Here is a 57671-nt window from a genome sequence, read left to right on the forward strand (position 1 = left end):
GCCGGAGCTTCTGGCTCCGACAAAATGTTATCGCTCACAATACTGGTCAGGCATCATGCAGGCTGTCAATGGCAGGCCAAGGTGCAGTCAGGCCTCGGAGTTTCCCGGGTCTTCCGCCGCGTCCGATTCCTGCGGTGCCGCTGACTTCTTCTGCGTCTCCAGCCAGGTCATGATATCCGTGAGCCGGATCCGCCGGTGGGTGCCCCTGTACTGCACCGGGATCTCTCCACGGTCTGTCATGTTGCGCAGATACGTGTGCGAGATTCCTGCCAGCTCGGCGGCCCGGGAGGTGGTGAGCATTTCCTCCACGCTGCTGACGGTCACGGCGTCGCCTGCGCCGAAACGCGTCAGGAGGTCGACGACGGCGTCCCTCGCCTGCGGGGGCAGCCGGTGGACTGTGCCGTCAACAAAGACTGTGATGTCGTGGCTGCCCTCGAGGGCTCGCTTGAGCTTGCGGGCATCGTCAGCGGGCAGTGCGCCGGTGACCCGTGGGGCTATCAGTGCCATGGCTGAATACTAACCCGGCTAAATCCCAACCCCAGCCGAATCCACCCATGCGGGGACAGCGGCGCGTGCCCGGCGCAGCGCGCCCCGCCCCACCCGGGATGGGCCTACAGCCCCAGTTCCTCCAGTACAGGCAGCTTGGCGCGGACCCATGCCCGGGCTTCGGTAGCGCTGGGAGCGGAAAGGGCCAGCTTGGCCAGTTCCTGGGCCTCTGCCAGGGTGACGGTCTTCAGCACAGCGGCGACTGCGGCCAGGGAACGGGCAGTCATGGAGAGTGTGGAGACGCCCAGGCCTGTGAGGACAACGGCCAGGGCGGGGTCCGCTGCCGCTTCGCCGCAGACGCCAACGGGTTTGTTGTGGCCTTCTGCCACCGACCCTTCAACGGTAAGTCCTACCAGCCGCAGGACTGCCGGCTGCCAGGGTGTGTTGAGGCCTGCGAGCGGGCCAAGCTGCCGGTCGGCCGCCATTGCGTACTGCGTAAGGTCGTTGGTGCCAAGGCTGGCAAACCCAACTTCCCGCAGGATCGCTTCTGCCGTCAGCGCGGCCGAAGGAACCTCCACCATCACGCCTGGTGTGCTGATTCCCGCGTCGGCGCACATGGAGGCGAAACGCGCAGCCTCTTCCGCCGTCGAGATCATGGGTGCCATCACCCACACATCGGCTTCGGAATCCTTGGCCGCCAAACCGATGGCCTCAAGCTGGCGGTCCAGGACGCCGGGAGTGGTGAAGTCAGTCCGGTAGCCGCGGACACCGAGGGCCGGGTTCGGCTCTGTTGCGTCGGTGAGGAACGGGAGGGGCTTGTCGGCGCCGGCGTCGAGGGTCCTCAGCACAACCTTCTTGCCCGGGAACGCATCAAAAACGCCCTTGTAGGCCGCCGCCTGCTCTTCAACGCTGGGCTCGGTATCGCGTTCGAGGAAGCAGAATTCTGTGCGGAAGAGCCCCACTCCCTCGGCGCCCAAGGCAGCAGCAGCCACAGCATCCTTGGCGCCTCCCACATTGGCGAGAAGCGGGACCAGGTGGCCGTCCGCCGTCGAGCCCGTACCGCTGAACTCTGCCAGAAGTGAAGCGGTTGCCGCCCAGGCCTCGGCGGAAGAACGCAGCGACTCATCGGGGTCTGCGGTGATGGCTCCAGCTGCACCGTCGACAAATACTTCGGTGCCATCCGGCAGCTCATCGACGCCAACGGCGGCAACGACGGCCGGCAATCCGAGGGAACGGGCAATGATGGCTGTGTGGGACTGGGGTCCGCCGCCTGCAGTGACCAGCGCCAGGATCTTGTTGGGGTCCAGCGTTGCGGTATCGGCAGGTGCCAGGTCCTCGGCGACCAGGATGAACGCAGTGTCCGATTCCGGGATGCCGGGCGCGGGTACTCCGCGCAGTTCAGCCACGATCCTGGCCCGGACATCCAGGACGTCGGTGGCGCGCTCGGCCATGTAGCCGCCCAGATTGAGCAGCATTTCCGAGACAGACGCCCCTGATTCCCAGATGGCGCGTTCAGCTGACGTTCCTCGGGCTATGAGTTTGCCGGCGCCCTTGATGAGCATGGTATCCGTAGCCATAAGCGCAGTGGCTTCCAGGACGGCCTTGCCATCCCCGGTGGCTTTGACGGCGCGCTCCTTGAGCTCATCATGGACCGCCTTGGCCGCCGCTTTGAGTTGCGCCGTCGCGTCCTCTGCGGAGATCGCCTCCGGCAGCCGCTCGCCGGCAGGGGGTTCGCTGATCGGTTTGGGCATTTGGCGGATGGTGCCAATAATGCGGCCGGGGCTTACGCCTACTCCTGGGAAGTTCTGCACTGAAGGTCCTCATTCTCTGCCGGTAACCAGGCTGCGTCGTCGGATGCTGGAGGTCGGTACTGCTACGTCCGACGGTAGCTGCTTTGCCTGAAAAAAGTTCTGAAAAAATTGTATGTGATGCACTTCATATAGCAACGCTATAGGTGCTAGGGTAGCGGCTATGAGTTTCGATGGCCAGTTACCGCCTAAGGCGAGACTGCTGCGTGCGGCGGCTGAGTTGCTCGCCAAATCAGCGGGCGCGCCCGTATCCACCCGGCAGATCACCCAACTGGCAGGGGTTACGGCACCCACGCTGTATCACCACTTTGGTGATAAGGAAGGGTTGTTCGACGCGGTTGTTACAGCTGGCTTTGAAGAATACGTAAAGGGTGAACGCGACTTTGCCCCATCCGGCAAACCGCTGGAGGATATCCGGCGGATGTGGGACAACCACGTCGAGTTCGGGCTCAACCAACCTGAGCTGTACCTCGTTATGTTCGGCAACATCCGGCCGGAAAGACGGCCCTCCATTGTGGCCGATGCCGAAGCTTTGATGGAGGAGATGCTGAACAAGGCGGCCGTAGCGGGCCAGCTCAACGTGCCTCCGCGGGAAGCGGCCAGAAGCATTCTGGCCGCCAACGTCGGTGTCACTCTCATGCTCATTGCGGAGCCGGTTGCAGACCGCAACCTGGAACTTTCCACCATGACCCGGGACGCCATGATCTTCGCGGTGTCCACGGATGAGGCCAAAGAGGCGGCACAGGATGATTCCGGCAAATCATCAGTGGTAGTAGCCGCCATTGCCCTTAATGCCGCGCTCCAGGCCTCGCACTCGGATCAGCTCTCAAGCTCAGAACTCAAGCTCTTCCTCGAATGGCTTCACCGCATCTCTAACAGCTAGCTCGTCGCACTATCGGACCATCCTGCAATGCTGCAGGAATCACGGTTAGGAAATCACATGGCAACACAGTCAGTTGCAAAACCTCGCACAAGCATGCGCGTAGGCGTCCAGAAGTTTGGAACATTCCTTTCCGGGATGATCATGCCGAACATCGGCGCCTTTATTGCCTGGGGCCTCATCACAGCGCTCTTCATCGAGAAGGGCTGGTTTCCCGTCGCTGAGCTCGGCGGCTTCGGCACCAACGCCGAGGGTAAGCCGAACGTGGGTCTTGTTGGCCCGATGATCACCTACCTGCTGCCGCTCCTTATCGGTTATACCGGTGGCAAGATGGTCCACGACGTCCGAGGCGGCGTCGTCGGTGCGATTGGCACCATGGGCGTGATCGTAGGTGCCGGCATTCCCATGTTTATCGGGGCAATGATCATGGGTCCCCTCGGTGGCTGGACCATGAAGAAGCTCGATTCGATCTGGGAGGGGAAGATCCGGCCCGGCTTCGAGATGCTGGTGAACAACTTCTCCGCCGGCATCTGGGGTGCACTGCTGGCCATGCTTGGCTTCTACGGCATCTCCCCGCTGGTTCAGGCCTTCAGTGCCGGGGCGGGCAATGTTGTCCAGTTCCTGGTCAACAACGGGTTGCTGCCGCTCACCAGCATTTTTATTGAACCCGCGAAGGTCCTGTTCCTGAACAACGCCATCAACCACGGCGTGCTGACCCCGCTTGGCGTCCAGCAGTCGCTTGAACAGGGCAAGTCCATCCTGTTCCTGCTGGAGGCCAATCCTGGGCCGGGCCTAGGAATCCTCCTGGCTTACATGTTCTTCGGCAAAGGCCTGGCCAAAGCATCCGCTCCGGGTGCAGCCATCATCCACTTCTTCGGTGGCATCCACGAGATCTACTTCCCATATGTTTTGATGAAGCCGATTCTCATCCTCGCCGCGATCGGTGGCGGCATGACCGGGATCGCGACGCTGGCCCTCACTAACTCAGGCCTGGTAGCTCCTGCGGCTCCAGGTTCCATCATCGCAGTGATCGCCCAGACGTCCCGTGACAGCTACTTTGGCGTGATCCTCTCGGTTGTCCTGGCAGCAACGGTGTCCTTCCTCATCGCCTCGGTGATCCTCAAGGCGAGCAAGACACCCGTGGGCGAAACCGAGGAGGACAGCCTGAGCGCAGCCACGTCCCGCATGGAAACCATGAAGGGCAAAAAGAGCTCCGTGTCCTCCGTCCTGACAGGCGGCGCAGCGGCTGCGGGCGGTGGCACTGCCGTCATGGCCGGGCCCATCAAGAACATCGTTTTCGCGTGCGACGCCGGTATGGGCTCAAGCGCCATGGGAGCCTCTGTGTTGCGCAACAAAATCAAGGCGGCAGGGTTCCCCGATGTAAAGGTAACCAACGCTTCGATCGCCAATCTCACCGACAACTACGATGTAGTCATCACACACCAGGACCTCACCGAACGCGCCAAACCCGTCACCTCGAGCGCTGCTCACTTCTCAGTGGACAACTTCATGAGCAGCCCTCGGTATGAAGAGATTGTGGAGCTGGTCAAGAGCAGCGACGCGCAAGCAACGGACGACGGCGAAACACCAGTGGCCGGGACGGCGCAGGGGGCCGGAACGGGACAGGCCGCCGAAGCGAAAGCCGCCACGGCGCCGCCGTCGGACATTCTGGTACCTGACAGCGTGATCCTTAACGGAACGGCGACCACCCGTGACGCTGCGATTGACGAGGCCGGCAGGTTGTTGTTGGAGCGCGGCGCGGTGGACGAAGGCTACATCACGGCCATGCATGAGCGTGAGGAGTCCGTTTCCACCTACATGGGCAGTTACCTGGCAATTCCGCACGGCACCAACGCGGCCAAGGACCACATCCGGAAGTCTGCAGTGTCGGTGATCCGCTACCCCAACGGCATTGACTGGAACGGCAAGCAGGTGAAGTTCGTCGTCGGCGTTGCAGGCCTCAACAATGAGCACCTGCACATTCTGTCCTCCATTGCGAAGGTGTTCACCAGCAAGGCCCAGGTGGCGCAGCTGGAAGCGGCCACCACCGTGGATGAGGTGCTGGAACTCTTCGGGAAGGTTAACTCCTAGTGAAAGCTGTCCATTTCGGCGCGGGGAATATCGGCAGGGGCTTCGTGGGGCTGCTGCTTCACGAAGCAGGCTATGAAGTGGTATTTGCGGACGTTGCCGGGGACCTCATATCCCAACTGGCCGCGGCCGGGAGTTACGACGTCCACGAAGTAGGGGAGAACCCAACCGTACGGACAGTGGATAACTTCCGTGCACTCGACTCGGGGACCCAGGAACAGGATGTCATTGCCGAGATCGCGACGGCAGACATCGTCACCACGGCAGTAGGGCCGCACATCCTGAAGTTTGTTGCTCCGGTGATTGCCAAGGGAATAGCCGCCCGCGCTGACGGGCTGGCTCCGCTGCAGGTGATGGCGTGCGAGAACGCGATCAATGCCACGGATCTTCTTCGGGATGAGGTGGCACGTGTTTGGGATTCCGCTCCAGGAGGCCTGGACGCCTCCGCCGTGTTTGCCAACACCGCCGTGGACAGGATTGTGCCCAACCAGGAGCCAGGCCAAGGCCTGGATGTGACGGTCGAAACCTTCTACGAGTGGGTTATTGACCGCACACCTTTCGCTGGATCCGAGCCTGCCATTCCGAGGGCCACATTTGTGGATAATCTGGCGCCGTACATCGAACGGAAACTCTTTACCGTGAACACAGGGCATGCCTCCGCCGCATATTTCGGCTACGAGGCAGGTCTGGAAAAGATCTCCGATGCGATGGCTGACCAGGATGTGGCCGAGGACGTACGGGCAGTCCTTGAGGAGACAAAGCAGTTGCTGGTGGTGAAGCACGGCTTCAACCACGACGAACAGGAAGCCTATGTCCAGAAGATCCTCAAGCGCTTCTCCAACCCGCATCTGCCCGATACCGTGACGAGGGTTGGCAGGGCACCGCTCCGCAAGCTCAGCCGCAACGAGCGCTTCATCGGTCCGGCTGCGGAGTTGGCTGAACGTGGAATCGTGCCCGAAGCCCTTCTAGGAGCAATCGGGGCTGCCCTGCAGTTCCGCGATCCGGCTGATGCAGAATCGCTCGAACTCGCAGAGATCATCGCCACTTCTACACCGGAAGCGGCCACTGAACGGATCACCGGGCTGGGACCCGACCACCCCCTCTTCCCGGGCGTCGCTGCGTTGGTGGAGGAGGCCAAAGCCGGGGAGGTCCCTGCCCCCGCCTGACGCTCCCTCACCTTTCGCGGGTTTTTGGCGAACCCTCTCTCACCTTTCGCAGGTTTTTGGCAAACCCTCCTTCAGTTCCTGAGGGAGGGTTTGCGCAGGTAGCGCGAAAGGTGAGGGAGGGTTTTTCAGCCCCCCGCTATTTCGGTGGGGAGACGAACAGGGTTTCGGCCTGCTCAAGGGACATGCCGTTGGTTTCCGGCACCTTGAACATGACAAAGAAGAACGACGCCGCCGCGAACAGCGCGTACATGGCGTACGTCAGCGGCAATGAAGCCGCAGCCATGACCGGAAAACTCAAGGTGATGGCGAAGTTGGCAATCCACTGGGCCGCCGCTGCCAAACCCAAAGCACGGGCACGGATCCTTGAAGGGAAAATCTCGCCCAGCAGCACCCACACCAGTGGCCCCCAAGAGGCGCCGAAGCTCACCACGAAGACGTTCGCCGCCACCAGGGCAACCGGTCCCCAGCCGCCCGGCAGGGAGATTTCCGAACCGGAGCCAGCGGCGGAAGAGAAGGCTACCGCCATGGCGCCCAGGGATACAGCCATGCCGATCGAGCCAGCCAGCAGGATGGGTCGCCGGCCAATGCGGTCCACCAGTGCGATCGCCACCAGCGTGACCAGGATGTTGGTGATGGAAGTGGCTACTGAGATGGTGAGCGAATCCTTCTCCTGAAAGCCCACGGCCTTCCAAAGAGTGGTGGAGTAGTAGAAGATCACGTTGATGCCGACGAACTGCTGCAGCACCGAGAGCGTGATGCCGATCCACACCACTGCCTGCAGTCCGAAGACTTTTCCGCGGAGGGAGCCCTTCTGCCCTGCCAGCTTGTCTTCCTCGATGGCCGACTGGATCTCGCGGATGCTGCGGTCAGTATCCTCGCCCGGGGCGATGGTCTCGAACACCCTGCGGGCCTCGTCCTCCTTGCCTCTAAAGACCAGGAAGCGGGGCGATTCGGGCAGTCTGTAGGCGATCCAACCATAAACGACGGCAGGTAGGGCGGCGGCGAGGAACATCCATCGCCAGGCTTCTATCCCGAGCCATAGCTGCTGGTCCGCACCGCCGGCGCTCGTTGCAAAGATTGCGTCGGACAGGAGAGCCGCGAAAATGCCGGTAGTGATGGCCAGTTGCTGGAGCGACGCGAGGCGTCCCCGGACATGGCGGGGAGAAATCTCAGAGATGTACGCCGGGGCGATGACAGACGCCAGGCCAATGCCGAGTCCACCCACCAGTCGCCAGAAGATCAGGTCCCAGACGCCAATAGCGAAGCCCGTCCCGGCCGCGCTGACGAGGAACAGGAGTGCGCCCAGCTTCATGGCGGGAATACGCCCGTACTTGTCGGCCACTTTTCCGGCCAGGTAGGCGCCTGCCGCACACCCAAGGAGAGCCACGGCCACGGCGAATCCGGTGACGGCTTCGGACAAAGCGAACTCGTCCTTGATGGCGTCAACTGCCCCGTTGACCACAGACGAATCGAAGCCGAAGAGGAATCCCCCCACTGCGCCTGCGACCGCAAGGCCGATCACCTTGCGCGGGACGCCAGGGCGCACTTCAGTACTGGATGTGGACATGGATCTCCCCTTGGATCTGGCATCGGATTTAAGCGCTGCAGACATCGTTGGCTCCGGATCCAGCCCTACAGGCCGGCGCATGCGCGCTCAACAGTGTGCCATGCCCCGCTGGGAGGTTCCAGTTTGCCCTACCCGGAAGGCCCATCCTTTTGGGGGAAGCGGGCGGAAGGTGAAGGAGGGTTCCTAAAAAACCTGCGGAAGGTGAAGGAGGGTTCCCCAAAACCTGCGGAAGGTGAAGGAGGGTTGCCAAAATACCTGCGGAAGGTGAAGGAGGGTCTGTTGGCGGGAAGACGACGGCGGGAGGCTCCCGCCGTCGTCGAACGTACCCTGCGCAAGGAGCACCCGCAGGCACTCCGGGCCCACTAGTGGGCCGGTACTGCCTCTGCGCCGATTGGCTCCTTGGCAGCAGCAGGCTTGGCGTCCGTGAGCTTCTTGTTCGGGAGGGCGAAGCTGATCAGGAAGGCGATGCCGGTCAGGGCTGCAGCAGTGAGCATCACGATGTCGATTGATTGGGCGAAGCCCTCGGTGATGGGCCTGGTGAGCGTGGCATTGGCGGTGTGCAGCCAACTGGTGTCGTTAAGGGAATCGTTGGTGGCGCCCTGTTTGAAGAACTCGTAGAGCTTGGTGTTGGCGGGATCCGCGGCTACTGCGGGATCGTTAAGGACGGCCAGGTAGTCGGCGTTCTGCATGGCAGCTTTCATGCCACTGGCGATCCTGTCCGCAGCCATGCTGAACAGCATCGAGATGAAGACGGCAGTGCCCACAGCACCGCCCATGGAACGGAAGAAGGCCGCGGAGGAGGTTCCCACCCCCATGTCCCTGGGCGGGACGGAAACCTGCATGGCCAAGGTCAGTGGTTGCATGCAGAAGCCCAGCCCCATGCCGAAGAACACCGCAATCAGGCCCGGGACCCAAAGTTCCGTGTCGACACCCAGCGAAAGGCCCATCACGACGGCGGCCCCCGTCAGGATCGCTGTGCCGAGGATCGGAAAAATCCGGTAGGTTCCCGACGCCGAGATGGTGCGGCCGGCAGTAATGGAACCCGTGAGGATGCCCAGCGTGAACGTGATCATCATGAGCCCGGCCTGGGTGGGAGTGAGCCCCTTGACCAGCTGCAGGTACATGGGCAGCATCGCGATGGCGCCGAACATTCCGATGCCGATGATGAAGTTCAGCATCGAGGACAGGCCGAACGTGATGTTCTGGAAAAGGCGCAGGGGGATCAGGGCGTAGTCGCCGGCGCGCTTTTCGGCGAGCAGGAAAGCGACGATTCCCACAACACCCAGTCCGTAGCAGAGGAACGAGCTGACCGACGTCCAGCCCCAGACGCGGCCTTGTTCAGCCACAAGGAGCAGGGGAACGATCGCCAGGGTGATGGCCGCCGCTCCCCAGTAGTCGATTTTTTGCCGGACGTGCTTCACGGGCAGGTGAAGGTAGAGGAAGACGACGGCGAGGGCAGCCAGGCCGATGGGAAGGTTGATGAAGAACACCCAGCGCCAGCCGTCGAAGCCCAGGATGTTGGCAGACCCGGCGAAGGCACCGCCGATCACAGGTCCAAGGACCGAGGAGATGCCGAAAACCGACATGAAGTAGCCCTGGTACTTGGCCCGGTCCTTGAGCGCAACGATGTCACCGATGATGGTCAGGGCCAACGCCAGCAGGCCACCGGCACCGAGGCCCTGGATGCCGCGGGCAATGGCCAGCTCCATCATCGAATGCACAGACCCGGCGTACAGGGATCCCAACAGGAAGATCACAATGGCGGCGAGATACAACGGACGGCGGCCGAAGATGTCGCTGAGCTTGCCGTAAAGCGGAGTGCTCACAGTGGAGGTGATCAGGTAAGCGGTGGTGGCCCAGGCCTGCAATGACAAGCCGTCGAGGTCATTGGCGATGGTGTAGATAGAGGTCGAGACGATGGTCTGGTCCAGCGACGACAGGAACATGCCAAGCATGAGTCCCACCATGACTGTCAGGGTTTGGCGGTGAGTAAGGGTTTCACCCGGTGCCCGCACGGCAGTGCTTTTGGACATGGTTTCTCCAAGGGGACGACTGGAATTAAGCAGGATAGTTGCTTTCAGTAACTATCTTACTGCCCTGGTTGTTCCCCAATGAAGGAATTTTCCTGATATGAAGATTTGGCAGTGTCATGACAGGGTGGGATTTCCATCTTCACCTCATCCCGTCAGCGTTCTACGAGGATGCCATCAGGGTCGCACCAGATCATCGCCCCAGACCTGATGGTGACGCCGTCGATGAGGAGATCGACGTCGGTCTCTCCGGCGCCGGTCTTCGAGCTTTTGCGCGGATTGCTGCCCAGCGCCTTCACACCCAGTGGCAGTTCCGCGATAGCCTCCCGATCCCGGATCGCGCCGTTAATCACGACGCCGGCCCATCCGTTCTGAACGGCGCTCGCCGCGATCATGTCCCCCATCAAAGCGGTGCGCAGCGAGCTGTCGCCATCCACCACAAGCACGGCCCCGTCTCCCGCTCTGCCAAGGACTTCTTTGACGAGGGCGTTGTCCTCGAAGCATTTGATGGTGCGGACAGGGCCGCTGAAATGGGTGTGGCCACCCAGGGACTGGAACTGCAGTGAGACGGAGGCCAGGTCTTCACCCCGTTCGTCATAAAGATCGGCAGTGGCAACTGATGTGTCGGTCATGACTTCTCCTTGGTTCAGATGATGTTCGTTTACCGGCCGGTTTGGGGCTGAAGGGATCGCCTGAATGGCTGCTGCCCACGATAGTCTGAACTCACACTGTCCGTGTCTTCCAGGGGGAACCGAGATGAGCCTTTCCGAAACGCCTGGCATGACGCCTGAGGCCGAGGGGGCGCCGCCGGCCGGAGCCGCGCTCGCGGAGCCAACCCGGAAGGTAACGCCCGGTTGGGTGACAGGACTGGTCCTGGTCAACGTCGGGATCAATGCGGCGTTTTTCGGCCCTATTAACGTCTTTATCGGCCAGCACGCCATCGGGATCGATGCCGCCAACAAGGAAGCCATCCTGTCGCTCGTCACTGGCTGTGGAGCCGCTGTTTCCCTGGTTGCCAACCCGCTGTTCGGGGCACTGTCCGACCGCACCGTCTCCCGTTTTGGCCGGCGCTCGCCGTGGGTTCTGGCAGGTGCCATCCTTGCGACAGCCGCGCTGCTGGCTATGTCCGGCGCCACCGCCGTCGCTCTTCTGGTGCTGTTCTGGTGCCTGGTTCAACTGGGTGCCAACGCGGCCTATGCTGCGATCACGGCGGCAGTTCCGGACAGGGTTCCAGTCTTCCAGCGCGGCGGGGTGGGCGGACTCGCGGCCATGGGACAGACTGCCGGGATCCTCCTGGGGGCAGTCTTTGGTGCCGTGGTCTCGGGAAATTACATGGTGGGCTACTGGCTGTGTGCGGGCGCGCTGATTCTGAGCGTCATTCCGTACCTCTTTAACAGGAACGACCCGGCATTGCCGCTGAGCGCCCGGCCGGTATTCACCTGGCTTGGGTTCTTGCGGGGCTTTTGGATCAGTCCGGTAAGGCATCCTGATTTCGCCTGGGCCTGGCTGACACGCTTTCTGGTCAACGTCGGGAATCAGTCCACCATTATCTACCTGCTTTTCTTCCTGCGGGACATCATCAAGCACGAGGACCCGGCCCTCGGTGTGCTGATCCTGACGGGCATTTACGCCATGATGGTGATGATTACCGCTGTGCTTGCCGGGCCATGGAGTGACCGCGTGGGCAAGCGGAAGCCGTTTGTGATCGGCTCATCTGCCACCATCGCCACGGCCGGCCTCATCATGGCGTTCTTCCCGGTGTGGACGGGTGCTCTGGTGGGCGCCGCCGTCCTGGGGATCGGCTTTGGGGCCTACCTCGCCGTCGACTTCGCCCTGCTGACCCAGGTTCTCCCAACGGCCGTAGACCGCGGAAAGGATATGGGGGTGATCAACGTGGCCAACTCACTCCCTCAGGTGGTTGCCCCGGTGATTGCATTCGTCTCTCTCCAGTACCTGGGCGGCTACGTGACACTCTTCAGTACGGCTGCCTTCATTGGGCTCCTCGGTGCAGTATTCGTGGTCAAGATCAAGGGCGTTCAATAGCGGAGGCGCGCACACCGCGACGGGTTGCCAGGTCGTCGCCTTTACTGAATAAGACAAAGTTACGTGCCGTATAGTTGTCAGCGAATTGCTGCTGCAGTGCGGTGACCGGGGGCCTGCTTTGCGGTTGCAAAAAGCCCTCTCCCGGAACGTGCTGATGCTTGAACTAAATTCAGATCTGCCACCCATGGCCGCTCCGCCATTGCTCCCGCGCCAGCAGCTGCGCTACGCCCGGATGCTGGATGAAGCTGCCGGATTCGCCCGCAAAGGGCTTGAGTCCATCACTCTTTCCGAAGTTGCTGCAAAGGCTGACGTCCCGCTGGGCACGCTGTACCGCTATTTTCCTTCCGCCACCCATTTGATGTTGGCACTGTACCGGAAACAGCTCGGCGAGCTGCAGGTGGGCAGCTGGCCGGGAAAAGGCAACGTCCGGGTCCATGCCCTGGTCGGCGTCAGCATGGAGATCTTCCACATGCGTGTCATGCAGCCGGCGGTGGAGCAGTGCCTGAGCCGGACCAGCTACCAGAAGGACAGGGACACCACCGACCTGTTGCGGGAAATCGATGCAATTGCGGAGCACGCGGTGACGGTGGCCAGCGGTGATGTTGCGAAGTCCCGGATCCTCCTGCTGACAATCACTGGGCTGGTGCAGGCTGTCCGGTGCCGCAGACTCTCCCTTTTTGAGGCCGAAGAGGATCTGAAGAGGGCCTGTTCCCTCTTGGCAGGGACGCGTTCGTTACAGGCCGTGGTCTAGACCGGCTAGTCACAATCGAGACATAAGACAGTAATTTCCATCACTCGGGCAGACTAGCCATGCCTAAATCCGGGCACTGGGCCCAAGAGTGGTCTGGTTGACCCCGCCCGGCGATTTACCATGGCAGTACCGGAGGGGCAAGCAGTTCCTCCCGCAGGAGACACGGCGGTCCAGCCACCCCTTGGATCGGTCATGGACTTCGCTGATCTGCCCAACTCGAGCGGCTCGCGCTTGAGCCTTCCCTATCCCGTGCGACCACGGCCTAGACCAGGAGACAACGACGTGTCCATTGAAACGACCACTCCCACCGACCTTGAATCCGCCGCGACCTTGAGCGAAGAGGAAATTTTCGCTTCCCACCGGGGCGGCAAGCTGTCCATAGCCAGCACCGTCCCGCTGGCCACCAAGCGTGACCTTTCAATCGCTTATACCCCCGGGGTGGCTCAGGTCAGCCGGGCCATCCACGCCGATCCGAAGCTCGCAAAAACCCTGACGTGGGCTGAGCGCCTCGTCGTAGTTGTAAGTGACGGAACAGCCGTCCTGGGTCTCGGCGACATCGGCCCCAGCGCTTCACTGCCTGTCATGGAAGGCAAGTCAGCTCTCTTCAAGGCCTTTGGTGACCTTGACTCCATCCCGCTCGTCCTGAACACCACGGACGTCGACGAGATCGTGGAAACGCTGGTGCGCCTGCGCCCCAGCTTCGGTGCCGTCAACCTCGAGGATGTTTCAGCACCGCGCTGCTTCGAGTTGGAGGAGAAGCTCATTGAGGCATTGGATTGCCCCGTGATGCATGACGACCAGCACGGCACCGCCGTCGTGGTCCTGGCCGCCCTCACGGGTGCCGCAAAAGTCACCGGACGCGAACTGGCGGGCCTGCGGATTGTCGTATCCGGCGCCGGCGCTGCCGGAATCGCAGTTGCAGAAATCCTCCTTGCCGCAGGCATCGATGACGTCGTGGTCCTGGACTCGCGGGGTGTCATCGTCAAGGACCGGGCGGACATCGCGGCAAACCCTTCGAGCAAGAAGGCGGAGCTGGCCGGAAAGAGCAATCCGCGCGCCTTGTCAGGCGGGCCGGCAGAGGCCCTCCTCGGCGCGGACGTTTTCGTCGGCGTATCGTCATCGCAGTTGGCCGAGGAACACCTGAAGCTGATGAACCACAGCTCCATTGTGTTTGCTCTCTCCAACCCGGACCCCGAAGTACTGCCGGAGATCGCCTCCAAGTACGCCGCGGTGGTGGCCACCGGCCGGAGTGACTTCCCCAATCAGATCAACAACGTGCTCGCGTTCCCCGGAATTTTCCGTGGGGCGCTCGACGCCGGTGCCCGCCGGATTACGCCTGCAATGAAGCTTGCCGCTGCACGTGCCATTGCCGAGCTCGCCGAGCCGGAGCTGTCCGCAGATTACATCGTGCCCAGCCCCTTGGATCCCCGGGTTGCCCCGGCAGTATCAGCAGCAGTAGCGGCGGCCGTCACCGAGTAAGGCGCAACAAGGCAACACCCAGCATTACGACGGCGGTATCTCCCCGGCACGCGAAAGGGAGGTACCGCCGTCGCGCTTTGGGACCGGGCTGGTTCCTGCAGGCTCCCCGCGGTGCCTCCAGGAACCAGCCTTTCGCCGTTCGCGTCCTAGACTGGGGCCATGAACCCCGAGACCGTCGTGACGATACTCTGCGGCCTGGCCATTCTGGTTGGAGTGGCTGGAACGGTGATTCCCGTACTGCCGGGCAGCATCCTGATTGCCCTGAGCCTGCTGTCCTGGGCCATCTGGGGCGGGGCGGGCGCAGGCGGCTGGGTGGTGTTCGGGATCGGAATGGTGTTCGTCCTTGCCGGCATGGCGGCCAGCGCCGTTCTGACCGGGCGGAAGCTCAGGGAGCACCGGATTCCCAACCGGAGTGTCGTCGTCGGGCTGGTCCTGGCCGTTGTGGGGATGTTCGTGATCCCCGTAGTGGGGCTCTTTGTGGGCTTCGCCGCAGGCCTGCTACTGAGCGAATTCCACCGGACTCGGAAGTTCCGAACTGCAGTAACCACCAGTTGGGCAGCGCTCAAGGCCACAGGATTAGGCATATTGGTGGAGTTCGGTCTTGCGTGCCTGGCCGCAAGCACGTGGTTAATAGGTGTGTGGGTGGCGGCGGCCAGCTGAGGCAGTTGCCGACTCCGCAAGGACGACGAGATGCGGAAACTGTGGGAGCAGGACTGGAAACAGCTCGGCGGGGAGTGACCGCGCTGCAGCTATCCGTAGCGGTTCAACCTTCGAGCAGCCCTGTGGTCCGATACGGGATGACTTCCCGCAGGAACATGCTGGTGGAGGTCCGCACGATTCCCGGGCACAGCCTGATTTCCTCGGACACCCGGTAGAGGTCGTCAGGGCTCGAGGCCACCACCCGGATCAGCAGGTCAGTGTCCCCGGCGGGCGCATGGCACTCGAGTACTTCAGGAATCTCCCGCAGGGCGGCAATCGCCTCGTTCAGGTGGCTCTGGTCCAATTCGGCGCTCACGGACGCTGCAACACCCCGCCCGAGGGCGGCAGGAAGAACACGGCTGCTGTTCGGGCGAAGAGCGCCCGACGTCGACAACCGCTCAAGGCGCGACTGCACAGTTCCGCGCGCGAGGCCGAGGCGTTGGGCGAGCACCATGATGGGCAAGCGAGGATCTTCGTCTAAAGCGGCGAGAATACGGCGGTCCGTGGAATCGAGTTCCTGCAATCTGACCACTCCTGCCGACGATTGATGTATAAAATTGATCGAATTGACCAGACTAAAGGGCACCTGTTGCTCCAACTGTATGGCTTCTGCTCAAATGGTGGCAATAAAGGAGGAGGCCACCGCCGAATCCGACAGGCTAAGGGCACGCCGGTACACCACCCGGCCCCCGGACAACGCCTCCCGCAAGGAGGAAGCCGCTGATTGACACTTGTTCACGCATCGTCGCCAGCACACATCGTTTCCACAAGCTTTACGTGGGTCAGGAAAGACGCGTCCGGACCCTTCACGACAAGAGCCCCTGAGCCACCGGCGCCGGTTCCATGGAATCCTGCGGTAGCTGAGGGGCTCTTGTGTGCATGCAGGCTTCTCCATCCTGCGCCTAGGCTGGAGGCATGACGTCAGCAGGTCGCTTTGCCCCGAGCCCCTCGGGCCAACTCCACGTGGGGAACCTGCGCACCGCCATCCTCGCCTGGATGTTTGCCTGGTCCACCGGCAGGCAGTTCCTGGTCCGGGTCGAAGACCTCGACCGCGCGCGGGCAGGAGCTGAAGAAGAGCAGCTCCGCGATCTGGCCGCAATCGGCGTGAAGTGGGACGGCGCCGTCGTACGCCAGACCGAGCGCGAGCCGGTCTACGCGGAGGCGATTGCCCGGCTCACCGCGGCGGGCTTGACTTACGAATGCTTCTGCACGCGGCGTGAGATCCAGGAAGCACCCTCCGCTCCGCACGCTCCGCAGGGTGCCTATCCGGGAACATGCCGGTATTTGTCCCGTGCTGAGGTGGAATTCCGGCGCTCCAGCCGTCCGGCCGCGATCCGCCTGCGTGCCTGGACCGACGAGTGGACCGTGAAGGACATGTTGCATGGTAGCTACACGGGGATCGTGGATGATTTCGTACTCCGCCGGAATGACGGCGTCACCGCGTACAACCTGGCAGTGGTAGTGGACGATGCCGCCCAGGGCATCGACCAGGTGGTCCGCGGTGATGACCTGCTGCCGTCCACGCCCCGCCAGGCGTACCTCGCATCCCTCCTTGAGGTGCCCGTCCCGGACTACGCGCACGTACCGCTGGTGGTTAATTCCGACGGCGCCCGGCTGGCAAAGCGCGATGGTGCAGTGACGCTCAGCGACCTGGCACAGAAGGGTATCTCAGCCGAGATGGTCCGGGACATGCTTCTGGAGTCGCTGGGGCTTCCGGCCGGGTCCTTGGATCAGGCCCTGGGTGTCTTTGACCCTCTGAGGCTGCCACGGGAGCCGTGGATCTGGCCGATCGGCTAAAGCAGGATCGGCTAAAGCAGGATCCGCTAAAGCAGGGATTTCAGTGCAGGTCATTGGGGAGGGGTGTTGTTCTGCCAATTCTGAGTTCTGCTTACTCATCCTCAAATATCGATACTCACACAAAGCTGAGGAGAGACTGAGCATCCGGGCCCGATGTTTCGCGGCACCGTATCGTTCTGTGTAACATGCAAACAGGTGGTCAGCCCGCTGTTCCTCAACCCGAGACTGGCCACCGCTGACCCCCCTCGATCGTGCATTGGCAGGCCATCCTCGCGCTGGGCCAGGAGCCAGGGGCTACGCTGGAGTGCGGCCTTCCGGACCGGAACCGGCCGCCTGCCGAGTAGAGGATGACACACATGCCAGAACCACGATTCACAGTTGAGACGGCCATGGTCCTTGCCGAGGTGGCCCACAACCGCCAGAAAGACAAACTCAAGCGCCCTTACCGCGAGCACGTGCTGGCTGTAGGCGATGCGCTCGCGGACTTCGACGACGACATCAGGATCGCCGGCTACCTCCACGACATTGCTGAGGACACTCCCATCACCCGGCAGGCCCTGCTGGAAATGGGAGTCTCGGAACGGGCCGTTGGCATCATCGAGCGCGTGACCAAACGCCTTCACGACGACCCGGACGACTACCAGGCCGGGATCCGCTTCATCGCCGAGGACCACGACGCCACGCTCGTGAAGATCGCGGACAACGCCCACAATTCCCTTCCTGAGAGGGTCAAAGCCCTTGCTGAGAAGTGGCCCGATAAGCCGCCGGTCACGCGGTACAAGGATGCGCGGCCGGTCCTTTATGCGGCGGTCCCCGAGGCCGAAGTCCGCAAGATCCTCGAGCGCATCAACCCCTGGCTCCTGGATGAACTCGACGAGTTGCTGGATGCCGACGACGACACCGACTACGCGTCGCTGGCGTACGGACCCGGTGATGGCGCCTCACTGGACGCGGGTCTTGAAGCCGACGAGCTGGATTCCAGGGACGCAACGGCCGAGGAAGCCCGGCAGGGCGACCGACAATAGCGCCGCACGGGACAGAAGCGCTGGACAGTGCGCGCTTATGTGATCACCCGCTATGGCGGGCCGGAAGCCATGGCGCTGCGCGATGTTGCCACGCCGGTCCCCGGGCCAGGCCATGTGCTCATCAAGGTACGGGCAGCGGGCCTCAACCCGGTGGATTACAAGATGCGGCAGGGGAAGCTGCGGCCTCTTTTCCGGCCAAGGCTGCCGTTCATTGCGGGCTGCGAGCTGGCGGGAACCGTCGTCGGGCTCGGGTCGGCCACCAATCGTTTCCGCGCGGGGGACCGAGTATATTCGCGCGTCGACGCTCCGGGGCTGGGCGCTTTCGCCGAGTTTGTCTGTGTTCCCCAAGAGCTAGTGGCACTGATGCCTCAATCGCTGGAATTTGTTGAAGCTGCCGGCCTTCCGCTTGCAGGACTTACGGCGCTGCAGTCGCTTCGTGACGAATTGCGGATCCAGCCGGGCAGCAGGCTGTTCATTTCCGGCGGGGCAGGCGGAGTGGGAACCCTTGCGATACAGCTCGCCAAGTACTACGGCGCCGAGGTGACCACCACTGCGTCTCCCCGCGGGCATGCACTGGTCCGGGAGCTGGGCGCGGACCACGTGGTGGATTACACGCGGGAGAATTTCGCACACGCCCTCAAGGACTTCGACGCAGCCCTGGACGCTGTGGGCGGGCGGACGTTGAAGGGTGCCTTCCGCATCCTCAGGCGTGGCGCCGCCGTCGTCTCCGTGGCCGGAATCCCCGAACCCAAAACAGCGCTCCAGGACCTCCATGCGTCCCGCGCCGTCGCCGCCCTGTTCTGGGTGATCAGCCTGGGCGTGCGGCTTCGCGCCTGGAGGTCCGGGGTCTCGTACCGATACCTGTTTATGCACGCAAGCGGTGATGATCTCCGCTTCCTGGCCGGACTGGTGGACACGGGAAAGATCCGGCCGGTGGTGGACAGCGTCTATCCGCTCACACGGATTTCGGATGCCTTTTCCGCTCTGGAAACTGGCCACGCTAAAGGCAAGATCATTGTCACTATGGACGACGACTCCCCAGCCTGAGGGCGGCCCGCACGGTGATGAGCCGCTGGTGGGTGGCCACCGGCGCCCCTCGACGGTCATTCAGCCCGCATCGACAAACAGCTCGTCCGGGGCGTCTACTGCTGAAACCTGGCTTTCGGTGGACCGATGGACGGCATCCGCGGCGAGAGCCAGGTATGTGCTTGCGGTCCAGGTGTAAGCCCTGTCGCGGAGCCCCTCGCCGGTCAGGGCGTCAAAATTCTCAGCGAACCCACTGGTTTCGCAAAGGGTCCGGAACCGGGTGCTGATTCCGTTTGCCAGATCCACATAGCCGCCTCGTCGCAGCCCGTCTTCAATCAGGTAGGTCGACGGGGCCCAGATGGGTCCCCGCCAGTATCCGTCGGCTTCGTAGAGCGGGGAAGCGGGCGGCTCGGTTGCCGGACCCCAGTTGGTGAGGTGTTCGGTGAGGCGGACAGCCAGGGTCTGGCCAATTTCCGCGGGCAGCCGGTCAGAGATCAGGAGCGGAAGAAGGTTCAGGAGGCTGGTGGAGGTACTCCAGCGTCCCGTCAACGGGGCGTAGGCCCGGAAGGCGTCCCCGTCCCAGAGTCCCATCAGTCCTTGGAAAATCCTGTCCCGGTGACCCCGCCAGACGCCTTCCTCGCCTGTACCAAGTTCCTGTGAAATGTCGATGAGGACGTCCAGCTGGTAGACGAGGAAAGCAGCCAGATCCGGAGACTCAATGAGCCGGTCCTTATCAAACGTCGTCGAGTTGTCCCACCCGCTGTCATTGCCGTGCTGATAGTAGGGGAGCCCGCGCCCCGGACTTGTGCGGTGGCTGATCCAGAACCCTGTCCACCGCGAAAGGGCACCATAGATCTCCCTCAGCAGGGCGTCGTCGATCACGGGCAGGCTCTCCCGGAGCTTGGAGTAGGCCCACCCATGGATGGGAGGCTTGACGTAGTTGTACAGAAGTTCGGAGTGGGAGATGGAGTCAGGGAGTGCGCCCTCTGGAGTCTGGTGATCAAACGGAGCAAGGAACTGGTCCCAGGCTTCCTCCGCAAAACCGGCGGACAGGGCGACGGCGTTGAAACAGTGATCCCAACTCCAGACCTTGTCCATCCAGTGTTTGGACATCAGCACGGACTCACGGTGGAGGAATCCCAGAGGGCTGACGGTTGCTGAATAGAGAACGTAGGCGGCAAGGGCAGCAGCGGGGGTTTCCTGGTTCCGCCATGACGCTATCCGGTCCAAGTAGCCTGCGAAGGTGGCGTCGGCTTTTGCCACCGACTCCTCGAAGGACGTTTGAAGCACCAAAGGCTCCCTCGCAGTACGGAATTCATCGATGGCGATTTCCCACGTCCCGTTCGAGGCGCTCACTTCAACCCATCGCTTCGCCTGGCCCAAGGCTTCCGAGCCGACCGCGGACAGCGCGCCTTTCACGACAGTGATCCTGTACCTCAGGCCCGTTTCGTAGGACGTGAAGCACCACCCTTTGCTGACGGGGTCGTAGTAGAAGAATGTCCCGGTAAAGGGCGTGAGGCTCGCGGCTGCGTCTTCCAGGCGCAAAGCCAGTCCCTGCCCGGAGATGCGGAGGATCTCCGGGCCGTCGAAGACGGCGTCCACTCTCGCGTCGCCGTCGACCCATGAAAGCACTGAGCTGTTCGCTTCAACGGTGGCATCCACTTTGCCTCCGTTCCTACGCGGTGTCAGCCCAAGAACACCTGTCAGGCCATTCCGGTGCCCGTTTTGGTGGGTCACAAGATGGATGTCCGGAGCACTCTTGTGGAGTCCGATGACCCGCGACAGGTTCAGCCATGATCCGCGGGTGCTGAAGGGGATGTGGTCAATGTCGAAGGCGACACGGGAGTTTTTGGGCATGGTTGTTCCTGTCAACGTAAAGGGGGGCAGCGGTGATGGACGTCCGCGAACCAGGCGAATGAGCGGTGGGGACTGATTCAGTCTTTGACGGCGCCGGCCGTGACACCTGCTGAGACATACTTCTGCGCCACCACGAGCAGGACGGCTGCCGGGATGGAGGCCACCACGGCTGTTGCCATGATGGCGTTCCATTGCTGGTTGTTGTTCCCGATGTAGGCGTAGATGCCAAGGGTGATGGGCCGCAGGGCACCGCCGTTATTCAGGGTCGATGCAAAGATGAAGTCGGACCAGGCCCAGAGGAAGGCGAACAGCGAAACGGTAACCACTGAGTTTCGGCTGACCGGCATAACGATGGAGCGGAAAGTGCGCCAGTTTGATGCGCCGTCGATCTTTGCAGCGTTCAGCAGTTCATCGGGGATTCCGGACATAAAGGCTGAAAAGATCAGCACGGCAAACGGAACTGCGATGGTCGAGTCGGCCACGATCAGCCCTGGAAGCGTGTTCAAAACTCCCATGCCCAGGTAGATGGCGTAGAAGCCCATGGCAATGATGATGGCCGGAATCATCTGGGCGATAAGCATGAGGAAATTCAGGAGCCCTGTTCCGCGGGGCCGCAGTTTGGCCAGTGCAAAGGCAGCCGGGGCCGCCACAGCAACAGTCAGGATCACTGTGCCCAGCCCCAGGATGAGGCTGGTCCCCAGGAAAGGTATCTGCTGCTGGAGGACAGCCGAATAGCCTTCGAAAGTCACGTCCACGGGAAACAGGCTTGGCGGGGATTTCCTCATATCAGTGCTGGGAGTAAGGGAGACGTTGATCATCCAGTAAACCGGGAACAGCATGATTGCGGTCAGCACAATTCCGAAAATGGTCTTGAAAGAAAAGCGGCGGGTACTCACTGATTTTCCTGTCTGCTCTGCACACGGATGTAGATGAAGCCGAAGACCACCGCGAGCACGATCAGGAGGTTTCCAATGGCTGCTGCGGGACCAAAGTCGGGAAGGACCGAGCCAAAGCCCAGCTGATATGTCCAGGTTGCCAAGGTGGTGGACGAACCTGCCGGACCGCCCTTTGTCATGATCCAGATGATGTCGAAGACTTTGAGGGTATAGACAAGGCCCAGCAGGATGGTGATGGCTGAAACCGGCCGCAGCAGCGGAAGGGTGATGCGCCAGAACTTTTGCCAGGCGTTGGCTCCATCGATGGCAGCGGCTTCATACACGTCGGTGGAGATTCCCTGCAGGCCGCTGTAGAGGATCACAAGGTTGAATGGCACACCGATCCAGATGTTGGCGATGAGAACAGCCACAAGGGACCAGTCAGGGGAGGTGAGCCAGTTGATCTGAGGCATCCCCAGCGCCATGAGGGCCGCATTGACTATGCCCGAATCGCTGTTGAGCATCCAGGACCAGGTGGACGCGGAGACAATCAGCGGCAGCAGCCAGGGCACCAGAAACAGGGCCCGCAGCGTGCCGGAGAGCCTGAACCCTGAGTGGAAGAACACTGCCAGCGCCAGGCCTATCCCGAACTGGAAGACAATCGAGACGACTGTGAAGGTGGCCGTGTGGGAAATGGCCGGTCCAAACGTGGGTGACGTGAAGACCTCGATGTAGTTGTCCAACCCGGCGAAGGGGGCGTCACCTTGGACGAAGCTGCGGACGGTATAGGCCTTGAGGCTGAGTTCGATGTTCCGGTAGAGCGGGTAGGCATAAAAGATGGCCAAGTAGAGCAGCAGGGGTGCCAGGAAGGCTGCCGCAGACCAGCGGGTCGACGCCGCAGCCCGCCGCGCGCGGGTATCCACGGCGTCGGCTGTCACGACGGCCGGGAGTACTTCCCGCGGTGCGGTCCCGATGTTCACGGGTGACATGGTGATTCCTTCTGTTGAGGTGCAGTCATTGACGCGGGCGGCGAGGGCGCAGGGTTACTTGGATCCCTGCGCCCGGACCGCTACGTCGTAACCGCTACTTTGTTGCGGCGGCCGCGGCCGACTGTGCGGTCTTGGCTGCATCCTGAGGGCTGGCGGATCCCGTCACTGAAGCTTGGACAGCCGTCCAGAGCTGTTCTGAGATTTTGGGGTAATTGGTGCCCAGGTTGTCGCTGGTGCGCCCCTTGGCGGCGGCGACGGCGTCAATCCATGGCTTGAGCGTGGCGTCGGCTGCCAGCTGTTCCTTCTGGGCTTCCTCGGTGGGCGCGATGTAGTTCAATGTGTTGTCGGTGGCCACCACGTTGGAGGCATTCGTGAGGCACGCGATGATCTTCTTGGACGTTTCGTACCGTGCGGTCTCCTTCTGGACAGGGATAGTCAGGAACTCTCCGCCGGTCGGGGCTGCCGCGGCACCGCCGGACTTAGCCGGGATGGGCATGACCTTGTAGCCGGCCTTCGCGGCGTCTGCTTTCTGCCAGGTTCCGTTCTCGGCGAAGGCGAAGTCGCCTGCCATGAATTCCTGCCAGCTTGTGGTCTGGGTGTTGTTGATAACCGAGTTGGGAGCGTGCCCTTCTTTGATCCAGTCCGTCCACAGAGCCAGGGCGGATACGGCGTCGCTCGAGGAAAGGTCATCGAGCTGTGCTCCCGAGCCCCAGAACCACGGCAGGAACTGGAAGCTTCCTTCTTCAGTTCCGACGGCAGAGAACGTAATACCCTTCTTGCCGGACGCTTTCACCTTTTCAAGAGCTGCGTTCAGGGACGCCCAGTCAGTCACGGAGGCCGGGTCGACGGCGGCTGCCTCAAGAACCTTTGGATTGTAGTAAAGGGCAAGAGTGTTTGCCCCGATGGGAACGCCATAAACGTCTCCGTCAATTTCACCTGCGGCCAGGAGGTTCGCCTGCGTCTGGGAAGCGTCCAGGCCACTGTCCTTGGCTGAGGTCAGCACGCCGGCTTCGGCCAGGGTGGAAACCACCGGATTGTCCACCAGCAGAACATCGGGTGAAGAGCCTTGCTGGCCGGCCAGCAGGGCCTTGCTGGTCAGATCGCTGGTGTCATAGGCAGTCCGCTTGATGGTGGCTCCGGCCTCCGAACCACACTTATCGATGGATCCCGCCCAAGCGGATGAGGCATCGTACTGGGGGTATGGATCCCAGAAGGTGAACTCGCTGCTGGCTGTAGACGTAGCCTGGGATGGACCTGAAGCGCAGCCTGCCAGCCCGCCACCGGCCAGAACGGCCAAGGCGAGGACAGCGGCGGATCTGGTTTGCATTGATTTCTTGTAAAACACGGTGATCCTCTCTGAAAAACGTGCAGGTGTTGGGATTGAACGGGATTTTGGGTATGCGGTAGCTGGGCGTGGGGCTGTTTTTGGCTGTGCGGGAGTAGCTCGCGGACCCTGCGAAGTCCACGACGTGTCTGTACTGGCTAGCGGACCGTGCCCCGGTCCACGAGCTCGGGGGCGACGAAGCGGACGAGTGGTTCGCCAGCCTGGTCGGGACTGTTGATCCTTTGAACAAGCCGTTCGACTGCCATCCGGCCAAGTTCGCCAGGGGAAGTCTCGACGGCGGTGTACGGGAGTGAGAAGTCCCGGCCGAACTCCTTGGAATAGAGACTGACTACGGACAGATCGGATGGAACAGACATGCCACGATTGCTGAGGAACGCGGGCAGCGCTGCGATGGTGGCATCGTTGTGGACAATCAATGCGGTCGCATCAGGCCGTGAACTCAGCATTGCCTCGAGGCTGGTCTGAATGGCAGGCTGCCGTGATTCGCCATAGTACGTGTGCAAGTGGATGCCGTAGCGGGCTGCACGCTCCTGCGCCGCATCCCGGAAACGCCATGTATATGCTGCACCCCGGTCAAAGACATGCTTTGGCGGGCAAAGCAGCATGATGTCTCGATGCCCCAACCCGTACAGGTTGTCGACTATGACCCTGGCTGCCTCTCCGAAGTCCAGATCGAAGACGTCAAGGCCATTTGGCTCACCGGGAAGCCCAATGAGTGCGCCGGGCTGACGCACGGACCTCATCACGTCAATCCGCGGATCGGAATGGTGGATGTCCAGGAGGACCACTCCGTCGACCATGTTCGACTCCGTCACCCTACGGAGGGCCGCGGCGCCGTCGTCCTCGGTGATCATGAGGATGTCGTAGCCGCGCTCCCGTGCCGCACTGGACACTGACATAACGTATTGCATCATTGCCGGCGCGAACTCGTCAGCGTTGAAGTGAAGCAGAAGCCCCAGAACCATGGTTTTTTGGCTCGCCAGTGCCCGCGCTCCGGCGTTAGGGGTGAAGCCCAGGTTCTCCACTGCCGCCCGTATGCGTTCCTGGGTCTCCGGGGAGATGGAGCGTTTCCCCGAAAGGGCGTATGAGACAGTGCTGCGCGAGACACCAGCCTCACGTGCCACGTCACCAATGGTTGCCAAGGGTCCTCCTGAGTCGAATCGGTTCGCTAAATGTAGCCTCCATTTTTGGTTCTGGCAATGACGTGTAGTCGAAATACCTGAGATTGGCCCCCGGAAGCGTCTCATTAGGTCCAACAAGCTTGGGAAGGGGCCGATTTGGGCCCAAACTCTTGTGGCCCCCATCACGCGTATGTACACTGCTCGAACCGGTTCGACAGCGTTACGACGTCACTTCACGAGCTGCCTAGCAGGATTGATGACGACGTCGTTTCCCAGCGCTGCGGACCCAACGACTGTCCCCAACCCAGAAAGCGATACTCGGTGAAACGACAACAACGTCCACTCCCCAGCCGTGTCATCTCCGCCACCCTCACCGGCGCATTATGTGTCGGTGGAGGACTCACCCTCTTTGCCCCTGCGGGAGCACAAGCTGCCCCGGCCCCGATGATGGTGGCCGCGGCTGATGTGCCTCTTCCCGATGAGAGCCTGATCCTCCATTACGATTTCGAAGCCAACCAGGTGGCTGGCTCTACGGTTACGGACCTGTCCACCAGGCACCTCAACGGTGCGATCGCTAACGTAGCCAACGCCACGTTCGTGGACGGCCGCACACCGGGCACGAGGGCTATCAGCCTCCCCGGCGGTGCGGCAGGTTCGACGACGGCGCCCTACGTCACAGTGCCCAACGGGCTCTTTCAGAGCGCGACGGCGATGACGGTGTCATCATGGATGAAGTGGGATGGCGGGGCTGATTTTCAGTGGCTGTACGGCCTCGGCAAGGACCTGAACAACGCGACGTTCCTGACGCCGTCGTTCGCGGGAGACTCCAAAACGCGCTCATCGATCAAGCCTGTCAACGGGACGGCCGAAGTCGGTGTTTCAGGAAGCAGCAAGATCCCGATTGGCAGCTGGGTAAACGTGACCACCACTATCGACCAGCAAACCATCACGTACTTCCTCAACGGCATAAGTCTGGGGACGAAGCCGGCAACTGTGGACCTGGTGGCGAAGATGTACTCCGCGACGAACACCACGTCCGGAGCCTTGGGTAAGGCGTTTTGGGGAGGGCACCCCTTTTTCGACGGCGCGATCGATGACTTCAGAGTCTATTCCCAGGCGCTGAGCCCGGAGCAGGTGCGCACCCTGGCCGGTGACACGGTGGCGAGGGCGGACTTCACGGTGGACTTGGGAACCAGCACCGGCCCCTTCCACGGCGGAGCTTCAGGCACCCTGTACGGCGTGTACGGCGAGGGGCTGCCTTCAGCCAATCTCCTGGAAGCCATCAAACTGCGCACGGTCTCCACCAAGGCCCAGGACGGACCCCAGCACCCCGGAGCCGACGCCCTGGAAGTGGTCAAGCCTCTTGCTGATGCCTCCAATGGTGATGTTTATATCTACATGACCGACATCTACCGCGGCTTCCCCTACCAATGGCCCGGGAGCACGCCGGAAGCTCGCCTGAACGACTACAAGGCCAAGGTTGCTGCCCAGGTTGACCAGGTGCTGCAACTTCCCGTCGAGTACCGGGACAATATTGTTTTCGTGCCGTACAACGAACCCGAAGGGAACATGTTCGGCACCAGCACGTGGAGCTACAACAACATCAGCTGGCTGAACGATCCCCAGTACTTTTTCAAGGCGTGGGATGACACGTACAAACTCATCAGGGCCAAGATGCCGACGGCCCGGATCGCCGGCCCGAATACCAGCACGCTTTACAACCAGGTGCAAGGTTTCCTTCAGCACACTGTGGCGGCGGGAACGGTGCCGGACGTGATGACGTGGCATGAACTCAGCGCTCCACAATCCATCCGTAGCAACGTTGCCCGTTACCGGGGCTGGGAAAACACTGCGTTCGCCGGCACCGCACTTGCGGGCAAGCATCTGCCGATCAATCTCAACGAATACGCCTTCAATTACCACACGTCAGTGCCGGGGCAGATGATCCAGTGGTTCTCCGCCATTGAGGACTCGAAGGTGGACGGCGACATCGCCTACTGGAACATTGACGGCAACCTCAGCGACTCGGCAGTCCAGGCGAACCGCGCCAACGGCCAGTGGTGGCTCCTGAACGCCTACGCCCAGATGTCCGGGGATACTGTGAAGGTCACCCCGCCCAAGCCCGACGTCAGCTACACCCTTCAGGGCGTGGCAACGCTGGACAAGGCGAAGGCGCAATCGCGCATCCTCCTTGGGGGAACCAGCGGCAACCAGCATGTGCAGGTCAACGGAGTGGATCCGGCAGTGTTCGGCAGCAGCGTGCACGCCCTGGTCAGGGAGATCGGCTGGAGCGGCCAGTTGGGTGATGCGGCCCAGCCGTCGGTGGTTGGCCAGCTGAACCTCCCGGTGACCAACGGCTCGATCGGCTTCGATTTCGGTGCGCACCTGCCCGCCCTCAACGCTGACTCCTCCTACGAGATCATCCTCAGCCCCGGCGGGAAAGCCTCCACCGGCACCCCCGCAACCTCGCTGTGGAAGGGAACGTACGAGGCCGAGAACGCCGCCTTCACCGGCACCGGATACAGCAAGAACGGGCCGGAAGGGACGCCGTCGGCCGTCTCTAAGTTCTACACCTCAGGAAACTACAACGTCGGCGGCCTTCGCACGGGGTCAGACATCAAGCTCAACTTCGACGTCACGGTGCCACAGAACGGAGACTACGATCTCAGCGTCTTCGCCAACTCCCTGAACACCTATGGGGCGGTCCAGGAACAAGGGCCCACAAACGTGTTCCTCACCGTCGACGGCGGAGCCGAGCAGGAAATGTACCTCCCGCTGGGTTACAAGTGGGTGGTCTGGGACCACGCAGACACCAAGGTCAAGCTGACCGCCGGGAAACACACCATTTCCCTGTCTGCTAAGAACCTGGCCGGAACCAAGGGGACCAAGGGCGACGCCATTGTGGACAAGATCGACCTCACCCTGAAAAACCCAGCTGCGGGACAGGCCATATATGAAGGCGAAAACGCAACCCTCAAGGGGGCAGTTGCCGACTACACCCGTACCGGGGTCTCCGGTTCGGGTACGGCACGCATGACTCAGGGCCAAAGCGCCACGTTCTGGGTCTACTCTGCAGTCGACGGCGAGGCGGAGCTCTCCGTGGACATCCTTGGCACCGGCACTGCGAACATGAGCGTAAACGGCCAGAACGTGGCCGAAGGAATCACCGGGCCGCTCACCAAGCCGGTGTTCCTCGCAGGAGGCATCAACAAGGTGCAGGTAACAGCTGATTCGGGCACACTCTATGTGGACCGGGTCCGCACTGGGGCATCATCCGGGAAGCTCAATTCCACTGCCTATGAAGCGGAGACAGCTACGCTCTCCGGTTCCGCCGCCATCACCAACTACCTGCTGGCCTCGGGCGGCAAGGCCGTGACGAACGTTGGCGGTGATCCCAACAACACCAACACCCTCACTTTCGGAAACGTCCAGGCACCCGTGGCCGGCACGTACGCGCTGACCGTGCGCTACTCCAACCAGGAGCAGTCACCCGCCACGCACTACAACCCGGACCCGCTGGCACGCCATGCCGAAATCCAGGTCAACGGCGGAACCACTAAGCGAGGCTGGTTCCCCCACACGTTCCACGCAAACAACTTCTGGGAACTCACAATTCCCGTGGAGCTGAAAGCAGGAACGAACACCATCAGGTTCTCCTCACAGGAGCTGCCGAACTACAACAGCACCGAACTGCTTTCAGCCACCGCTCCGGAACTGTTGAGGTCCAAATACGCACCAAATATCGACCGCATCCGGGTGACGGCACTGAAGTGACGTTGAGCCGTTCGTGAAGTAAGCATAGGGAGGGGAGGCCACAAAGCCTCCCCTCCCTCTTTGCGCCAGCTGCGCGGCAGGACCTCGGCAATTCTGGTACTGGCCCGCCTTGATTCAGAACCGCGGAATACCGAGAGTGGACAGCAGGTCCTCGTGCAGCTGGAACCAGACGGAGTGATAGGAGGCTGGACTGTCCGTCACGTAGTCCAGGTCTCCGAACTTGCTGCGCTTGATCGCGTCTCCGAGCCGTAGGGCGTACCGCTCGAACCGGGGCAGCGCTGTGGCCAGGTCGGCACAGACAACGCCCGCGCGGGTATGGAACTCCACAAACCTGTACAGGACGCGGGCGTCGTAGCCTGAGTCGCTGTGATCGTTCATCTTCAGCGTTCCCTCGCCGGGTATTCTCTGCCACGCCGTGCAGAGGTCCAGCAGTTCCGGATTCAGCACCAGAAAGTGGCGGTACGCCTCAGTCAAGGCTTCCCTTGTGCCGGCCGCTGCGAGTTCGCAGGCGGTCAGCTCCGCATCTTTTATTCTGCCGGCTTCAGTAAGGCCCCACCCGCCGAAACCGCCAGGGTGTGAAGTACCAGGAGATCGACGTTGCTAGGTTGGGGCAGCTCGCGCATGGCCTGATGGTATCCCGTTGAAGCCGATCTGCAAGCGACATCCTTCAAGTCCTTTGTCAATCCCTTTCTCGCCGAATTCGTATCCGCTAGGCTCACCTCACCACCGGCCCTGACGAAGATGTCCGGACCGGATTCCGCATAATTCAGGAGACCCCTAAATGCAGAAGAATCGGAACTACGGCCGTGCGGCCATCGTCGCCACAATCGCACTCGCATTCACATTGGCACCACCTGCCCATGCCGACAACGGAACGGATACTCTGGCCCTTCGGGAGGCCGTGTCTGCCGCCAACATCACAGATCACCTTGAGGCCCTCCAGGCCATCGCCGATGCCAACGGCGGCACAAGGGCAGCGGGAACGCCAGGCTATGAAGCGTCGGCCGTGTACATCGAACAGCAGTTGACCGCGGCCGGCTATGTGCCGACCCGGCAGTATTTCAGTTACGACCAGTTCAACGTCGTCAGCGCCGCGATGGAGCGCATCACACCGACTGCGAGAACGTACGTCCCCGACGGCGAGGAGCCTGAGTTCCAGGTGATGACGTACTCCGGGACAGGCGATGTCACTGCCGCAGTCACAGCCGTTGATATTAACCTGGCCGGGGACAGGGCGTCCACCAGCGGCTGCGAAGCGAGCGACTTCGCCGGGTTTACCGCCGGAAACATCGCTCTGATCCAGCGTGGTACCTGCCCGTTCCGGACCAAGGTGGACAATGCCGCCGCAGCCGGGGCCGTGGGTGTCATTATTTTCAATCAAGGCAACGAGATACCCGACGACGACCGGTTCGGTCTCATTTTCGGCACCTTGGATCCGCCGCAGGCCTCCATTCCCGCCGTCGGAACAACGTTTGCCATCGGCGAGGAACTGGCAGGACTCAGCAACCTGACCATGAGACTGGCCGTGGACGCTACCCTCACCACGATCAACACGTTCAACGTTCTTGCGGACACCACCGGACGAACGGACAGGACCGTGGTGGTCGGCGCGCACCTCGATTCCGTGGCTGAGGGTCCCGGCATCAACGACAACGGCACAGGTTCAGCTGCCATCCTGGAGACCGCTCTTCAGATGGCCGCTTCGGGAGATGCCCTCACCAACCGGGTGCGTTTCGCTTTCTGGGGAGGGGAGGAAGATGGCCTTGTCGGTTCGGATTACTACGTCGCCCAACTGACGTCGGCCGAAATCAAGGACCACGCAGTCAACCTCAACTTCGACATGGTGGGCTCGCCCAACTTTGTGCGCTTCGTCTACGACGGCGACGGCTCGGCCTTCGGCGAAACCGGACCCAACGGATCAGCACGGGTGGAGCAGGTCTTCCTGGAGTATTTCGCTTCCCAGGGTCTGGCCGCGGAACCGACCGAGTTTGACGGGCGCTCCGATTACTTTGGATTCATTGAGAACGGCATCCCAGCGGGTGGCCTGTTCACCGGCGCCGAGGGGATCAAGTCTGCTGAACAGGCGGCCGAGTACGGAGGTACTGCAGGCGCGCCTTACGACCCGTGCTACCACAACGTCTGCGACACCATAAACAATGTCAACGCCGTGGTGCTCGAACAGATGGCCGATGCGATCGCACACGCCACTCTGACGTTCGCCGAGACAACGTCTGCCATCAACGGTTCGGCCAAGGGCAAGGGTTCAGGCAATGTGGAACTCGAAAACAGGGGACACAACGCGCTGAAGTAGGGGTCCAACCCGGAAGTCCAGCCAATTACGCACGGCCGCATCATCGCCTGCCCCGGTGGTGATGCGGCCGTTCCTGTCCGCGGCTGCGACGATTTACAGACTGATCCGCTGTCAGGGGGCCCCCCGGGCCGCCGTGACCCGTCCCAGCGTTCCGTCCACCTGCACGCTTTGCCCATTGACCAGTGTGCTGGTCCCCGAGCCGGTGCCCATGACAGCGGGGATTCCATATTCCCTGGCCACAATCGCCGCATGGGAGCCGATGCCGCCGGCGTCCACCACCACGGCGCCTGCCCTCCGGAACAATGGCGTCCAGGCCGGGTTGGTGTAGGGGCAGACGAGGATCTCACCGGTGCGCAGCAACCCGAATTCGTCCGGCCCGCGGATGATCCGAACCGTTCCGGTGGCCACACCCCGGCTGGCGGGCGTGCCGGACACAAGTGCCCCCGGAACGCGGCGCTTGTGCCCGAACAAGGCGGCCGGATCCACCAGCGGAATCCCTTCCAGCTCCCGGCGCTTGGCCGCCCTGGCCAGTACCAGCCGGCGGTACCGTTCGCGTTCGACGGCGGGCAGCGCGCCGCCGTCGTCCATTCCCGCCAGTTCCTCAAAGCGGAGGTGGTGGACCTCCTCTGGTTCTGCCAGCACGCCCGCGTCGCAAAGCCGCCGGCCCAGCTCCAGCAGTGCACGGCGCAGCGGGGGCATCACCATGGTGGCGTAGAAGTGGGTGTCCTCGCGCAAGGCAATGCCAACCTTGGCGGCGTCAACGGCGGACAGCACGCGCCTGCCCACGGCCGGAATCCGCAGGGCCGGGTGCCGCATGAGTTCCGCCAGCGCCGCCCCGGTCTGGTCGGTGGTCTGCCTTCGCTCGCCCAGCATCGAGGTGATCAGCCCGAGGACGACTTCCGGGGCATCTGACCACGTTGGTGAGCTGCTCAGCACGATGCTCACGGTTTCCCGGTGCCCGTATTCGGCCAGGAAAGCCTGGAAATCGGCATAAAAATCCTGGAATTCCGGCTCCGATTCCAATCTCGCCAACAGTTCGCCCGGGCCACCTGGCCCAGCGAAGGCAAGCATCAGCCCGCGATGGGACCGGACCCGGGCGGCCAGGTCCCCCAGCGCCTGGTTTGCCTGGCTGGTGCGTGTTTCCGCTCCTGCGATAAGTGCTGAGCCGAGGTGCCTCTTGCCCAGCACCAGGAGCATGGGCCGCAGCTTCAGCTGTGAACAAAGGCGCCCGGCAGGTAAGAGATCCGCAAGTCGGTGATCCCGTGCAGCGTGACGAAGGCGTCCTCAGCGGCGCCTACCACCTGTCGCCACGTCAAGGGCCGCAGATCCTGCGCGTTGAGACGCCGGACGCCCTCGAGGAACGCGGAGAACCTGCTGTCCTCCGTCCAGTGAACGGGATTGAACCGGCGGGCCCTACGGGCGACCGAGATGGGGGCGGCGAGGGTGCGAAGCGTCGGGTGCGGCACCGGAGGAACCAACTGGAGCACCACGCCGCCCTCCTCGGGCAGCAACTTCTCAACCGAGGGAAAAACAACGCCGACGCTGCCAGCCATGCCACGCAGCATGGCCAGGACTCCGCGTTGCATCCAGCCCGACACGTCCAGCGGATATGGCCGTATCTGGAACATCTCCACGAAGGTGGGGCCTATCACCCGCTGGAAACGGTTGAGGCGCAGCGGCGGCGGAGGCAGGGCTGTCATAGGCCGCGACTGCAGTAGGTAGACACGCCCGTCCGCCACAGCCCATTCCATATCCTGTGGGCGGCCGAAATGGTCCTGGGCCCGAAGCGCCAACCTGGCCAGCTCCTCCAAATGCCCGTCGGAGAGGGCCGGACGGGTGGTGCCGGTGCCGGCACTCTCCTCCGTGCCTCCGCCCGCCAGGGAACGTATGCTCAACTGGTGGCCGCCGGGAGTAAACTCGCGGACCTTCCCTGCACTGTCCAGGACGTAGTGCTCCGGTGTGACCAGCCCCGAAACCACGGCTTCGCCGAGACCGGGGCTCGCGTCGATGACGATCTCACCGTGCTCGCCGGTTACCGGATTTGCACTGAACATGACCCCGGCGGTCTCCGCCTGAATCATCTCCTGAACGACGACGGCGATGGCAACCTGCCCCTGGTCGATCCCCTGGCGCTGCCGGTAGGAGATGGCCCGGTCCGTCCAGAGAGAGGCCCAGCAATCCAACACGGCCTGAAGAAGCGCTTCTTCGCCGACGACGTTCAGATAGGTGTCCTGTTGACCGGCAAAAGCGGCTCCGGGCAGGTCCTCAGCCGTGGCGCTTGAACGCACGGCCACTGGCCCGTCTCCCATTGCAGTGTAGGCTTCAACGATTTCCGAGCGGACAGCGTCCGGTATCTTCGCTTGGCTGAACAGGTCCCGGATTTGTGCCCCGGACGCCCCGGCATCTTCCAACCAAGCAAGCAGCGTGTCCAGCTTGGCGCCCAGCCCGTTTTCCTCAAGAAGGGCGGCATAGGCATCGGTGGTGACAACGAAACCTGACGGCACCGGGAATCCTTGCCGCAGCAGTTCGCCGAGGTTAGCGCCTTTTCCTCCGGCCAGGGCAAGATCATCGGAGCCAAAGCCGGCCAGGTCGCCGACGGTTTTCTTCTCAGTCATTTGGGGCTCCTGACGGGAAGTGGCTGGTTCTTCACAAGCTACGCTCAGCTACCGGCTGCGGCCACCCTTGAATGCAGCCGCTCCAGTGCAACCTTCCGGCAATGGGCCGCCTTCGCTCGAGGATGTTCCTCAACGACAACCGAGACAGCCAAAGCTGCGCAAATCACCAGCATGCACACTGGAACGGCCACGCCAACGGCAGCCAGCCCCACACTGAGGCCAAGCAGAAGCACCACTACGGCTGCCACGCCCACAATTGTCCGGTCAAAGCCCAGCATGGCGCTGTACAGCCACGTCAGTGAGAGCTTGAAGAGCGCAACAGGAACGGCCATGGTGGCTACCGCAACGGCGGCACTGACATGGGCCTCGTGGTCAATGAAGTAGGCGGCAACATGTAAACCGGCGCCAGTCGCTGCAATCGCGGCAAAAATCGGCATGTGGGCGTAGCCGAAAAGAAAAGAACGGTGCCGCTGGAGGTGCAGCGACTGGCCGGCGGGCAGGATGAAGTAGATCCACCACATTCCGAAGGCGATCGCAGTCCCGGCAAAGCCCACCATGGCAGCGTCCAGGCTCCATCCATGGTTCGCAACGATCGCACGCAAGGTTTCGATGGCTCCGATAAGGCATTCGCCCAACGCGATGATGGCCAGGAGGCCGTAGCGTTCCGCTATGTGGTGCGCGTGCCAGGGTGTCCTGATCTTCCGTTCCGCGAGGGAAGGAGTGGCCATCTCAAACACGAAGAGCGGCACCATCATCAGGAAAGTGGTCAGGATGTCGGCCTGGACGATCATCACCACGATCCAGCCGAGCTGTGCCAGCACAAGATACTTCGCGTAGTTGAGGCAGGTTTGCCGCCTTTGCGGATCCTGCCTGGCAGCCCGCAGCCACTGGGAGACGAGGGCCAGCCGCATGATCACGTAACCGGCAACCATCACCGCGTTATCAACATGGCCGCCCTCAACGAGGGAGTGAAACATCGGCTCGATCCCCATGGCCAGGATCAGGACGCCCATCATCTGGACCATGGTGACAACCCTGAAAATCCAGTCGTCGGTGTCGTAGGCGCTGGCAAACCAACTGAAGTTGATCCAGGCCCAGATCACCGAGAACATGGCGAATCCAAAACCGAGGAGGCCTGCAACGAAGTGGGCCTCGGCAATCTCATGGGCAAATTGGCTGCCGGCCACGCCGAAGGCAATCACAAAGGTGAGATCGAAAAAGAGCTCCAGTGGAGTAGCGGCCCTGTGCTTCTCCCCGGGATCCCGGCCTCCCATCCGGATGAGTGCATGTCCGAGTGGGTTCGTGGCCATAAAGGCGCCTCCTGCTATACGCGACCGAGGGAATCGATGTCCTCCAGGAATTCAGCGTAGACCTCTTTACTGACGGTGGTCCGCGTTTCTCCGATCGCGTCGAGGTAGTCCTGCGTGGCGGGACCCTTCCGGACGGCCTCCCGGACCGAGGCGCTTCCGCCGGAAGCGAGGCCGCCGTCGTCGTACACTGCTTTTTCGAGCGCACGCTGGGACGCACTGCGGGCCGCGTACTCGAGGTCCGCCGGCGAGAAGCCTTCCGTGCGGTCCACGAGGAGTTCGATATCGACGTCGTCCACCACGGTGGGAGGGATGAAGCGCTGCCACATGGCCTCCCGTGCGACGCGGTCTGGAAGGCCGATGGGGATGACGTAGTCGAACCGGCCGTGACGCAGGAACGCACTGTCCAGGGCCCGGATGAAGTTGGTGGCGCAGACCAGCAGGCGGCCGGGCTGTTCGCGGAAGGCCGGGATGATCTTGAGCAGTTCGTTGGTGACGCCCTGCAGCGGGGACGGAGGTTCGCCGGAGCGCTGGGCGGCAATCTCCTCCACCTCATCAATGAACACCACCGCGTGTTCGAGTTCCGCGATCTCCAGGAAGGTCTCCCGCAGTGCACCCGCGAGGCCTTTGGGATCCGAGGCGAGACGGGACGGGAACACCTCCACGAACGGCCACTCCAAGCGGGAAGCGATGGCCTTCGCAAACGTGGTTTTGCCGGTACCAGGAGGCCCGAACAACACCACTGCCCGCGGCGGAACCACACCGTATTCGTCAGCGAGATCGGCCTCGGCCAGCGGCAGGACAAGCCGCCGCTCCAGCAGTTCTTTCTCGTTGTGCATGCCGGCCACGTTCTCCCAGAGGTTTCGGGCCAGGACCCGGCCGCCCAGCAGGCCCAACGGCTCCAGTTCCTGCCGCGCCACCGGAATTTTGCGCTCAAAGTATCGCAGGTTCTTCTTGAGCTGGAAGCCGCGGCTGAGGAAAGCCTCCACACGGGTCTCGGATTCCGGCATCAAGGCGGAGAGCTTGTTGAGCCCGTGCGGCGCCATCCGGTTTTCGACGGCGGCCAGCAGTGACGTGCCGATTCCCCGGCCGCGGAATTCGGGAAGGGTGGCCAGGAAAACCACCCAGCCCTGGTCATGGGCGGCGCGTCCGACGGCGGCACCCACCACTTGCTCGCCCTGCACCGCCACTACGGCGTAGTCCTTCTCGCAGGAAGCCAGAACTTCAGACAGGGCATAGACGGGCTCGACGTTGCTGGCCTTGAGGGATTCCCACAGGTGCAGGATCCCGTCGAGGTCGGCCGAATGAAAATCCCTGATCCGCCAAGTGGTCATGAGGTGTCTCCCGCGTGGTTCGTCGTTGAGCCAATGAGTGCCCTTCGAGCATATGCGAACGGAAGTGACGCCGGCGTGGAGGAGACGTTTCCCGGTGGTTGATTACGCCGGGAAATCGAAGTCCAGGTCAAGGTCTTCCGGGGAGTGGAGGCGCCGCCAGGCAGAACCTGTGCGGGCTGACGGCAACGCAGCCGCGATGGGCATCCGGTCCAGCGCGATCAAGTGCGCGAGTTCCAGCCCAGTCAAGGCAGCGATATCCCGGATGGGTACCTGGAACGTCCGGAACGGTCCAAGCGGGGGAGCGTCCTCCTCGACCCCGGGCCGCGGCATATCCGGCAGGTCTGCCAGTTGTGGTGACTGGTCCACAACGTACCCCGTCGCAGCCAAGGCGCCGCTCTCAATAAAGACGGCGACCTTAAAGAACTGCAAGGGGATCTCGACACCCCGGTATACGGGATCGGCCTCGCTGAAGATGGGACCTGTGAAGATGACGAGACGCCGGCGGTTGTCGGCTGCGTTGTCCAGCAGGTAAGACTCCAGACCAAGCCAAAGCTCCAGGCCCTGGTTGAACTTGGCCGCCTGTGGCGCAGCGTTTGTGTAGTGGAAGGTGTCTTCATTGGCCGTAGAGGCTTCTGCCAGGGTCTCTCCCCACACAGCCGAGGCCCTGCGGACCAGGTGACCCCGGTCGATGTCGTTGCGGGCGTAAACCCTTTCGCCTGTCTGCTGGTCCTCGGATAAACGCGGGTCCAGCCTCCATTGGATTCCCTCGCGGTCCAGGTCCATCAGCTTCTCACCGTCAATGCCGAGCGCCGTTACGGCCGCCAGCCGCTTATCCAACCGCATCAGGACTGAGAAGTGGGTGTACGGAAGCAGGGCAGTGGCGACGTCGTCCAGAGTGGGGAGGGGAACGCGGGTCCCGAGGAACTGATCGTCGTATCCAGCGCGGTCAGAGAGATCGTTCACCATCAGGGACTGAGGCTCAGGCAGTAGCTGGTTCATCCGCAGAACCTATCAGCGGCAGGTGACAGTAACGTGAACATCAGCTGCACGGATGTCGAATTGACCCCGGGTTCATTCCAAAGGCCGTTCCAAGAGCCGCCACCGTCGTAGCCAACGGCAGTGGCGGCCTCGGCCTTTCTATGCGTCGCGCAGGTTCGGGGAGACGGTCTTTGCCGGATCCGTCTCGGCGAGGGAGCCGATGGCGTCGTCGATCTGCTTCATCGCGGCCGGTTCGAGCTTTACGCCGGCGGCCTTGACGTTCGATTCCACCTGCTCGGGGCGGGAAGCGCCGATGATGGCGGCGGCAACGTTCTGATTCTGCAGGACCCAGGCGATGCTCAGCTGCGCCATGGTCAGCCCGGCCTCCTCCGCGATGGGCTTCAGCTTCTGCACACCGGTGAGGACGTCGTCCTTCATCCAGCCCTTGACCATGTCGGCCCCGCCCTTTCCGTCGGTGGCCCGGCTGCCCTCCGGCGCCGGTTGGCCGGGAAGGTACTTTCCAGTGAGCACGCCCTGCGCTAGCGGTGACCAGACGATCTGGGACAGGCCCAGTTCCTCCGACGCCGGAACAACTTCTTCCTCAATGACCCGCCACAGCATGGAGTACTGCGGCTGGTTGGAAATCAGTTGGATGCCAAGGTCTTTCGCGAGGGCATGGCCAGCCCGGATCTGCTCCGCATTCCATTCGCTCACGCCGATGTAGAGTGCCTTGCCCTGCCGGACGACATCCGCGAACGCCTGCATGGTTTCCTCGAGGGGAGTGGAGACGTCGTAGCGGTGCGCCTGGTAGAGGTCCACGTAGTCCGTCTGCAGCCGGCTTAGGGAACCGTTGATCGATTCCATGATGTGCTTGCGGGACAACCCGACGTCGTTCTTCCCGCCGGGGCCGGTGGGCCAGAAAACCTTTGTGAAGATTTCAAGGGATTCGCGCCGTTCACCCTTGAGCGCCTCACCAAGGACGGTTTCTGCGGCGGTGTTCGCATAGACGTCAGCGGTGTCGAAAGTGCTGATGCCGGCATCCAAAGCCGCCTGTACGCACTGGGCGGCGACGTCGTTTTCCACCTGTGAGCCATGCGTGAGCCAATTGCCGAACGTGATTTCGGAGATTTTGAAGCCGCTGTTGCCCAGATACCGGAATTCCATACTGTTGAAGCTCGCTCTCTTGAATTGAACAGTCATTCCCCACGCGCGCAGCGGATAGCACTGCGGTTGCGGAGGTTGTCTCCAACCTAAGTGCTTCCTGCCTCGGGATAAACCCCTTTGCCTGTTCCTGCTCTTCCTAGGACTCGGAAACCTACCCTCGGCACAATTGGGCATCGTCAGTAGTTGAGAATGATTATCATGTGCTTTAGAGTCGAGAAGTTCCCCTTTGACCGAAAGCAGCCGTGCCCCTCATCGCCCGTTCACCTCGCCACGCCCCTGCCGCACCGGTCGCCGTGCTCGCTGTCCTTGTGGGTCTGCTCCTCACGGGCTGCGCGCCCCCGGTGCAGTTCAGTGTCCAGGACCCGCGGCTAAAGGTCATCGCGACGACGGGAATCATCGCTGATATCGCCCAGAATGTAGCGGGGCAGCGGGCTGTGGTGACCTCGCTCGTGCCTCCAGGCGCGAGCGTTCACTCCTATGAGCCCAGTCTGCGCGACGTGCGTTCCATCGCCTACGCGGATCTGGCGCTCTCGAACGGACTCCTCCTCGAGGAGCACCGCATCATCAAGGCTTTGGCGGCGAACCTGCGGCCCGGTGTCGGCAACCTGGCCCTGGGCGAGGAGGCCGACAAGCGTGGTGGCAAAGTCATCCCCCTGATCGAGAACCTCACGTTGGATACGGTGTGGCTCGGGATCCGGACGCGCGGCAGTGGTGCGGCACTTGGGACGACAGCTGGGTCTGACGTCGAGCTCCGCGCGGCCGCGGTCGAAGGGCCCGGCCGGCTGGTCGCTTACACCACCGAGACACTCGGCGCCCGCCGCATGTTCATTGACTCAGATCGGATCGGTGCCGATTCTGCCGTTCTGCCGCCCAATGCGCACTCGCATATGAGCTGGGCCTTCACAGCTCCCGGTGTCTACCGGCTCACGCTCGCCGCGGCTGTCCGCAGGGAAGCCGGGGCCAGGCCATTGCCTGTCGGTGAGTCGACGTACACGTTCGCGGTCGGAGTGGCGCCCGAGACGGCGGCGAGGACGCTGGCCCGTGCTAACCCTGCGGTTGATCCGGATGCCGTGACCGTCCTTGAGGGGGGCCATGCCGATGTCTCCGTGGACCTCGACGCCGGCCACCTCGATCTTTACGGCGATGTCCACGGACAGCAGGGGGAGCGGATGAGCTACGATCCGGAATCGACCGTGATTGAGGTCCCCAATAAAGCCATCCAGGAGATCCCCAGCGGACCCGGTTACCGCTTTCTGGGCAGCCCCGGCGACCGCCTCTACCAGCTGCCCCAGGCGGTGCTTGGCAAACACGTCCATGGCGAGCTTGATCCACACTTGTGGCAGAACGTCAAAAATGCGAAAGCTTACGCGCTGACAATTCGGGATGCGCTGGTGCTGCGCGACCCGGATGGCAAAGCAATATACGACGCCAACACTGCCCGCTACGCCGGCGAACTTGATGCGCTCGACGCCGAGATCGCCGCGAGCATGAGTGCGATCCCGCGGGAGCGCCGACAGCTCGTAACCACCCACGACGCCTTCGCCTACTTCGCGGACGCCTACGGCCTGACAGTCGCAGGTTTTGTTACGCCAAGTCCCGTTGTCCAGCCGAGCGTCCAGGATCGTCGCAAGCTCACCGAGACCATCCGCAATCTGGCGGTTCCGGCCGTCTTTCTCGAGCCCAACCTTCTCACCCGAACCTCGGCATTGACCTCGATCGCCCGGGATGCCGGCGTGGCCGTCTGCCCGATCTACGGTGACACGTTCGACTCCACCGTCAACACCTATGCAGCGATGATGCGCGCAACTGCAGACTCCGTCTCCCGCTGCCTTAACCCGGAAAGCACCACCAATGAAAAGCATTAAACATCTCCTCTCCTTGCTGCTCGTGGCTGTCCTCGCCAGCGGCCTGGCCGGCGGGACCGCCCTGTTTGCGCCGGGCATGGGGGTTGTTGCGCATGCTGCCAAGCCCGCGCCGCCCGACGGCCGTGTGGTGGTGGACCGGGGGCATATCGACCTCGCTCCTCGCTTCGTCGACGGTGCGTGGCGCGTCCAGGTTCGCGATGGCACTATCGAGCCATCAGTGTGGCGTGAGCCGGACGATGTAGTGTTCCACGTTCGCGATACCGCCGAACTGACCATGCCGGATGACCCGGCCTACGCGTTTGTAGGAAAAGCCGCGGGGCAGGCCGTCCATGTGGTACCCCAGACGGAGATGCCAGGAGTAGTCTGGATCGGTTGGAACACGCAGGATGCGGGCGTGATAGAGGGTGTTAGGCGGCAGATCGCTTTCACACTTGTGGACGTGGAGGGCCCCGGCGATCTCCTGCTCTACCTCCAGAGCGGCAACCTTACGGCTCCGCAGGTGCTGTGGGATTCACGTGAAACCGGGCTCCAGGACATCTTCATGGACACCAACGTCCACACCCACGGGAACTGGATCTTTACCGAGCCGGGAACGTACCTGCTTACGGTCGAGTTCGCCGCTGAACTCTCCGACGGAACCCCCCTGGTGGACCGGAAGGTTCTGCGCTTCGCCGTCGGCGACTCGGCGGACACACAGGCAGTGTTCGACGCCGTTCCCGCAGCTGTGGCCGAGGGGAAGACCGAAACCAAGGGCAAGCAGGATGGGGTCGCATCAGCGACAGTGGCGGGAACAGGGCCGTTGGGCCTTCCTGCAGAAGCCGTGACGGCCGCGATGACGGGGGTGGGTGCCGTCGGAATCCTCGCAATTGGGTTGATTGTCGCCGCGGCGGCCGTGCGTGGACGACGCGCCAAGGCTGCCGCAGCGGCGGAGCTTGCGCATACCCGCGGGCCCGAACGGGAGCCCGCCAAAGCCGGGGAGACGCGGGCGTGAGCGCCTTGGCTTCCGGGAATGCCGCGGCAGGACCAAACCTTCCTGGCCCCAGAGGCCCGCTGATCGACGTCGCGAACCTTGCCGTGCGACTCAGCGGGCGGGAGGTGCTCACGGGCGTGGATCTACAGGTCAGGGCCGGCGAACTCGTGGGACTCATAGGGCCCAATGGCGCGGGTAAGACGACACTCCTGCGCTCGATCCTCGGGCTCGTGAAGCCCTCGAAGGGGCATGTGGACGTCAGCGCGGCGCGTATCGGCCGGAGCCGCCAGCGGCTTGGCTACGTGCCGCAGAAGCACGAGTTTGCGTGGGAATTCCCCATCACGGTCGAGGACGCGGTGATGACCGGCCGCACTGCAGCCCTGGGCTGGCTGCGGCGCCCCGGCCTGGAGGAGTGGCGCGCTGTCAACGCTGCGCTCGACCGTGTGCAGCTGGCCGATCTGCACCGCCGCACGGTGGGGGAGCTCTCTGGTGGGCAGAAGCAACGCGTCCTGGTGGCCCGCGCACTGGCCCTGGCGCCACAGGGTCTCCTGCTCGACGAGCCGTTCACTGGCCTGGATATCCCCACCCAACAGCTTCTCACCGGGCTCTTCGGGGAACTGACTGCCGAAGGAACGGCCATCGTGATGGCAACCCATGACCTGGCCGGCGCCGTTGCGGATTGCACGCGCCTGTGCTTGGTGAACCGGACCGTCGTAGCCGACGGGACGCCGGCCGAGGTCGTAGCGACTGACGGGTGGATGCGGGCCTTTGGCGCGCAGCCCTTGCCAGGGACCGCGTCGCGGCCAAGGTCCGGGTCTGGACCGCAGGCTGTGCCGACTGCCGAGCAGACCGAAATGGTGGGTGCCTGATGTCCTTCGCTGATTTCCTCGCCGATCTGGCTAACCCGGACCTCGCCTTCCTGCCGCGCGCGCTGCTCGTGGCTGTCGCCTCGTCAGTGCTGTGCGGGATCGTGGGTAACTTTGTGGTGTTGCGGGGCATGGCGTTTATCGGGGATGCCGTTTCGCATGCCGTGTTTCCGGGCCTCGCTGTCGCGTTCGTCCTTCAAGGCAATCTGATCCTCGGCGGAGCGGTGGCGGGAGTAGTCACGGCACTCCTGATCGCGGTGTTCACTCAGCACCGCCGGCTGCGGGAGGACTCGGTCATCGGTGTGTTCTTCGCCGCGGCGTTCGCTCTGGGTATCGTCGTGGTGAGCCGCGCGCCAGGCTATTCCGGCTCGCTTGAGTCCTTCCTCTTCGGCTCGATCACGGGGATCCCTGATGAGGACGTCATCACCGTTGCTGTAGGGACGGTCCTCGTTCTCGGCGTTCTTGCGGCGCTGCACAAGGAGTTCGTGGCCGTGAGTATCGACAGAGACATGGCTCGCGCGTCGGGTCTGCCGGTGATGTGGCTCGACATGGCACTCTATGTGCTCGTGACCATCGCGGTGGTCCTTTCACTCCAGACCATCGGTACCATCCTCGTCCTCGCCCTCCTCATAACACCGGCCGCAACCGCGCGCCTGCTCACAGACAGCCTGGGCCGCATGATGCTCCTCGCGCCGCTCATCGGAGGAGGCGCGGCAGCAGTGGGCCTCTATGTGTCATGGAGCTGGGACCTGCCCGTCGGCGGGACGATCGTGCTCGTGGCCACCGGACTGTTCGTCGCGGCATGGGCTGCGGCGCCCCGGCATGGAGTCCTCCGGCGCCTGGTCCACCGAAAGACGCCGAACCCGCTTGATCAAGTGTCTGAGCCGGCTCAGTTGACTAAGGCGGCGTAAACCAGTAGGGTCCAGCTTGTTTGAGAATCATTCTCAATAAGGATGGTCATCCACCGTCCGCACACCACCTCGCACCAGAAAGGTGCCCATGCTGCACTCTTCTATTTCCGTCGCCTCACCCTCAACGCCCGGAGCACACACCGCCACAGCCAAGGTAAGGCCCCGCAGGTCCCTCGGGCTTGCCGGGTCAGTGGCCGCCGGCGTCGCGGCCCTGGTCCTCGCATTCGGGGTCCCGGCCGCTAATGCCGCGACGTACCACGTCTCACAAGGGCATGCTGACATTGCCCGCGCGAGCATCAACCCCACCGCCAACAAGCTCATCCTGGGCCTCAACCATGAGTACACGGGCGCGTACTACACGGCTGCCCAGGTTGCGGCGTCTCCCACCAAGGAACCGGTGGTCGACGTCGTCGTGACCCAGCGTGAGGGCTCTTCGTGGGTTATCAAGGCCAACGATTCCAACCCGTCCCAGCTCCTCGCGGGCTTCGCCCTGTCGGGCTCGGAAGCACCCGAGGGGATTGGCGCCGAGGGTGTTCTCGTCAACGGTGACAGCATCGCGTACAGCGTTGTCCCGGCGTCCGGGAACCCGGGCAGCGTAAGCGTTGTGTTTGATTCGACCCAGAACGTTGTTTCCTCGGGAACCACACACACCGCGAGGGTGGCAGACGTAACGGCCCCGGAGGCGCTCCACGTCCACCCGAAGTGGACCTTTTCCGCGGCGGGCACTTACTACGTGACCATCAAGGCCTCGAACGTTGAGGGCAAGATAGCTGCGTCCGATCCGCTGACCTACAAGATCGTCACCAAATAGTCGACGGCGGGTGCCGGGATTCTCATCCCGGCGCCCGCTGGGCATCCCGCCCCAAATCCCACCAGCACCCACCGCACCCTGGAAAGCCGCAACGTGACCCGCTTAAGACCGCTCCGCACCGCTCCCGCCGTGGCCCTCCTGACCGCCGCGCTGCTCAGCTCCGTCGCGGGGGTCCCGGCGTGGGCCACCGAGCCGACTCCTGCACCCGCGCCCACGGCGACTGCTTCCGAGCCTGAACCGGTTGACTCGGCTCCAGCCCCAGACCCAGATCCGGCCCCTGAGCCTTCAAGCCCGGCTCCAGCCCCAGACCCAGATCCGGCCCCTGAGCCTTCAAGCCCGGCTCCTGCCCCAGCGCCTTCCGTCGACTCGAGCGCGCCGGCCCCGGCAGCGTCCGAACCGCTCAGCCCGACAGACCCAGCCTTGGGCGCAGACTCCTCCTCCGCGACTGGGCCGACTGCAACTGTAAAGCAGGGCGAATCCTCGGAGTCCTCCGCGCTGCGGACGGTGCGCACGAGCGCGGGCGAACTTCCTGTCCTCGACCACGGCCGGGTGAGCCTTGCGCCCAAGATCAACCCGTTCGCGGGCAACCCGCTTGTCGTTGAGACGATCACGCCGGGCTACGGTGTGGACACGGAGCATTGGGGCTCGGGTTTCAACGGCGATTACCGGAGCCAGCAGTTCTTCCCGGCCGGAGGCGCGGTCCTCAACATCCCGGCCGCGGATCGCGCGGATGATGGCACCTACACCACACCAGGAATGGCCCTGGACGGGACAGTAGGCACCTCCGGGCTCACGCCGGTGGACTACGCGACCGGGGAGAACGCGCGGCTCTTCCTCCAGACCCACCTGCTGAATGGGCAGGCTGACTTCATGATTCCGGATGCGCAGGCGGAGATCAACCGGCGCTCCACGGCCACCACAGACCTGAGACCCAGCACGAACGGGTACCTTGCCCTGACCGGGGCCTTCACGCCTGAAGGCGCCCATGCGACGGTGACGGGGCGGGGCCCGGGCGGGGTAGCGACGTCGGCAGGATGGGACACCCGCACGCTCCGCTCTGACCCCGCACAACCGCGGCTCGGCATGAGCCCGAACAACTCCATCTACGCACTTCAGGCCGGCTTCAGCGCTCCGGGCGTCTATTGCCTCACCATCGAGATGGCACCCGTCCTGCGCAGCAGCGGCAATCAGCCTGCTCCGAGTACAGCAACTTACACGGTGGTGGCCGGGGACCTTCCGGCAACGGTTCCAATGTGCAGCGCCGAAGGCAGGCCTGATCCTGTCCCAGGTGACGGTGGCCCCGGCACGGGCGGGCCCGCTGAGAAGCCGGTGACTGTCTTCGCTACCGGCCACGTTGACGTCCGCGCCCCGCTGGCCAACGACGGCGGGTCACTTGCCCTGCTCATCGACGCCGGTACCTACGGCCGCATTCCCTTCCGTGACGTTGTTACTTCCGGACTCGAGCAAACCACAGTTCCCTCACCCAGCGCAGCCTCGGACCTGTCAGCGATAGCACCAGCCGGCAGCCCTCTCTGGTTCTGGAGCGAAGGCGGAGGCAATTCCGGAACACACCTCTGGCCCGGTGTGAGCGGACAGGACTTCGTGCCGGGGTCTATGGGCCCCTACGCGTCACAGGACCTCAGCCTGATGGAGGTCCGTGGTCCCGCAGACGGCTCGTTCGCCCTCTACGACAGCCGGGCTGTGACCGAACGCTTCGATCCCTCCTCGCTCCTTTGGTCCACGCGCAGCGGGATGCCACAGAGCCTTTCCGTGGGGCCAGCTAACCACCGCCACTTCACCTGGGCATTCACCGCAGAGGGCAAATACTGCTTGGCCATCAACGCCAAGATGCTCAAGGGTGACGGCACACGCGTGGGCCAGGACGCCCGCCTGACCGTCTGGGTCGGCGATCCTGCCAAGGCCAAGGACCAAGTCCCGTGCGACCGCCCCGCCGGGCTCGACGGCCTGGCCATGCTCTCACACGGCAAGGAGCCTGTGGCTGTAACGGAGCCCGCCCGCAAAGTGGCGGACACCGGGCTCGTGGCACTGGAACCGCGTCTCGATGAAGGAAAAATTGCAGTGGGCGCTCGCGTCCACGCCACCACCACGGCGTCTGCCCGGGACGTCGATCCAAGCCGGATCGTCATCTCGAGCTCAGTCCGGAACGGCACCAACTATGTATTCGGACCCGACGGCGCATGGGGTGCGCCCGGTGTTCGCTTTTCAACGGACCGGCTCGATCCGGCGGGGATCGTGGGCGAGGCCGGGGTTAGCCTGGGCACCGTAATCGGGCCGGGAACTGTTACAGCGGAGCGCTCCACCGGCGCTGTCCTGTCTTCCGATCCTTCAGCAGGGCGGACCCAAGCGGACCTCGCCCCGCGCTCGCTCAACATGCTCGTGTGGAGCTTCTCTGCGCCCGGCGTGTACTGCGTCCCACTGACATTTTCGGCTGTTCCTGGTGTAACGGCGGCAGCCTCGAGCACGACGACGACTCTCACCATCGCGGTAGGGAGCACTACGCCAGGGGAGACTGACTACGTCAACCGTGACGCCGTCGTACCCTGCGGGTCCGGCGGAACCGGCACCGGGCCGTCCCCGGCCCCAACGCCCAAACCGACGCCGGATCCCGGCACGGGCACACAGCCCAGCAACGTGACCGTCATCGGTGCCGGGCACCTTGACCTGGCGAGCCGACAGCTCGGCGGCATGTTCACTACCCAGGTTAAGGACTCCAGCCAAGGCACCGTCGTCTATCGGGACCCTGCCAAGACCGTCCTGCAGGTCCGCGATGCGGCCCGCAGACCTGTCACAGCTGGCTCGCCGTTCGGGTTCATCGGCACCGAAGGCTCCACTGCCTATGTACTTGGGCAAAGCGAAGAGGCAGGGCTCATCTGGCCCGGCTGGTCCACAGAAGAGGTCCCCGAAGCCGGGGACGTGACATGGACGCTCAAGAAGCTTGGCACCACAGGCAGCGAGGATGCGGCACCCGGGAAGATGGCCCTGTACCAGCTCGGTACGTTCGGCGCTGCCGCGATGAAGTTCAACACCACGGACGGAACGAACCAGTTCACCATCCCGGCCGGCGTGCACCAGCATGGCACCTGGGTGTTCTCTAAGCCGGGGGTGTACTGCATGGCGTTTAACCGGACTGCAGCCACGGGTGCCAGCAGTGACTTCACCGTCGCGTGGGCCGTGGGTGAGTCCGTGGAGGTATCGAGGGTAGATCCCGGCGACTGTTTCGCGGGGAAGTCCATCGACACAATCGACGGTGGCGTGAAAACCGCGCCGATCGTCTCTTCCAGTGCGGTGCCGGGTGCGGCAGGGGGCAGGGCGGTTGCGGGCAGCCCCGTGGGACCCGGCACGGTCTGCCTGCCTGGTGCGCCTGCGAAGGCGGGCGGTGCCCTGCCCGGTTGGCTGGAGGAATCCGAAACTGGCAAGGCCAGCACATCAGCCGGGGCCGGGATCGCTACCGGTGCGGCAGTGATCTCGGCCGGGCACGTGGACTATGCGACCCGCGTGATTGACGGGCGCCTACGTTCCTTTCTGAAGGACGGAACCACCGCCGTGCCGGCCTGGCGGGAGCCGGGCGAGGTTGTCCTGAATGTGGGAGCCAGTGCTGCCACCCGCATACCGGAGGGCGCATTCGGCTTCCTCGGCACACCTGGAGCCATCGTGTACCAGTTGCCGCAGACGCAGGCGGCAGGCCTTCCATGGCTGGGGTGGAACACCCAATCGCTGGGCTCCGATGTGGTGGGGCCTGTGACCTGGTCGCTCGATAATGTCAGCGGCCCTGGTGCTGTGACTATCTATGAACTCGGCGCGTTCGGAGAACCCGTCCAGCTCCTCAGCCCGGGGCGGAGCCTATCAGTGCCGGCAGGCGTGCACGCGCACGCCACCTGGGCGTTCACCGCGGCCGGTCAATACAGACTCACCATGACTCAGTCAGCCACACTCGCGAACGGCAGCCGCAGCTCGGACACGCAGGTGGTCAGCGTCATGGTTGGCAACGGCGAAGCTCCCGCTGCGGGGGAGCGTGTTGCGGGCTCTGTAGCCGGGCTGGGTAATCCCACAGCCGGATGCCTGCCCGCTGGGTCTTTGGTTGCCACTGCGTCAGAGGCTTCCCCGGTCAGCGCAGCGGTTACCACCGGCACTCGCCCGGTTGCAGGTGCCGCTTCCACTGGAGACCTTGAACCGTCATCTGACGAGGTGCCGCTGTGGCTGTGGATCGCCATGGGAGGGGGCCTTATGCTTCTGGGTGCTGGTGTGGGCGGCGGGACAGTCTGGTTCCTGCGCCGTCGGTAGCGCCCGGAATATCGGTAGCGCCCGGGTGAGGAGATCCCATGGTTGATCGGGGTCGCGTGGCAGATTGCTCGGGACCTTCTGAGCCATCTTATGGACGCGGCGCAGGAACTGCTGACGATACCCACAGGGGCCACCCGTCACGCTGGACGTTCCAGCATTCCTTCACCGGAAGTCCGCGGTCGTGTCTTTGGCGACTTCCAGGAGCGTTGCCTGGAAGGCCATTTCCGCGGCGGCCCTTACCCTGTCGTGACGGTGCGCGAGGAGCACCCTCCGGGACGGGGCGCTCGAACCGAGGGAAACTATGCTGACACCGGGATGCTTATTTACGACGGCGGTTCGCGGAGCAAGCGCTATACCCAGGCCAACACTGACCATGGCTTGAGCCTCCTGATAGTCGTTGGCCTGGAAAGCGATTCGTGGAGTGAACCCCGCAGCACGTGCGCTTCTTTGCAGTACTTCGACCACCGGATGGGCATCACCGCGAACGATCCACTCTTCTGTGGCAAGGTCTGCCATGTCTACTTGCTTCCGACGCGCAAGCCGGTGGTCCTTGCCGACGATAAGCGCAGTGGCGTCCTCGAACACAGTAGTCAGGGCAAAATCCCCAGGGCTGATCCGATTCCATTCGTAGTCCCAGAGAAGCGACATCCCAACCTGGCCGTTTTCCAGCATTTCAACCAGGTCCTCGAAACGGCTGCTGCGGACGTGCAGCTCGATCGACGGGTACTCCTTCTTGAACCGGCTGATCACGAGCGGCAGGAAGGAACCTCCCAAAGTGGGAAAGGTCCCCATCGTGAGGCTGCCACGGTGGAGACCCGCGATCTCTGCCAGATCCGCTTCAGCGGCAGCCATCTGCCGCAGGATACGGCGCGTGTGTGCAGCCAGGACATGCCCGGCATCCGTGGGAACCATCCCGCGTGTTTGCCGCTGAAGAAGCGGCTGCCCGATTTCGGCTTCCAGACGCCTCAGCTGCTGTGACACTCCCGACGGGGAGTACACGTGCTTTTCTGCAGCAGCGGTAATCGATCCAAGTTCGACCACGTCCAACAGCAATTCAAGTCTTCGAATGTTAAGCACAAGCCCCGCCCCTCTTTGAAGTAATTCTTACTCCCCCTGCACAATCCTATGCGCATGCTTCATGCATGCCGCTCTCCCGCAGGTTAAATCGGAGGAATCTTCCTCAAGGCGTTTCAAGTCGCCCACATGAGCCTTCCTGCGAACCTAATGATTGAAGTATAAGTGCATAGAGGTGCACAAACTGGCGTTTGTAATTCATACGAGTGACGGATCACACTGAGACCAGCCGACAGGCTCACAAGCCCAAATGAAGGGCTAAGGAAGGTGTGGCAGCAATTATGTTCAGGATCCCAGCAGCGTGGATGCGGGGCGGAACCAGCAAATGCTGGGTGTTTGAGTGGGACAATCTCCAGGTCCCCGGGAAAAGCGTCGACGAAGTTCTTCTGCGTCTTTTCGGCAGCCCCGATAACCGTCAGGTCGACGGCGTCGGAGGCGGAACGTCCACCACAAGCAAGGCCGTCATCCTGTCCCGCTCCCTCAGCGACGAGGCCGATGTCGACTACACGTTCGCACAGGTGGCCATTGACGAGCAGCGGGTGGACTGGGGCAGCAACTGCGGCAACTGCTCGGCCGTAGTCGCACCGTACGCAATCCAGCGAGGTTGGGTGGCTCCCGGCCAGGAGAACACGTCGGTCCGGACGCTGAACACCAACACTGATCAGCTAATTTTGCAGAGGGTTCCGACGCCGGACGGCCAGCTTCAGGATCCGGGCACCCAACTGATTCCCGGCGTTCCGTTCCCCGGGCTTTCGGTGGGCATGGGATTCCTGGACCCGGCCGGGAAGACCACAGGAAAGCTCTTTCCCACCGGCGAACCCGTGGAGAAGGTGACCTTCGATGGGCGTGAAGTTTCGGCCACGCTCATCGATGCAGGAGCTCCCCTGATCATTCTGGACGCTGAATCTATCGGCCTCAGCGGTACAGAGACGGCCGCGGACATCGACAGCCAGGCTGCACTCCTTGTGCATTTGGACGACGTTCGCAGAGACGCCGCGGTACGCATGGGCCTTGCGGCCACACGGGCTGAAGCCGCTCGGGCGATCCCGAAGCTGGCTCTGGTGGGCAAAGCGTCCCAGGACGATGAAGCTGACCTCAACGTGAGGATGCTGTCCATGGGAAGGCTCCATCCGGCCTTGGCCATCACGGGGAGCGTCGCACTGACCATGGCCGCGCAGCAAGAAGGCACAGTGGTCAGAGACCTCCTCACAACTGATCCTTCATCCGGGCTGATCATGCGCACTCCAGCCGGCATCGTCCAGACATGGGCGGAAATTCGCGACGGCGTGCCAGTCGTCGGAACCATTCGGAGTGCCCGCCTCATCGCGGACGCCGAACTGCTGCTACCAGAGTCCTGGTAGCGGAACACAAAAATAACAGGCTGTCCTCTTATTGCTGCCGGAGTGGTGTTGCATTGAGGTAGGCCCTAACCAAAGGATTTCTCAATGACGAGCAAAATGTCATCCTTGGAACCGCCGGGGCTCGCTCCGGAAGGTACCGATGGGCAAGCCGAGCCGAGCGAACAGCCTGATCCGCCCCAGCACTCCCGGCGCACCATCCTCACAGCCGTAGGCGCCTTCGCGCTGCTGGGCACTGCAACTACCGTCCTGGGCGGAAGCTTGCTGAACCCGCCCTCCAGCACCGACGACGGCGACTTTAGCGGCGAAACCCTCGAATTCCTGATTCCCTTGGCTTCAGGCGGTGGAACAGATACCTGGGCTCGGTTCATCGGCACAGAATTGACCAACTATGTTCCAGGTCGGCCTGGTTTTGCACCCGTGAACGACGCGGGCGGCGAAGGCATTCTGGGCACTAACAGGTTCGCCCGCTCAGCCAAGACCGATGGCACCGAGATCCTGGTTGGCACGGCCTCCACCGTAGTGCCGTGGGTTCTGGGACGCTCGGCGGTGAAGTACTCCTTTGAAGACCTTAAGCCTGTCGTTGTGAACGGCACCGGCGGAGTCATCTACGCCCGTGCCGAAGCAGGGGTGGCGGGTTTGGAGGACCTGATTAACAGGGACCAGCCGCTTGAGTTCGGTGGTATCAGTGCCACAGGCCTCGACATCACCACCCTGGTAGCCTTCGACCTGCTCGAAGCCGACGTGACAAGCACCTTCGGGTTCGAGGGCCGGGGACCGGTCAACCTGGCACTTCAGCGCGGGGAAATCGACCTGGATTACCAGACAACGTCAGCCTACGGCTCCGCCGTCGCAGGCATTGTCAAGGAAGGCAAAGCCGTCGTCCTGATGTCCTTCGGCCAGGTGAACGAAGCGGGAGACGTCATCCGTGACCCCAACTTCCCCGACGTGCCCACAGTGGCAGAAGCCTATGAAACGCTCCACGGTAAGAAACCCTCGGGCGAAAAGTACGAGGCCTACAAGACCCTGCTCGGGCTGACCTACACCTACCAAAAAGGGCTTTGGGTTCCGCAAGAGACCCCCGGGAACGCCTACGATCTGCTGCGCCAGTCCAGCGAAAAACTCGGTGCAGATGCAGAATTCCAAAAGAAGGCCGCCAAAGTGCTCGGCGGCTACCCCCTGGTTGCGGACGCCGGCGTAGCCGACCGCGTCAGGGACGCCTACAAAGTCAGCGGCTCCGTCCGGTCCTATGTCACAGGGCTGCTCGCGAGCAAATACGACATCCACGTTGAATAAGGAGCATCATGCTTGACTCCGCAATGGCAGCGCTGGCATCCCTCGCTGACCCCTCCCTGCTCATCATGCTCCTGATCGGCACGGTCGCCGGTCTGATCATGGGCCTCATCCCCGGCCTCGGCGGCACAGGCGCCGTCGCCATCCTGCTGCCCATTACGTTCGGAATGGAACCGCCCCAGGCTTTGGCACTCCTGATCGGCGCCCTCGCCGTAGTTCATACGTCAGACACCGTCTCGGCGGTATTGCTCGGCGCCCCCGGCTCCGCCTCAGCCAGCGTGACCATGCTCGATGGTTACTCCATGGCAAAGAAAGGACAAGCGGCGCGGGCCCTAACCCTGGCGTTCCTGTCCTCCATGGCCGGCGGCATCATCGGCGCAGTCGGTCTGACCCTGGCCATCCCGTTGGCCCGGCCTCTGGTCCTTTCCTTTGCCAGTCCGGAGCTCTTCATGTTGACCGTCCTCGGTGTGGCTCTTGCCGCCGTCCTTTCCCGCGGAAATATCATCAAGGGAGTCTCCGCAGGCCTCCTTGGCCTGATCCTCGGGATGGTCGGGACGTCACCGACTACGGCGGAGGAGCGCTTTACGTTCGGGAGTCTGTTCCTCGGCGACGGCCTGTCGCTCGTAGCTGTAGCCCTTGGTGTCTTTGGACTGGCGGAAATTGCGTCCCGCGCCAGCCAGCGCCGTGGTCAGCAGCAAATCATCACCCTCGGCGGCGGCTGGGGACAAGGCATCCGAGAGTGGCTCACCCACTGGACTCAGGTCATCCGCGGAGCACTCATCGGCATCTGGGCCGGCGTCCTGCCTGGCGTCGGCGCCACGGCAGGAACCTGGATGGCCTACGGCCAGGCCGTGGCGACGGCAAAGGATAAGCGGCAGTTCGGCAAGGGCGACCCCCGCGGCATAGTGGGCCCCGAAAGCGCCAACAACTCCGTGGAGGCCGGCGACCTGATCCCCACCCTGCTGTTCGGCATCCCCGGCGGCGTCCCCTCCGCGATGCTCCTGGGAATGCTCCTCACCTACGGCATCCAGCCTGGCCCTTCCATCATTACCGAGCACCTCGATCTGATGTACCTGATCGTCTGGTCCTTCGCCATCGCCTCCGTTCTTGGCGCACTGCTCTGCTTCCTCAGCGTCAAGCAGCTCGCCAAGCTGACAAAGGTCCCCTTCGCTGTACTGGCGGCAGGCCTTGTAGCCATCATGCTCCTGGGCTCATTCCAAGAAGGCGGCCAGCTTGGCGACCTCTGGATCATGATCGTCCTCGGCGCATTCGGCTGGCTGCTGAAATCGACAGGCTTCCCCCGGGCACCATTCCTGATCGGCTTCGTCCTGGCAATCCCGCTGGAACGCTACTATTTCCTCACCGACAGCCTGTACGAAGGCTTCGATTGGATGGCTCGCCCCGGTGTACTGTTCTTCCTGGCAATCCTGATACTGCCCATGATCTGGGCGTTCACTAAGTTCATTCGCGCCCGTCGCCACACCAATGTCGACGACGGACACCGGGACGAGCAGCCCGAGGACGACGAAGCCCCGCTGAAGAATTCAACCTGGTCCCTCGTAGCATCAGGAATCTTCTTCGTCGCCTTCGCCGCGGCCTTAGTCGCGTCGTTCTCATTCTCACCGGAAGCCAGGCTGGTCCCCCAGTTGGTGAGCACCGGAGGCCTGATCTTCTCCGGCATCCTGCTCTTCATTGAGACCCGGAGAAGGCTTCGCGACAGAACCCCGAAGGCAGATGCGACCCTTGCTGCGGAGCCAGAGGGGATCCTTGACACACAGACCACGAAGGCAGGTTGGACCCTTGACGCAAAGTTCGCGTTGAAGACCTTCCTATGGATGACAGGCTTCCTGGCTCTCACCGCCGCCTTCGGATACCTGGTTGCAGTCACGATCTTCATCCCCGCGTTCCTGCTGACCGTGGCGCGAGCCCGCGTCAAGACCGCCGTCGTTTATACCCTGGTGCTGTACGTCGTACTCCTGGCACTACCCTCTCTGCTGCCAATAGACCTTCCGCAGGGATGGCTGAACACATTCGTCTAGCATCCGACGCACGGCACATCGAAAGCCATTGGAGAATAAAAAATGACCGTACTCGTAGCCTATGCACCCGCTCCCGAAGGCAGGGAGGCGCTGACGGAGGGGATCAAGGAAGCCCATCTGCGGAAGTCAGACCTGCTCATCGTCAATGTAGGCCGTGGCCACCACGACCTGGATGAGCAGGAACTGCAGGAGTTGGACGGCCGACTGACCGAGGCCGGGCTGGCCCTGACCATCGAATCCTCGGTCCTCGCAGATCCGGGGGACGCGGTCATCCAGATCGCACAAGACCGCAGCGCCGAAATGATTGTCATCGGCCTGAGGCACCGGTCGATGGTCGGCAAGCTCATCCTGGGAAGCACTGTTCAGCGCATATTGCTGGACGCCACTTGCCCGGTACTCGCAGTCCGGTCTGACAAACTCTGACCGGCGCCACTGCTGCCGGACTCGTGGTCCGGTGCGCGTGCTGCCGTTCCCGCACTCCATCGCAACAGGTAGCCCGAAGGACGGGCGCGCGGACAGCGCAGCATGCAAGGGGAGGCAGGGTGACCAAATCGGTCGCCCTGCCTCCTCCTGTAACTACACGCATCACGGATCCGACCATGGACAATGGAAACCATGGGTCAGAGCGTAGAGTTTGGAAAGTTCCTGAAGGCGATGCGCTCACGGATGAGTCCGGAGCAAGCCGGAATCAGCACGACGTCCGGAGCCCGCCGTGTGCCTGGCCTGCGGCGTGAGGAGATCGCGCGGTTGGCCGATGTCAGCACTGACTACTACACCCGGCTGGAACAGGGCAGGAATATTCATCCCTCCCGGGCGGTGCTGGATTCGGTAGCCCGGGCACTGAGGCTGAATCCCAGCGAACACGCGCACATGCTTGACCTTCTCGAGAACTGTGAGGAGTCTTCGCCGATACCGGCACAGGGCGTTCGGCCTGCGCTGCTGCAGCTTCTCGATGCCGTGGGGAATGTGCCCGCCCTGGTCCTGGGGCGCCGGACCGATGTTCTGGCCGGAAATCCTCTTGCGTTCCTGTTGCTTGCCGACTTCCCTGCCATGCCGGAAACGGAGCGGAACCTCACCCGCTGGCTCATTCTCGCGCCCGCCGCCCGGGAGCTATTCCGGGATTGGAAGGCGGTCGCGTCCGAAGCCGTGGGAACTCTCCGCTCGGATGTCGGACGCCATCCCAACGATCCCCGGGCCAATCAGCTCGTGGGCGAACTCGCAGTACGCAGCGAGCACTTCCGCCAGTGGTGGGCAGGGCACCGGGTCGCCAAAGGATCGGCCGGCGTAGTGCGCCTCCACCACCCGATCGTTGGCGACCTGGAACTGAACTTCGAAGATTTGGCACGCCTGGACGATCCGGATCAGGTGCTGCGGGTGTTTTCCGCAAAGCCGGGGTCGGCGTCGGCCGATTCCCTTCAACTGCTCGGCAGCTTCGGTGCTGAGACCATGGCCCTGCAACCTCCTCAGGCCGTAGAAACGGACACGTCCCCTGGTCAAGGCTGACAGAATGTGAGGATGTCACGGGGCTCTCTTCGCATTTTCCTGGGCGCAGCTCCAGGTGCCGGCAAAACGTATGCCATGTTGCAGGAAGCCCACCAGCTCCTGGCAGCCGGACGGGATGTTGTGGTGGCCATCGCGTATGACAAGGGCCGGCCGCAGACGCAAAAGCTTTTGTCCGGACTGGAAGTCATACCGGCCGCTGCCGGATCAGGGGGTGTGCAACAGGATGCGGACTTCGCGGAAATGGACGTCGACGGCGTCCTGGCCCGCCATCCGGAGGTCGCAATCGTTGATGAGTACGGTCATAACAACGCGCCCGGCAGCCGTAACGAAAAGCGCTGGCAGGACGTGGAGGAGCTCCTGGCCGCCGGCATCGATGTCCTTTCGACCGTGGATATCCAGCAGCTGACGTCGCTAGGTGATGTGGTGGCCGCCATAACCGAGGTTCCCCGGCCGGAAACGGTGCCCGATGAGGTGGTGCGGAGGGCCGACCAGATCGAGCTGGTTGATGTTTCACCCGAGTTGTTGCGGCAGCGGTTGACTGAAGGAAACGTCTATCCGCCGGACATGATCGACACTGCGCTCGCTAACGAGTTCAGGCTCGGAAACCTCTCGGCCCTGCGGGAGATCGCCCTCATCTGGCTTGCCGACAGGGTGGATGAAGGACTCGCGAAGTACCGGGAGGTGGAGGGCATCCGCACCAGCTGGCCCGCACGCGAACGCGTGGTTGTCGGACTCAGCGGAGGCCCCGAGGGGGAAGTACTTATCCGCCGCGCATCCAGAATCCTGTCCAGGGTCAGCGGCGGCGATCTGCTGGCGGTTCATGCCCGCCGTGCTGACGGTGCTGCCACAGCATCTTTGCATGACTTGGAGATCCAGCACCGCCTGGTGACAGAACTCGGCGGAAGCTACCACACCCTGGCCGTTGATGACCCGGCCGACGGGTTGCTTGAGTTTGCCCGAGACGTGAACGCCACCCAGATCGTGGTGGGCGTTTCCCGCGGTTTCAAAAGGTTCCTGGGCGGCGGCGTGGCGGCCAAGGTGGTCCGGGACTCAGGTGACATTGATGTCCACATGGTGTCGCATCCCTGGGCTCCGCGGTCGCTGCCACGGCGGGTGCCCGGACTACTGGGCCGGACCAGAACGGGTCTGGGTTTTGTGCTGGCGGTTCTTCTGCCGGTCCTGGCCACCGCGTTGATGTCCCTTGGTCCGGAGCTGAACCTTGCCACACACGTTCTGGTCCATCTGACGGGCGTTATTGCCGTGGCGTTCATCGGAGGCCTGTGGCCGGCAGTGGTTGCCGCCATTCTGGATTCTCTCTTGATCAACTACTTTGAGACGGGTCCCGTAGGCACGTTCAGCATCGATGATCCCCAGAACCTCTTTGCCCTTGGGGTGTTCCTGGGGGTGGCAGTGGCGGTGTCCCTGGTGGTGGGCATCTCCGCGAAACGCTCGCGTGAGGCTGCCCTCGCCCGTGCGGAGGCCGCCACTCTTGCTGATTTGGCGCGCGGTGCCCTCCTTGCCGACGACACCGTCGGGGCATTCCTTGAAAAAGTCCGGGAAACCTTCCGTGTCCGGTCCGCTGGGCTCTTCACGAGACGGGCCGCTGCGGGCCAGGAGGGGTGGGAGTTGAAGGCCTATGCAGGCGAGTCCCCGCCCCTCCCTCCAGGAACGCCGGATTCCAGTACTGACACTACCGAACTGGCTGATCCGTTGACCGCCGTCGTCGTCTCCGGCCGAACGCTCACAGCGGGAGAGCGCCGCCTGCTGTCAGCCCACGGGGCCCACCTTCTCCTGCTGCAACAGCGGCAGGCGCTTAAGCGCAGCCTTGAGCAGACGACGAAGCTTGCCGAGGGAAACAAGATCAGGACTGCCATCCTGCGTGCCGTCAGCCATGACCTGCGGACACCGCTGGCAGGAATCAAACTGGCAGTCACCGCCCTCCAGCGGCAGCACGCCCGGCTGCCCGAGGAGGTCCAGGCCGAGATGTTGCAGACGATCGACTCGTACTCGGACCGCTTGGATGCCCTCATCGGCAATCTACTGGACATGTCCAGGATATCCAGCGACGCGATCGCGCCCCACACCGCTCCAGTCACTTGGCGCGACGCCATCGAAGACTCACTGCGGGGAATATCCGCGGGACGCTTGCGCGTGGAACTGGCCC

44 protein-coding genes (1 of these 44 cut by a window edge) are annotated in these 57671 nt (G+C 62.9%); 25 read left to right on the forward strand and 19 right to left on the reverse strand.

The features are described 5' to 3' along the window. Window positions 1–87: 87 nt before the first annotated feature. The gene (locus M1E05_RS01710; protein WP_461164255.1) at window positions 88–507 is read right to left on the reverse strand and encodes a helix-turn-helix domain-containing protein; all 420 of its coding nucleotides are present in this window, start codon (window positions 505–507) and stop codon (window positions 88–90) included. Between the two features lie 104 nt (window positions 508–611). Next, window positions 612–2297 carry a phosphoenolpyruvate--protein phosphotransferase gene (gene ptsP, locus M1E05_RS01715; protein WP_461164256.1) on the reverse strand — a complete coding sequence of 562 codons (1686 nt, stop codon included), beginning with the start codon at window positions 2295–2297 and terminating at the stop codon, window positions 612–614. Between the two features lie 160 nt (window positions 2298–2457). On the opposite strand from ptsP, the gene M1E05_RS01720 reads away from it, so the two are divergent. Genes M1E05_RS01720 through M1E05_RS01730 form a run of 3 tightly spaced genes read left to right on the forward strand, consistent with a single transcriptional unit; the run spans window position 2458 to window position 6428 of the window. Then, entirely contained in the window at window positions 2458–3177 is a 720-nt protein-coding gene (locus tag M1E05_RS01720; RefSeq protein WP_461164257.1) for a TetR/AcrR family transcriptional regulator, read from the forward strand. Window positions 3178–3234: 57 nt separating this feature from the next. Beyond that, window positions 3235–5265: a PTS mannitol transporter subunit IICBA gene (locus M1E05_RS01725; protein ID WP_461164258.1), complete on the forward strand. Its 2031-nt coding sequence runs from the start codon at window positions 3235–3237 to the stop codon at window positions 5263–5265. Next, window positions 5265–6428: a mannitol-1-phosphate 5-dehydrogenase gene (locus M1E05_RS01730; protein WP_461164259.1), complete on the forward strand. Its 1164-nt coding sequence runs from the start codon at window positions 5265–5267 to the stop codon at window positions 6426–6428. Before M1E05_RS01725 ends, M1E05_RS01730 begins: the two co-directional genes overlap by 1 nt. Before the next feature lie 136 nt (window positions 6429–6564). Here M1E05_RS01730 and M1E05_RS01735 read toward each other — a convergent pair whose 3' ends face one another. Next, complete coding sequence (locus M1E05_RS01735; RefSeq protein WP_461164260.1) at window positions 6565–7995, reverse strand: sugar porter family MFS transporter; 1431 nt, start codon at window positions 7993–7995, stop codon at window positions 6565–6567. 243 nt (window positions 7996–8238) lie between these two features. Between M1E05_RS01735 and M1E05_RS01740 the strand changes: the two genes are divergently transcribed. Further along, on the forward strand, window positions 8239–8361 hold the full coding sequence (locus tag M1E05_RS01740; RefSeq protein WP_461164261.1) for a hypothetical protein: 123 nt from the start codon (window positions 8239–8241) through the stop codon (window positions 8359–8361). On the opposite strand, the gene M1E05_RS01745 is transcribed toward M1E05_RS01740, so the two are convergent. Together M1E05_RS01745 and rraA are read right to left on the reverse strand one after the other, a co-directional pair. Then, complete coding sequence (locus M1E05_RS01745) at window positions 8358–10028, reverse strand: MDR family MFS transporter (protein WP_458112466.1); 1671 nt, start codon at window positions 10026–10028, stop codon at window positions 8358–8360. The genes M1E05_RS01740 and M1E05_RS01745 overlap by 4 nt on opposite strands. Before the next feature lie 152 nt (window positions 10029–10180). Then, a complete protein-coding gene (rraA, locus tag M1E05_RS01750) occupies window positions 10181–10657 on the reverse strand; it encodes a ribonuclease E activity regulator RraA (protein ID WP_458112465.1) in 477 nt (158 codons plus the stop codon). Between the two features lie 124 nt (window positions 10658–10781). Here rraA and M1E05_RS01755 point away from each other — a divergent pair, with 124 nt between their 5' ends. The 4 genes from M1E05_RS01755 (at window position 10782) to M1E05_RS01770 (ending at window position 14958) form a co-directional block, all read left to right on the forward strand. After that, window positions 10782–12068: an MFS transporter gene (locus tag M1E05_RS01755; protein ID WP_458112464.1), complete on the forward strand. Its 1287-nt coding sequence runs from the start codon at window positions 10782–10784 to the stop codon at window positions 12066–12068. 154 nt (window positions 12069–12222) lie between these two features. Further along, a complete protein-coding gene (locus tag M1E05_RS01760; RefSeq protein ID WP_458112463.1) occupies window positions 12223–12819 on the forward strand; it encodes a TetR/AcrR family transcriptional regulator in 597 nt (198 codons plus the stop codon). Window positions 12820–13101: 282 nt separating this feature from the next. Next, a complete protein-coding gene (locus M1E05_RS01765; protein WP_458112462.1) occupies window positions 13102–14298 on the forward strand; it encodes an NAD(P)-dependent malic enzyme in 1197 nt (398 codons plus the stop codon). 159 nt (window positions 14299–14457) lie between these two features. Continuing rightward, window positions 14458–14958 carry a DUF456 domain-containing protein gene (locus M1E05_RS01770; protein ID WP_309107448.1) on the forward strand — a complete coding sequence of 167 codons (501 nt, stop codon included), beginning with the start codon at window positions 14458–14460 and terminating at the stop codon, window positions 14956–14958. Between the two features lie 103 nt (window positions 14959–15061). Here the strand turns inward: M1E05_RS01770 and M1E05_RS01775 are convergent, their stop codons facing one another. Beyond that, window positions 15062–15520 carry an Lrp/AsnC family transcriptional regulator gene (locus M1E05_RS01775; RefSeq protein ID WP_458112461.1) on the reverse strand — a complete coding sequence of 153 codons (459 nt, stop codon included), beginning with the start codon at window positions 15518–15520 and terminating at the stop codon, window positions 15062–15064. 392 nt (window positions 15521–15912) lie between these two features. Here M1E05_RS01775 and gluQRS point away from each other — a divergent pair, with 392 nt between their 5' ends. From gluQRS to M1E05_RS01790, 3 genes are all read left to right on the forward strand, one after another. Further along, window positions 15913–16794 carry a tRNA glutamyl-Q(34) synthetase GluQRS gene (gene gluQRS, locus M1E05_RS01780; RefSeq protein ID WP_461164262.1) on the forward strand — a complete coding sequence of 294 codons (882 nt, stop codon included), beginning with the start codon at window positions 15913–15915 and terminating at the stop codon, window positions 16792–16794. Window positions 16795–17150: 356 nt separating this feature from the next. After that, window positions 17151–17819 carry an HD domain-containing protein gene (locus M1E05_RS01785; RefSeq protein WP_461164263.1) on the forward strand — a complete coding sequence of 223 codons (669 nt, stop codon included), beginning with the start codon at window positions 17151–17153 and terminating at the stop codon, window positions 17817–17819. Between the two features lie 27 nt (window positions 17820–17846). Next, complete coding sequence (locus M1E05_RS01790; protein ID WP_461164264.1) at window positions 17847–18866, forward strand: NADP-dependent oxidoreductase; 1020 nt, start codon at window positions 17847–17849, stop codon at window positions 18864–18866. Window positions 18867–18926: 60 nt separating this feature from the next. Here M1E05_RS01790 and M1E05_RS01795 read toward each other — a convergent pair whose 3' ends face one another. The 5 genes from M1E05_RS01795 to M1E05_RS01815 form a co-directional block, all read right to left on the reverse strand. Beyond that, complete coding sequence (locus M1E05_RS01795) at window positions 18927–20702, reverse strand: amylo-alpha-1,6-glucosidase (RefSeq protein ID WP_461164265.1); 1776 nt, start codon at window positions 20700–20702, stop codon at window positions 18927–18929. 77 nt (window positions 20703–20779) lie between these two features. Beyond that, window positions 20780–21541, reverse strand: coding sequence for a carbohydrate ABC transporter permease (locus M1E05_RS01800; RefSeq protein ID WP_458114588.1), 762 nt, complete (start codon window positions 21539–21541; stop codon window positions 20780–20782). A 53-nt stretch (window positions 21542–21594) separates the two neighbouring features. Continuing rightward, window positions 21595–22566 carry a carbohydrate ABC transporter permease gene (locus tag M1E05_RS01805; protein ID WP_458112456.1) on the reverse strand — a complete coding sequence of 324 codons (972 nt, stop codon included), beginning with the start codon at window positions 22564–22566 and terminating at the stop codon, window positions 21595–21597. 94 nt (window positions 22567–22660) lie between these two features. Continuing rightward, window positions 22661–23893 carry a sugar ABC transporter substrate-binding protein gene (locus M1E05_RS01810; protein ID WP_458112455.1) on the reverse strand — a complete coding sequence of 411 codons (1233 nt, stop codon included), beginning with the start codon at window positions 23891–23893 and terminating at the stop codon, window positions 22661–22663. A gap of 155 nt (window positions 23894–24048) precedes the next feature. Beyond that, window positions 24049–25053: a LacI family DNA-binding transcriptional regulator gene (locus M1E05_RS01815; protein WP_458112454.1), complete on the reverse strand. Its 1005-nt coding sequence runs from the start codon at window positions 25051–25053 to the stop codon at window positions 24049–24051. A gap of 300 nt (window positions 25054–25353) precedes the next feature. Between M1E05_RS01815 and M1E05_RS01820 the strand changes: the two genes are divergently transcribed. Continuing rightward, on the forward strand, window positions 25354–28806 hold the full coding sequence (locus M1E05_RS01820; RefSeq protein ID WP_461164266.1) for a LamG-like jellyroll fold domain-containing protein: 3453 nt from the start codon (window positions 25354–25356) through the stop codon (window positions 28804–28806). A 114-nt stretch (window positions 28807–28920) separates the two neighbouring features. Here the strand turns inward: M1E05_RS01820 and M1E05_RS01825 are convergent, their stop codons facing one another. Further along, entirely contained in the window at window positions 28921–29280 is a 360-nt protein-coding gene (locus tag M1E05_RS01825) for a hypothetical protein (protein WP_461164267.1), read from the reverse strand. Window positions 29281–29587: 307 nt separating this feature from the next. Here M1E05_RS01825 and M1E05_RS01830 point away from each other — a divergent pair, with 307 nt between their 5' ends. Further along, window positions 29588–31117 carry a M28 family peptidase gene (locus tag M1E05_RS01830; protein ID WP_461164268.1) on the forward strand — a complete coding sequence of 510 codons (1530 nt, stop codon included), beginning with the start codon at window positions 29588–29590 and terminating at the stop codon, window positions 31115–31117. Between the two features lie 111 nt (window positions 31118–31228). On the opposite strand, the gene M1E05_RS01835 is transcribed toward M1E05_RS01830, so the two are convergent. The 6 genes from M1E05_RS01835 to M1E05_RS01860 form a co-directional block, all read right to left on the reverse strand. Next, entirely contained in the window at window positions 31229–32314 is a 1086-nt protein-coding gene (locus tag M1E05_RS01835; protein ID WP_461164269.1) for a PEP-utilizing enzyme, read from the reverse strand. Window positions 32315–32325: 11 nt separating this feature from the next. Then, window positions 32326–33732, reverse strand: a complete 1407-nt coding sequence (locus M1E05_RS01840; protein WP_461164270.1) for a PEP/pyruvate-binding domain-containing protein — start codon at window positions 33730–33732, stop codon at window positions 32326–32328. A 44-nt stretch (window positions 33733–33776) separates the two neighbouring features. Continuing rightward, window positions 33777–35042 carry a low temperature requirement protein A gene (locus tag M1E05_RS01845; RefSeq protein WP_461164271.1) on the reverse strand — a complete coding sequence of 422 codons (1266 nt, stop codon included), beginning with the start codon at window positions 35040–35042 and terminating at the stop codon, window positions 33777–33779. Between the two features lie 14 nt (window positions 35043–35056). Continuing rightward, entirely contained in the window at window positions 35057–36373 is a 1317-nt protein-coding gene (locus M1E05_RS01850; RefSeq protein ID WP_461164272.1) for an ATP-binding protein, read from the reverse strand. Between the two features lie 102 nt (window positions 36374–36475). Further along, window positions 36476–37372 (reverse strand): DNA/RNA non-specific endonuclease, encoded by an 897-nt coding sequence (locus M1E05_RS01855; protein ID WP_461164273.1) that lies wholly within the window; start codon window positions 37370–37372, stop codon window positions 36476–36478. 138 nt (window positions 37373–37510) lie between these two features. Continuing rightward, a complete protein-coding gene (locus M1E05_RS01860) occupies window positions 37511–38515 on the reverse strand; it encodes an aldo/keto reductase family protein (RefSeq protein WP_461164274.1) in 1005 nt (334 codons plus the stop codon). 242 nt (window positions 38516–38757) lie between these two features. Between M1E05_RS01860 and M1E05_RS01865 the strand changes: the two genes are divergently transcribed. The 6 genes from M1E05_RS01865 (at window position 38758) to M1E05_RS01890 (ending at window position 48240) form a co-directional block, all read left to right on the forward strand. Then, entirely contained in the window at window positions 38758–40380 is a 1623-nt protein-coding gene (locus M1E05_RS01865; protein ID WP_458112445.1) for an anchored repeat ABC transporter, substrate-binding protein, read from the forward strand. Next, the gene (locus M1E05_RS01870) at window positions 40367–41371 is read left to right on the forward strand and encodes a choice-of-anchor M domain-containing protein (RefSeq protein ID WP_461164275.1); all 1005 of its coding nucleotides are present in this window, start codon (window positions 40367–40369) and stop codon (window positions 41369–41371) included. Before M1E05_RS01865 ends, M1E05_RS01870 begins: the two co-directional genes overlap by 14 nt. Continuing rightward, on the forward strand, window positions 41368–42219 hold the full coding sequence (locus M1E05_RS01875; RefSeq protein WP_458112443.1) for an anchored repeat-type ABC transporter ATP-binding subunit: 852 nt from the start codon (window positions 41368–41370) through the stop codon (window positions 42217–42219). The genes M1E05_RS01870 and M1E05_RS01875 overlap by 4 nt, the downstream gene beginning before the upstream one ends. Beyond that, on the forward strand, window positions 42216–43127 hold the full coding sequence (locus tag M1E05_RS01880; protein WP_461165311.1) for an anchored repeat-type ABC transporter permease subunit: 912 nt from the start codon (window positions 42216–42218) through the stop codon (window positions 43125–43127). The genes M1E05_RS01875 and M1E05_RS01880 overlap by 4 nt, the downstream gene beginning before the upstream one ends. An 88-nt stretch (window positions 43128–43215) precedes the next feature. After that, window positions 43216–43938, forward strand: a complete 723-nt coding sequence (locus tag M1E05_RS01885) for a TIGR03769 domain-containing protein (protein ID WP_461164276.1) — start codon at window positions 43216–43218, stop codon at window positions 43936–43938. 93 nt (window positions 43939–44031) lie between these two features. After that, window positions 44032–48240 (forward strand): TIGR03773 family transporter-associated surface protein, encoded by a 4209-nt coding sequence (locus M1E05_RS01890; protein ID WP_461164277.1) that lies wholly within the window; start codon window positions 44032–44034, stop codon window positions 48238–48240. 162 nt (window positions 48241–48402) lie between these two features. Here M1E05_RS01890 and M1E05_RS01895 read toward each other — a convergent pair whose 3' ends face one another. After that, window positions 48403–49317, reverse strand: coding sequence for a LysR family transcriptional regulator (locus M1E05_RS01895; protein ID WP_458112440.1), 915 nt, complete (start codon window positions 49315–49317; stop codon window positions 48403–48405). Between the two features lie 278 nt (window positions 49318–49595). Here M1E05_RS01895 and M1E05_RS01900 point away from each other — a divergent pair, with 278 nt between their 5' ends. From M1E05_RS01900 to M1E05_RS01925, 6 genes are all read left to right on the forward strand, one after another. Continuing rightward, a complete protein-coding gene (locus M1E05_RS01900; RefSeq protein ID WP_458114585.1) occupies window positions 49596–50675 on the forward strand; it encodes a PrpF domain-containing protein in 1080 nt (359 codons plus the stop codon). Between the two features lie 84 nt (window positions 50676–50759). Further along, on the forward strand, window positions 50760–51968 hold the full coding sequence (locus M1E05_RS01905; protein ID WP_458112439.1) for a Bug family tripartite tricarboxylate transporter substrate binding protein: 1209 nt from the start codon (window positions 50760–50762) through the stop codon (window positions 51966–51968). A gap of 8 nt (window positions 51969–51976) precedes the next feature. Next, entirely contained in the window at window positions 51977–54004 is a 2028-nt protein-coding gene (locus M1E05_RS01910) for a tripartite tricarboxylate transporter permease (protein WP_458112438.1), read from the forward strand. A 42-nt stretch (window positions 54005–54046) separates the two neighbouring features. After that, entirely contained in the window at window positions 54047–54427 is a 381-nt protein-coding gene (locus M1E05_RS01915; RefSeq protein ID WP_458112437.1) for a universal stress protein, read from the forward strand. A gap of 192 nt (window positions 54428–54619) precedes the next feature. Continuing rightward, window positions 54620–55507 carry a helix-turn-helix transcriptional regulator gene (locus M1E05_RS01920; RefSeq protein ID WP_458112436.1) on the forward strand — a complete coding sequence of 296 codons (888 nt, stop codon included), beginning with the start codon at window positions 54620–54622 and terminating at the stop codon, window positions 55505–55507. 12 nt (window positions 55508–55519) lie between these two features. Then, window positions 55520–57671, forward strand: the 5' portion of a protein-coding gene (locus tag M1E05_RS01925) for a DUF4118 domain-containing protein (RefSeq protein ID WP_458112435.1). 443 nt of this gene lie beyond the right edge of the window; only the first 2152 of its 2595 coding nucleotides appear in the window; its start codon is at window positions 55520–55522; its stop codon lies beyond the right edge, outside the window.

The sequence above is a fragment of the Arthrobacter sp. R4-81 genome (assembly GCF_054792365.1).

Coding starts and splice junctions, on each gene's coding strand:
- M1E05_RS01710 (WP_461164255.1), bottom strand. CDS start 507: ATGGCACTGATAGCCCCACGGGTCACCGGCGCACTGCCCGCTGACGAT.
- M1E05_RS01720 (WP_461164257.1), top strand. CDS start 2,458: ATGAGTTTCGATGGCCAGTTACCGCCTAAGGCGAGACTGCTGCGTGCG.
- M1E05_RS01725 (WP_461164258.1), top strand. CDS start 3,235: ATGGCAACACAGTCAGTTGCAAAACCTCGCACAAGCATGCGCGTAGGC.
- M1E05_RS01735 (WP_461164260.1), bottom strand. CDS start 7,995: ATGTCCACATCCAGTACTGAAGTGCGCCCTGGCGTCCCGCGCAAGGTG.
- M1E05_RS01745 (WP_458112466.1), bottom strand. CDS start 10,028: ATGTCCAAAAGCACTGCCGTGCGGGCACCGGGTGAAACCCTTACTCAC.
- rraA (WP_458112465.1), bottom strand. CDS start 10,657: ATGACCGACACATCAGTTGCCACTGCCGATCTTTATGACGAACGGGGT.
- M1E05_RS01755 (WP_458112464.1), top strand. CDS start 10,782: ATGAGCCTTTCCGAAACGCCTGGCATGACGCCTGAGGCCGAGGGGGCG.
- M1E05_RS01760 (WP_458112463.1), top strand. CDS start 12,223: ATGCTTGAACTAAATTCAGATCTGCCACCCATGGCCGCTCCGCCATTG.
- M1E05_RS01770 (WP_309107448.1), top strand. CDS start 14,458: ATGAACCCCGAGACCGTCGTGACGATACTCTGCGGCCTGGCCATTCTG.
- gluQRS (WP_461164262.1), top strand. CDS start 15,913: ATGACGTCAGCAGGTCGCTTTGCCCCGAGCCCCTCGGGCCAACTCCAC.
- M1E05_RS01785 (WP_461164263.1), top strand. CDS start 17,151: ATGCCAGAACCACGATTCACAGTTGAGACGGCCATGGTCCTTGCCGAG.
- M1E05_RS01795 (WP_461164265.1), bottom strand. CDS start 20,702: ATGCCCAAAAACTCCCGTGTCGCCTTCGACATTGACCACATCCCCTTC.
- M1E05_RS01800 (WP_458114588.1), bottom strand. CDS start 21,541: ATGCTGTTCCCGGTTTACTGGATGATCAACGTCTCCCTTACTCCCAGC.
- M1E05_RS01805 (WP_458112456.1), bottom strand. CDS start 22,566: ATGTCACCCGTGAACATCGGGACCGCACCGCGGGAAGTACTCCCGGCC.
- M1E05_RS01810 (WP_458112455.1), bottom strand. CDS start 23,893: ATGCAAACCAGATCCGCCGCTGTCCTCGCCTTGGCCGTTCTGGCCGGT.
- M1E05_RS01830 (WP_461164268.1), top strand. CDS start 29,588: ATGCAGAAGAATCGGAACTACGGCCGTGCGGCCATCGTCGCCACAATC.
- M1E05_RS01835 (WP_461164269.1), bottom strand. CDS start 32,314: ATGCTCCTGGTGCTGGGCAAGAGGCACCTCGGCTCAGCACTTATCGCA.
- M1E05_RS01840 (WP_461164270.1), bottom strand. CDS start 33,732: ATGACTGAGAAGAAAACCGTCGGCGACCTGGCCGGCTTTGGCTCCGAT.
- M1E05_RS01845 (WP_461164271.1), bottom strand. CDS start 35,042: ATGGCCACGAACCCACTCGGACATGCACTCATCCGGATGGGAGGCCGG.
- M1E05_RS01850 (WP_461164272.1), bottom strand. CDS start 36,373: ATGACCACTTGGCGGATCAGGGATTTTCATTCGGCCGACCTCGACGGG.
- M1E05_RS01855 (WP_461164273.1), bottom strand. CDS start 37,372: ATGAACCAGCTACTGCCTGAGCCTCAGTCCCTGATGGTGAACGATCTC.
- M1E05_RS01860 (WP_461164274.1), bottom strand. CDS start 38,515: ATGGAATTCCGGTATCTGGGCAACAGCGGCTTCAAAATCTCCGAAATC.
- M1E05_RS01870 (WP_461164275.1), top strand. CDS start 40,367: ATGAAAAGCATTAAACATCTCCTCTCCTTGCTGCTCGTGGCTGTCCTC.
- M1E05_RS01885 (WP_461164276.1), top strand. CDS start 43,216: ATGCTGCACTCTTCTATTTCCGTCGCCTCACCCTCAACGCCCGGAGCA.
- M1E05_RS01900 (WP_458114585.1), top strand. CDS start 49,596: ATGTTCAGGATCCCAGCAGCGTGGATGCGGGGCGGAACCAGCAAATGC.
- M1E05_RS01905 (WP_458112439.1), top strand. CDS start 50,760: ATGACGAGCAAAATGTCATCCTTGGAACCGCCGGGGCTCGCTCCGGAA.
- M1E05_RS01910 (WP_458112438.1), top strand. CDS start 51,977: ATGCTTGACTCCGCAATGGCAGCGCTGGCATCCCTCGCTGACCCCTCC.
- M1E05_RS01915 (WP_458112437.1), top strand. CDS start 54,047: ATGACCGTACTCGTAGCCTATGCACCCGCTCCCGAAGGCAGGGAGGCG.
- M1E05_RS01920 (WP_458112436.1), top strand. CDS start 54,620: ATGGGTCAGAGCGTAGAGTTTGGAAAGTTCCTGAAGGCGATGCGCTCA.